This is a genomic window from Escherichia sp. E1V33 (genome assembly GCF_004211955.1).
In the GTDB taxonomy this organism is placed as follows: domain Bacteria; phylum Pseudomonadota; class Gammaproteobacteria; order Enterobacterales; family Enterobacteriaceae; genus Escherichia.
On the sequence record NZ_RHJI01000013.1, the window covers coordinates 1 to 57,671 of the forward strand.

The 57,671-nt window shown below is 49.7% G+C and carries 47 protein-coding genes, 1 rRNA gene and 4 pseudogenes (1 of these 52 running past the window's edge); 30 read left to right on the plus strand and 22 right to left on the minus strand.

All coding sequences use genetic code 11. The features are described 5' to 3' along the window. Positions 1-58 precede the first annotated feature (58 nt). A 5S ribosomal RNA gene (rrf, locus tag D9742_RS13405) occupies positions 59-174 on the plus strand. Positions 175-266: 92 nt separating this feature from the next. On the opposite strand, the gene mobB is transcribed toward rrf, so the two are convergent. Together mobB and mobA are read right to left on the minus strand one after the other, a co-directional pair. Beyond that, positions 267-785, minus strand: a complete 519-nt coding sequence (gene mobB, locus D9742_RS13410) for a molybdopterin-guanine dinucleotide biosynthesis protein MobB (protein WP_130237224.1) — start codon at positions 783-785, stop codon at positions 267-269. Then, entirely contained in the window at positions 767-1,351 is a 585-nt protein-coding gene (gene mobA, locus D9742_RS13415) for a molybdenum cofactor guanylyltransferase MobA (protein ID WP_130237225.1), read from the minus strand. The genes mobB and mobA overlap by 19 nt, the downstream gene beginning before the upstream one ends. Before the next feature lie 69 nt (positions 1,352-1,420). Here mobA and D9742_RS13420 point away from each other — a divergent pair, with 69 nt between their 5' ends. The 4 genes from D9742_RS13420 to D9742_RS13435 all read left to right on the plus strand — a co-directional run bounded on the left by D9742_RS13420 (position 1,421) and on the right by D9742_RS13435 (position 4,982). Next, a complete protein-coding gene (locus D9742_RS13420; protein WP_001295263.1) occupies positions 1,421-1,690 on the plus strand; it encodes a YihD family protein in 270 nt (89 codons plus the stop codon). A 76-nt stretch (positions 1,691-1,766) separates the two neighbouring features. Beyond that, on the plus strand, positions 1,767-2,753 hold the full coding sequence (gene srkA, locus D9742_RS13425; RefSeq protein ID WP_130237226.1) for a stress response kinase SrkA: 987 nt from the start codon (positions 1,767-1,769) through the stop codon (positions 2,751-2,753). A gap of 16 nt (positions 2,754-2,769) precedes the next feature. Then, positions 2,770-3,396: a thiol:disulfide interchange protein DsbA gene (gene dsbA, locus D9742_RS13430; RefSeq protein WP_064527999.1), complete on the plus strand. Its 627-nt coding sequence runs from the start codon at positions 2,770-2,772 to the stop codon at positions 3,394-3,396. A 155-nt stretch (positions 3,397-3,551) separates the two neighbouring features. Further along, the gene (locus D9742_RS13435; RefSeq protein WP_130237227.1) at positions 3,552-4,982 is read left to right on the plus strand and encodes a DUF945 family protein; all 1,431 of its coding nucleotides are present in this window, start codon (positions 3,552-3,554) and stop codon (positions 4,980-4,982) included. A gap of 40 nt (positions 4,983-5,022) precedes the next feature. On the opposite strand, the gene D9742_RS13440 is transcribed toward D9742_RS13435, so the two are convergent. After that, positions 5,023-5,955: an acyltransferase gene (locus D9742_RS13440; RefSeq protein ID WP_130237228.1), complete on the minus strand. Its 933-nt coding sequence runs from the start codon at positions 5,953-5,955 to the stop codon at positions 5,023-5,025. Positions 5,956-6,318: 363 nt separating this feature from the next. Here D9742_RS13440 and polA point away from each other — a divergent pair, with 363 nt between their 5' ends. Further along, on the plus strand, positions 6,319-9,105 hold the full coding sequence (polA, locus tag D9742_RS13450; RefSeq protein ID WP_130237230.1) for a DNA polymerase I: 2,787 nt from the start codon (positions 6,319-6,321) through the stop codon (positions 9,103-9,105). 323 nt (positions 9,106-9,428) lie between these two features. Here polA and yihA read toward each other — a convergent pair whose 3' ends face one another. After that, entirely contained in the window at positions 9,429-10,061 is a 633-nt protein-coding gene (yihA, locus tag D9742_RS13455; protein WP_130237231.1) for a ribosome biogenesis GTP-binding protein YihA/YsxC, read from the minus strand. Positions 10,062-10,357: 296 nt separating this feature from the next. Between yihA and D9742_RS23460 the strand changes: the two are divergent. The 3 genes and pseudogenes from D9742_RS23460 (at position 10,358) to hemN (ending at position 12,714) form a co-directional block, all read left to right on the plus strand. Continuing rightward, a pseudogene (locus tag D9742_RS23460) lies at positions 10,358-10,524 on the plus strand (hypothetical protein). A gap of 118 nt (positions 10,525-10,642) precedes the next feature. Further along, a complete protein-coding gene (gene yihI / locus D9742_RS13465) occupies positions 10,643-11,152 on the plus strand; it encodes a Der GTPase-activating protein YihI (RefSeq protein WP_130209972.1) in 510 nt (169 codons plus the stop codon). Between the two features lie 188 nt (positions 11,153-11,340). Then, on the plus strand, positions 11,341-12,714 hold the full coding sequence (gene hemN / locus D9742_RS13470) for an oxygen-independent coproporphyrinogen III oxidase (RefSeq protein WP_130237232.1): 1,374 nt from the start codon (positions 11,341-11,343) through the stop codon (positions 12,712-12,714). Between the two features lie 193 nt (positions 12,715-12,907). On the opposite strand, the gene D9742_RS13475 is transcribed toward hemN, so the two are convergent. From D9742_RS13475 to glnA, 4 genes are all read right to left on the minus strand, one after another. Next, on the minus strand, positions 12,908-13,018 hold the full coding sequence (locus D9742_RS13475; protein WP_130237233.1) for a YshB family small membrane protein: 111 nt from the start codon (positions 13,016-13,018) through the stop codon (positions 12,908-12,910). Between the two features lie 113 nt (positions 13,019-13,131). After that, positions 13,132-14,541: a nitrogen regulation protein NR(I) gene (glnG, locus tag D9742_RS13480; RefSeq protein WP_001188777.1), complete on the minus strand. Its 1,410-nt coding sequence runs from the start codon at positions 14,539-14,541 to the stop codon at positions 13,132-13,134. An 11-nt stretch (positions 14,542-14,552) separates the two neighbouring features. Continuing rightward, the gene (gene glnL / locus D9742_RS13485) at positions 14,553-15,602 is read right to left on the minus strand and encodes a nitrogen regulation protein NR(II) (protein ID WP_000190577.1); all 1,050 of its coding nucleotides are present in this window, start codon (positions 15,600-15,602) and stop codon (positions 14,553-14,555) included. 173 nt (positions 15,603-15,775) lie between these two features. Next, positions 15,776-17,185, minus strand: coding sequence for a glutamate--ammonia ligase (gene glnA / locus D9742_RS13490; protein ID WP_001271717.1), 1,410 nt, complete (start codon positions 17,183-17,185; stop codon positions 15,776-15,778). Positions 17,186-17,557: 372 nt separating this feature from the next. Here glnA and typA point away from each other — a divergent pair, with 372 nt between their 5' ends. The 4 genes from typA to D9742_RS13510 all read left to right on the plus strand — a co-directional run bounded on the left by typA (position 17,558) and on the right by D9742_RS13510 (position 22,663). Then, the gene (gene typA / locus D9742_RS13495) at positions 17,558-19,381 is read left to right on the plus strand and encodes a ribosome-dependent GTPase TypA (RefSeq protein ID WP_000570668.1); all 1,824 of its coding nucleotides are present in this window, start codon (positions 17,558-17,560) and stop codon (positions 19,379-19,381) included. A gap of 216 nt (positions 19,382-19,597) precedes the next feature. Further along, positions 19,598-20,308, plus strand: coding sequence for a GntR family transcriptional regulator (locus tag D9742_RS13500; protein WP_130237234.1), 711 nt, complete (start codon positions 19,598-19,600; stop codon positions 20,306-20,308). Between the two features lie 7 nt (positions 20,309-20,315). After that, positions 20,316-21,296, plus strand: a complete 981-nt coding sequence (locus tag D9742_RS13505; RefSeq protein ID WP_130237235.1) for a TIM barrel protein — start codon at positions 20,316-20,318, stop codon at positions 21,294-21,296. Positions 21,297-21,397: 101 nt separating this feature from the next. Next, a complete protein-coding gene (locus tag D9742_RS13510) occupies positions 21,398-22,663 on the plus strand; it encodes an MFS transporter (protein WP_130237236.1) in 1,266 nt (421 codons plus the stop codon). A 74-nt stretch (positions 22,664-22,737) separates the two neighbouring features. Here the strand turns inward: D9742_RS13510 and D9742_RS23795 are convergent. Together D9742_RS23795 and D9742_RS13520 are read right to left on the minus strand one after the other, a co-directional pair. Next, a pseudogene (locus tag D9742_RS23795) lies at positions 22,738-22,860 on the minus strand (DeoR family transcriptional regulator); the annotation flags it as partial. After that, positions 22,851-23,129, minus strand: a pseudogene (locus D9742_RS13520) (PfkB family carbohydrate kinase); the annotation flags it as partial. The pseudogenes D9742_RS13520 and D9742_RS23795, both read right to left, overlap by 10 nt. Before the next feature lie 183 nt (positions 23,130-23,312). On the opposite strand from D9742_RS13520, the gene yihX reads away from it, so the two are divergent. From yihX to D9742_RS13560, 7 genes are all read left to right on the plus strand, one after another. Next, the gene (gene yihX / locus D9742_RS13525) at positions 23,313-23,912 is read left to right on the plus strand and encodes a glucose-1-phosphatase (protein WP_130237237.1); all 600 of its coding nucleotides are present in this window, start codon (positions 23,313-23,315) and stop codon (positions 23,910-23,912) included. After that, entirely contained in the window at positions 23,906-24,778 is an 873-nt protein-coding gene (locus D9742_RS13530) for a virulence factor BrkB family protein (protein WP_130237238.1), read from the plus strand. The genes yihX and D9742_RS13530 overlap by 7 nt, the downstream gene beginning before the upstream one ends. Further along, on the plus strand, positions 24,775-25,212 hold the full coding sequence (gene dtd / locus D9742_RS13535; protein WP_130237239.1) for a D-aminoacyl-tRNA deacylase: 438 nt from the start codon (positions 24,775-24,777) through the stop codon (positions 25,210-25,212). The genes D9742_RS13530 and dtd overlap by 4 nt, the downstream gene beginning before the upstream one ends. A 44-nt stretch (positions 25,213-25,256) precedes the next feature. Next, positions 25,257-26,198 carry a fatty acid biosynthesis protein FabY gene (gene fabY / locus D9742_RS13540; RefSeq protein WP_032185609.1) on the plus strand — a complete coding sequence of 314 codons (942 nt, stop codon included), beginning with the start codon at positions 25,257-25,259 and terminating at the stop codon, positions 26,196-26,198. A 411-nt stretch (positions 26,199-26,609) separates the two neighbouring features. Then, complete coding sequence (locus tag D9742_RS13550; protein WP_130237241.1) at positions 26,610-26,828, plus strand: CopG family transcriptional regulator; 219 nt, start codon at positions 26,610-26,612, stop codon at positions 26,826-26,828. Positions 26,829-27,046: 218 nt separating this feature from the next. Continuing rightward, positions 27,047-27,289 carry a CopG family transcriptional regulator gene (locus D9742_RS13555; protein ID WP_001275523.1) on the plus strand — a complete coding sequence of 81 codons (243 nt, stop codon included), beginning with the start codon at positions 27,047-27,049 and terminating at the stop codon, positions 27,287-27,289. Continuing rightward, positions 27,289-27,663, plus strand: coding sequence for a type II toxin-antitoxin system VapC family toxin (locus D9742_RS13560; RefSeq protein WP_130237242.1), 375 nt, complete (start codon positions 27,289-27,291; stop codon positions 27,661-27,663). The genes D9742_RS13555 and D9742_RS13560 overlap by 1 nt, the downstream gene beginning before the upstream one ends. 36 nt (positions 27,664-27,699) lie before the next feature. Here the strand turns inward: D9742_RS13560 and fdhE are convergent, their stop codons facing one another. The 4 genes from fdhE to fdnG are packed head-to-tail and all read right to left on the minus strand — an operon-like array spanning position 27,700 to position 33,223. Further along, complete coding sequence (gene fdhE, locus D9742_RS13565; protein WP_000027708.1) at positions 27,700-28,629, minus strand: formate dehydrogenase accessory protein FdhE; 930 nt, start codon at positions 28,627-28,629, stop codon at positions 27,700-27,702. Next, positions 28,626-29,261: a formate dehydrogenase cytochrome b556 subunit gene (gene fdoI, locus D9742_RS13570; protein ID WP_000829013.1), complete on the minus strand. Its 636-nt coding sequence runs from the start codon at positions 29,259-29,261 to the stop codon at positions 28,626-28,628. Before fdoI ends, fdhE begins: the two co-directional genes overlap by 4 nt. Further along, complete coding sequence (fdoH, locus tag D9742_RS13575; protein WP_130237243.1) at positions 29,258-30,160, minus strand: formate dehydrogenase O subunit beta; 903 nt, start codon at positions 30,158-30,160, stop codon at positions 29,258-29,260. The genes fdoI and fdoH overlap by 4 nt, the downstream gene beginning before the upstream one ends. A gap of 12 nt (positions 30,161-30,172) precedes the next feature. Further along, the gene (gene fdnG / locus D9742_RS13580; RefSeq protein ID WP_010723259.1) at positions 30,173-33,223 is read right to left on the minus strand and encodes a formate dehydrogenase-N subunit alpha; all 3,051 of its coding nucleotides are present in this window, start codon (positions 33,221-33,223) and stop codon (positions 30,173-30,175) included. A 193-nt stretch (positions 33,224-33,416) separates the two neighbouring features. On the opposite strand from fdnG, the gene fdhD reads away from it, so the two are divergent. The 4 genes from fdhD (at position 33,417) to D9742_RS13600 (ending at position 40,095) form a co-directional block, all read left to right on the plus strand. Beyond that, entirely contained in the window at positions 33,417-34,253 is an 837-nt protein-coding gene (gene fdhD / locus D9742_RS13585; protein ID WP_130237244.1) for a formate dehydrogenase accessory sulfurtransferase FdhD, read from the plus strand. Between the two features lie 432 nt (positions 34,254-34,685). After that, positions 34,686-36,521: an ATP-binding protein gene (locus D9742_RS13590; protein ID WP_130237245.1), complete on the plus strand. Its 1,836-nt coding sequence runs from the start codon at positions 34,686-34,688 to the stop codon at positions 36,519-36,521. 1 nt (position 36,522) lies between these two features. Next, on the plus strand, positions 36,523-38,829 hold the full coding sequence (locus D9742_RS13595) for a hypothetical protein (RefSeq protein WP_130237246.1): 2,307 nt from the start codon (positions 36,523-36,525) through the stop codon (positions 38,827-38,829). A gap of 210 nt (positions 38,830-39,039) precedes the next feature. Then, positions 39,040-40,095 (plus strand): YiiG family protein, encoded by a 1,056-nt coding sequence (locus tag D9742_RS13600; protein ID WP_130237247.1) that lies wholly within the window; start codon positions 39,040-39,042, stop codon positions 40,093-40,095. Between the two features lie 135 nt (positions 40,096-40,230). On the opposite strand, the gene D9742_RS13605 is transcribed toward D9742_RS13600, so the two are convergent. Both D9742_RS13605 and D9742_RS13610 read right to left on the minus strand, forming a co-directional pair. Next, positions 40,231-42,201: a glycoside hydrolase family 127 protein gene (locus D9742_RS13605; protein ID WP_130237248.1), complete on the minus strand. Its 1,971-nt coding sequence runs from the start codon at positions 42,199-42,201 to the stop codon at positions 40,231-40,233. Positions 42,202-42,211: 10 nt separating this feature from the next. Next, positions 42,212-43,612, minus strand: coding sequence for an MFS transporter (locus tag D9742_RS13610; protein ID WP_130237249.1), 1,401 nt, complete (start codon positions 43,610-43,612; stop codon positions 42,212-42,214). Between the two features lie 224 nt (positions 43,613-43,836). On the opposite strand from D9742_RS13610, the gene D9742_RS13615 reads away from it, so the two are divergent. The 3 genes and pseudogenes from D9742_RS13615 to D9742_RS13625 all read left to right on the plus strand — a co-directional run bounded on the left by D9742_RS13615 (position 43,837) and on the right by D9742_RS13625 (position 45,369). Further along, on the plus strand, positions 43,837-44,652 hold the full coding sequence (locus D9742_RS13615; RefSeq protein WP_130237250.1) for an AraC family transcriptional regulator: 816 nt from the start codon (positions 43,837-43,839) through the stop codon (positions 44,650-44,652). Between the two features lies 1 nt (position 44,653). Further along, positions 44,654-44,794 (plus strand): annotated as a pseudogene (locus tag D9742_RS13620) (IclR family transcriptional regulator); the annotation flags it as partial. Between the two features lie 101 nt (positions 44,795-44,895). Beyond that, complete coding sequence (locus D9742_RS13625) at positions 44,896-45,369, plus strand: 4Fe-4S binding protein (RefSeq protein ID WP_130237251.1); 474 nt, start codon at positions 44,896-44,898, stop codon at positions 45,367-45,369. Positions 45,370-45,519: 150 nt separating this feature from the next. Here the strand turns inward: D9742_RS13625 and avtA are convergent, their stop codons facing one another. Together avtA and malS are read right to left on the minus strand one after the other, a co-directional pair. After that, positions 45,520-46,773 (minus strand): valine--pyruvate transaminase, encoded by a 1,254-nt coding sequence (gene avtA / locus D9742_RS13630; protein WP_130237252.1) that lies wholly within the window; start codon positions 46,771-46,773, stop codon positions 45,520-45,522. Positions 46,774-46,947: 174 nt separating this feature from the next. After that, complete coding sequence (malS, locus tag D9742_RS13635; protein ID WP_130237253.1) at positions 46,948-48,978, minus strand: alpha-amylase; 2,031 nt, start codon at positions 48,976-48,978, stop codon at positions 46,948-46,950. A 320-nt stretch (positions 48,979-49,298) separates the two neighbouring features. Here malS and D9742_RS13640 point away from each other — a divergent pair, with 320 nt between their 5' ends. After that, entirely contained in the window at positions 49,299-50,123 is an 825-nt protein-coding gene (locus tag D9742_RS13640; RefSeq protein WP_130237254.1) for a protein bax, read from the plus strand. Between the two features lie 206 nt (positions 50,124-50,329). On the opposite strand, the gene xylR is transcribed toward D9742_RS13640, so the two are convergent. From xylR to xylF, 4 genes are all read right to left on the minus strand, one after another. Beyond that, positions 50,330-51,508, minus strand: coding sequence for a D-xylose utilization transcriptional activator XylR (gene xylR, locus D9742_RS13645; protein ID WP_130237255.1), 1,179 nt, complete (start codon positions 51,506-51,508; stop codon positions 50,330-50,332). A 77-nt stretch (positions 51,509-51,585) separates the two neighbouring features. Continuing rightward, on the minus strand, positions 51,586-52,767 hold the full coding sequence (gene xylH, locus D9742_RS13650) for a xylose ABC transporter permease XylH (protein WP_130237256.1): 1,182 nt from the start codon (positions 52,765-52,767) through the stop codon (positions 51,586-51,588). After that, positions 52,745-54,286 (minus strand): D-xylose ABC transporter ATP-binding protein, encoded by a 1,542-nt coding sequence (gene xylG, locus D9742_RS13655; protein WP_130237257.1) that lies wholly within the window; start codon positions 54,284-54,286, stop codon positions 52,745-52,747. Before xylG ends, xylH begins: the two co-directional genes overlap by 23 nt. A gap of 77 nt (positions 54,287-54,363) precedes the next feature. After that, on the minus strand, positions 54,364-55,356 hold the full coding sequence (gene xylF / locus D9742_RS13660; protein ID WP_130210040.1) for a D-xylose ABC transporter substrate-binding protein: 993 nt from the start codon (positions 55,354-55,356) through the stop codon (positions 54,364-54,366). 365 nt (positions 55,357-55,721) lie between these two features. On the opposite strand from xylF, the gene xylA reads away from it, so the two are divergent. Both xylA and xylB read left to right on the plus strand, forming a co-directional pair. Then, positions 55,722-57,044 carry a xylose isomerase gene (xylA, locus tag D9742_RS13665; RefSeq protein WP_064527882.1) on the plus strand — a complete coding sequence of 441 codons (1,323 nt, stop codon included), beginning with the start codon at positions 55,722-55,724 and terminating at the stop codon, positions 57,042-57,044. 70 nt (positions 57,045-57,114) lie between these two features. Further along, positions 57,115-57,671 carry the 5' end (the start) of a xylulokinase gene (gene xylB, locus D9742_RS13670; protein ID WP_130237258.1) on the plus strand. The gene runs 898 nt beyond the window's last position, so the window shows 557 of its 1,455 coding nt (coding positions 1-557); the start codon lies at positions 57,115-57,117; the stop codon falls past the right edge of the window.

Genomic DNA, 57,671 nt, shown 5'->3' on the forward strand with positions numbered 1-57,671 from the left:
GTAAGCTTGATAACAGATTAATTAACCGGCGACAAGCGGGTTAATGAAACAGAATTTGCCTGGCGGCCGTAGCGCGGTGGTCCCACCTGACCCCATGCCGAACTCAGAAGTGAAACGCCGTAGCGCCGATGGTAGTGTGGGGTCTCCCCATGCGAGAGTAGGGAACTGCCAGGCATCAAATTAAGCGAAAGGCCATCCGGAAGGATGGCCTTTTTGCGTTGGTGCAGAAAAAATGCCGGACGCGACGCTGACGCGTCTTATCCGTCCTACTTTTGCATCCACTCCACCACAAAATCAGCCAGCCCCTCAATATCATTAATATCCAGTAACGCGACATCAAGATTAAGCGGCACATCACTGGCTACAGCAATAACATGTCTGTCTATCACCAACTCTTCCGGTCGATGTCCGGCCCCTTCACGAAACAGCACAATCTTTGCGATTTCTTCATGCTTAAACCCTTCGACCAGAATCAAATCCAGCTTTGAGGTATCCATTCGACTTGCGAGAAAATGTAGATCCAGCTCTTCTTCGTCTGGTGTTTCCGTCATCAAGGCCCAACGCTGCTGGCTGGCAACGATAGTTTGTGCCGCCCCAGCCTTGCGCAGCTCATAGCTATCTTTGCCTGGCTTATCAACATCCATATCATGATGCGTATGTTTAATCAGCCCTGGGCGGATCCCTCTGGCGCATAATGCCGGGATAAGTTTTTTCAACAGCGTCGTTTTTCCGGTACCGCTCCACGCGGCAAAGGCGAGTAGCGGTATCATTGTTTTTCCTGCCATCGGGCAAGCTCCTCTGGCGTATTCACGTTCACAAATGCCTCTTTACGGTCGCTAAAATCAACCGCGTGACCGCCAGCAAGATTCATAAATGCCATCACCCGGCGCTCTCCGGATTGCAGATATTCCTGCAACAAAGGCTCAATAGCGCGATTTACCAGAGCAATCGTCGGGTGATCACGTTCGCCGTCATGGACCCACACTACAGGTGCATCTTTGCGCTGATGATTAAGCCGGGAGACTAAATCCTGGGGAATATAAGGCGTATCGCACGGACAAAACAGAAACCACTCACCTGCTTCCTGCTGCATTACCGAAAGCATTCCCGCAAGCGGGCCAGGGTAATCCGCCAGTGAATCCGCTATTACTTTCAGACCACTTGCTTGATAGATTTCCTGATGACGATTGGCATTAACCACGACGTAGGATAGCTGCGTCATAAGCGCATCAGTGACATGCTGCCAAAGTGGTTTGCCGTTTAATTCAAGCAACCCTTTATCTACGCCACCCATTCGTCTGGCTTTACCGCCCGCCAGTACAACGCCTGTTATCGTCGTCATCAGATTCACCGATATCGCCTCTTTTATTGTGGGATTGACCCTGCTAACGTGTCTGTCTCAAGAGTAAGGAGCATTACTATGAAATGTAAACGTCTGAATGAAGTTATTGAACTCCTCCAGCCAGCCTGGCAAAAAGAGCCAGACCTTAACCTGCTGCAATTTTTGCAGAAACTGGCGAAAGAGTCAGGTTTTGACGGCGAACTGGCGGATTTGACGGATGACATTCTGATCTATCACCTGAAAATGCGCGATTCCGCGAAAGATGCGGTGATCCCTGGGTTGCAGAAAGATTATGAAGAAGACTTCAAAACGGCGCTGTTACGCGCGCGTGGCGTAATTAAAGAGTAAAAGCTTGTAAGCGCTACCAACAAAATCATTGTGAAATGATATCCTTCATCATTCGTAATGTTTTCCGGATGATGGGATGAACAACAGCGCTTTTACTTTCCAGACACTACACCCGGATACCATCATGGACGCTCTGTTTGAGCAAGGGATCCGGGTGGATTCCGGTCTTACCCCGCTTAACAGCTATGAAAACCGTGTCTATCAATTTCAGGACGAAGACCGTCGACGCTTTGTCGTCAAATTTTATCGCCCTGAACGTTGGACAGCAGATCAAATCCTCGAAGAACATCAATTTGCGCTGCAACTGGTAAACGACGAAGTTCCGGTCGCGGCCCCTTTGGCTTTTAATGGCCAGACATTATTGATTCATCAGGGATTTTATTTCGCCGTTTTCCCAAGCGTCGGTGGTCGTCAGTTCGAAGCCGATAATATTGATCAGATGGAAGCGGTTGGGCGTTATTTAGGGCGCATGCACCAGACGGGGCGCAAACAGCTTTTTATCCATCGCCCGACCATCGGCCTGCATGAATATCTCATTGAACCTCGTAAGTTGTTTGAAGATGCCACGCTGATACCTTCTGGGCTGAAAGCGGCCTTCCTTAAGGCAACTGATGAACTTATTACCGCCGTTACAGCACACTGGCGGGAGGACTTCACCGCTCTGCGATTGCATGGTGATTGCCATGCCGGAAATATTCTCTGGCGCGATGGCCCCATGTTTGTTGACCTGGATGATGCGCGTAATGGCCCTGCAATTCAGGACCTGTGGATGTTGCTGAATGGCGATAAAGCTGAGCAACGGATGCAGTTAGAAACTATTATTGAAGCTTATGAAGAATTTAGCGAGTTCGACACCGCTGAAATCGGACTGATTGAACCTTTACGCGCCATGCGTTTGGTTTATTATCTTGCCTGGCTAATGCGGCGCTGGGCCGATCCCGCGTTCCCGAAAAATTTCCCGTGGTTAACCGGGGAAGATTACTGGCTGCGACAGACGGCAACTTTTATAGAGCAGGCAAAAGTTCTACAAGAACCCCCTTTGCAATTAACACCTATGTATTAATCGGAGAGAGTAGATCATGAAAAAGATTTGGCTGGCGCTGGCTGGTTTGGTTTTAGCGTTTAGCGCATCGGCGGCGCAGTATGAAGATGGTAAACAATACACCACGCTGGAAAAGCCGGTTGCTGGCGCTCCGCAAGTACTGGAGTTTTTCTCTTTCTTCTGCCCGCACTGCTATCAGTTTGAAGAAGTTCTGCATATTTCTGAGAACGTGAAGAAAAAACTGCCGGAAGGTGTGAAGATGACTAAATACCACGTCAACTTCATGGGTGGGGAGCTGGGTCAATCTCTGACACAAGCGTGGGCTGTGGCGATGGCGCTGGGCGTAGAAGATAAAGTGACTGTACCGCTGTTTGAAGGCGTACAGAAAACTCAGACCATTCGTTCTACAGCCGACATTCGCGATGTCTTCATCAACGCAGGTATTAAAGGCGAAGAGTATGATGCGGCATGGAACAGCTTTGTTGTTAAGTCTCTGGTCGCACAGCAAGAAAAAGCGGCTGCAGATGTACAATTGCGTGGCGTTCCAGCGATGTTTGTTAACGGTAAATATCAGCTGAATCCGCAGGGTATGGATACCAGCAATATGGATGTTTTTGTTCAGCAGTATGCTGATACAGTGAAATATCTTTCTGAGAAAAAATAATTTATTGTAATTTACATAAAGCCCGTGAATATTCGCGGGCTTTTTTTGTTGTTTAATCAATATAAATACTTTCTGATAATTTACCTCGTTTCTGGACATTTTAATATCAAGCGCGGATATTAAAAGTTTTGCTGTTTTATCAGGGAATATTAGAAATGATACGTAAGTCAGCCACAGGTGTTATTGTTGCATTAGCCATTATCTGGGGCGGTGGAACATGGTATGAAGGGACTCAAATCCAGTCTGGCGTCGAAAAATTTATTAAAGATTTTAACGACAGTAAAAAGAAGGGAGAGCATGCCTATGATATGACCGCCAGCTATAAAAACTTTGATAAAGGTTTTTTTAGCTCTCATTTTCAAATGCTTATTACCTTTGATAAAGGTGCGCCAGATCTCAATATCAAGCCAGGACAAGGTATTGCATTTGATGTGGATGTCGATCATGGTCCCTTGCCGCTATCAATGCTAAAAAGCGGCAATATCTTACCTGCTATGGCGGCAGCAAAAGTTAAATTAGTCAATAATGAACTGACACAACCGCTATTTATTGCCGCAAAAGAGAGAGCGCCCGTCGAAGCGACATTACGATTCGCCTTTGGCGGTTCTTTCTCTACAACTCTGGACGTTGCCCCTGCAGAGTATGGAAAACTCTCCTTTGGTGAAGGTCAGATTACTTTTAATGGTGATGACAGTTCATTGTCTAATCTCGATGTTGAAGGCAAAGTCGAAGATATTGTTCTGGAATTATCGCCAATAAACAAAGTCACGGCGAAAAGTTTTACCATTAATTCTCTGACGCGATTAGAAGAAAAGAAATTTCCGGTTGGTGAAAGCGAGTCGAAATTTAATCAGATTAGCATTATCAATCGCGGAGACGAAGTTGCCAAAATCGATGCTTTCGTCGCGAAAACCACCCTAGAGCGCGTAAAAGATAAAGATCATATCAATGTCAATCTGAGTTACGAAATTGATAAGTTAACAAAAGGGAATCAGCAACTCGGTAGCGGTCAATGGTCATTGATTGCTGAATCTATTGATCCCTTAGCAGTTCGCCAGTTTATCATCCAGTACAACATTGCGATGCAGAAGCAACTTGCAGCACACCCTGAGTTAGCAAATGATGAAGATGCACTGGAAGCAATGAATACCGCATTGTTCAAAGAGTATTTACCGTTATTACAAAAAAGTGAGCCGATGATTAAACTACCTGTAAGCTGGAAGAACGCTGTCGGCGAACTAAATGCTAATCTGGATATTAGTATTGCCGATCCAGCCAAATCTTCATCATCCACAAACAAAGATATTAAATCTTTCAATCTGGATATGAATGTACCGATTAATGCCGTCACTGAAATAGCTAAACAGCTTAATTTATCTGAAGGAATGGATGCTGAAAAAGCTCAAAAGCTGGCTGATAAACAAATCGGCGGAATGGCAACATTAGGTAAGATGTTTCAGCTAATCACAATTGACAACAATATCGCCTCGCTGCAACTGCATTATTTGCCAGGTAAAGTTGTTTTTAACGGTCAGGAGATGAGCGAAGAAGAGTTTATGTCTCGTGCCGGACGTTTAGTGCATTAAAATGATAACTCGCCTCTGCTAATACGGAGGCGAGTTATAACTACTTATCCTGATGCTGTGATGACATCAGTGAAGTCAGAAGTCGGTCTTTTTCCTGCCACAGTGTGTTCAGCCACTGCTGAAAATGACGTTTGAAGCTTTTGTCATTGATATAGTCGCCATGCAACTCTTCAGCAATAGGTTGTAAATCCACATGCACGACAATCCGCGTCAGTTTGCCACTTAACATATCGAAGAATGGCTGGCGGTTATTGTCCGGATAACACAGCGTAACATTGAGTAGTTTATCGAATTGTTTACCCAGAACATTCAGCGTCATCGCGATACCGGCGGCTTTGGGAGGCAGGAGGTTTTTAAATGTCGAGTGGGTTTGCTGATGTTTCTGTTCAGTAAAACGGGAGCCTTCAACAAAATTCACAATCGTGGTGGGATGCAGGCGAAACTTTTCGCAAGACCGACGAGTGGTTTCAACATCTTTACCGCGCCGTTCCGGATGACGTATCAAATAAGCGCGGGAATAGCGCTTCATAAACGGCATATCCAGCGCCCAGCACGCCAGGCCAAGGAAAGGTACCCAGGCCAGTTGCTGCTTGAGAAAATATTTGTTCATTGGAATATGCTTACGAAACAACACGCACAGTACAACAATATCAGCCCAACTGCGGTGGTTACAAATAAGTAGATACCAGTTCTTCTTACTTAGTCCTTCCAGCCCGCGAACTTCCCATTGCAGGTGTGGGTTAAGGTGCAGTAATAGCGCTAATCCTTCACACCAGCAATACATCATAAAATCACAAAAAAGCGATACCTTTCGCCAAATCACTGGTACAGGTAACAATAGTTTTACGATCCCGGCAATGATGATCGGGACAGAACAAAAAATGGTGACCAAAATGGTCAATACGATACTCACCAAAAGTGTTATCGCAGCGAGTATTCTCGTCATAATTAAATTATTCAAAAGGTTAGCCATAGACAGTGCGCTAAAGAAGCGCAAGGCGCAGATTTTAGCAGAAAACGGCCCAAATAACGGATGATCCTTAAATAGAAAAATAATTCATATCTATCCACATTAGAAAAAATCCCTATTACTCAATCACCAGCAACGCTTTTATTTTTAACTTTATGAAAAACAACAACAAACCTAATTCTGTAACAAGCATGATAATAAATTAAAAGTGATGTAAATAATTTATACACAAAGTTATCCACATGACAATTTGCGAGCGATCCAGAAGATCTACAAAAGATTTTCACGAAAAGCGGTGAAAAACTCATGTTTTCATCCTGTCTGTGGCATCCTTTACGCATAATCTGATAAACAGGCACGGACATTATGGTTCAGATCCCCCAAAACCCACTTATCCTTGTAGATGGTTCATCTTATCTTTATCGCGCATATCACGCGTTTCCGCCGCTGACTAACAGCGCAGGCGAGCCAACCGGTGCGATGTACGGTGTCCTCAACATGCTGCGTAGTCTGATCATGCAATACCAACCGACGCATGCAGCGGTGGTCTTTGACGCCAAGGGAAAAACCTTTCGTGATGAACTGTTTGAACATTACAAATCACATCGCCCGCCAATGCCGGACGATTTGCGCGCGCAGATCGAACCCCTGCACACAATGGTAAAAGCGATGGGGCTGCCTCTGCTGGCCGTTTCTGGTGTAGAAGCAGACGACGTTATTGGTACTCTGGCGCGTGAAGCAGAAAAAGCCGGGCGTCCGGTATTGATCAGCACCGGTGATAAAGATATGGCGCAACTGGTGACGCCAAATATCACTCTTATCAACACCATGACAAATACTATCCTCGGCCCGGAAGAGGTGGTGAATAAGTACGGCGTACCACCAGAATTGATTATCGACTTCCTGGCACTGATGGGCGATTCCTCCGATAACATACCGGGCGTACCGGGCGTCGGCGAAAAAACCGCGCAGGCACTGCTACAAGGTCTTGGCGGCCTGGATACGCTGTATGCCGAGCCGGAAAAAATTGCTGGATTGAGCTTCCGCGGCGCGAAAACAATGGCGGCGAAGCTTGAGCAAAATAAAGAGGTGGCCTATCTCTCTTACCAGCTAGCGACGATTAAAACCGACGTTGAACTGGAACTGACCTGCGAACAACTGGAAGTACAGCAACCGGCGGCTGAAGAGTTGTTGGGACTGTTCAAAAAGTATGAGTTCAAACGCTGGACTGCTGATGTCGAAGCGGGCAAATGGTTACAGGCCAAAGGGGCAAAACCAGCCGCGAAGCCACAGGAAACCAGTGTTGCAGACGAAGCACCAGAAGTGACGGCAACGGTGATTTCTTATGACAACTACGTCACCATCCTTGATGAAGAAACACTGAAAGCGTGGATTGCGAAGCTGGAAAAAGCGCCGGTATTTGCATTTGATACCGAAACCGACAGCCTTGATAACATCTCTGCCAACCTGGTCGGGCTTTCTTTTGCTATCGAGCCAGGCGTAGCGGCCTATATTCCAGTTGCTCATGATTATCTTGATGCGCCCGATCAGATCTCCCGCGAGCGCGCGCTCGAATTGCTGAAACCGCTGCTGGAAGATGAAAAGGCGCTGAAGGTCGGGCAAAACCTGAAATACGATCGCGGCATTCTGGCGAACTACGGTATTGAACTGCGTGGGATTGCCTTTGATACCATGCTGGAGTCCTACATTCTCAATAGCGTTGCCGGCCGTCACGATATGGACAGCCTCGCGGAACGTTGGTTGAAACACAAAACCATCACTTTTGAAGAGATTGCCGGTAAAGGTAAAAATCAACTGACCTTTAACCAGATTGCCCTGGAAGAGGCCGGACGCTATGCTGCCGAAGATGCGGATGTCACCTTACAATTGCATCTGAAAATGTGGCCGGATCTGCAAAAACACAAAGGGCCACTGAACGTCTTCGAAAACATCGAAATGCCGCTGGTGCCGGTACTTTCGCGCATCGAACGTAACGGTGTGAAGATCGACCCGAAAGTGCTGCACAATCATTCTGAAGAGCTCACCTTGCGTCTGGCTGAGCTGGAAAAGAAAGCGCATGAAATTGCAGGTGAACAATTTAACCTTTCTTCCACCAAGCAGTTACAAACCATTCTGTTTGAAAAACAGGGCATTAAACCGCTGAAGAAAACGCCGGGTGGCGCGCCTTCAACGTCAGAAGAGGTACTGGAAGAACTGGCGCTGGACTATCCGTTGCCAAAAGTGATTCTGGAGTATCGTGGTCTGGCGAAGCTGAAGTCGACTTACACCGACAAGCTGCCGCTGATGATCAACCCGAAAACCGGGCGGGTGCATACTTCCTATCACCAGGCAGTAACTGCGACGGGACGTTTATCCTCAACCGATCCTAACCTGCAAAACATTCCGGTGCGTAACGAAGAAGGTCGCCGTATTCGCCAGGCCTTTATTGCGCCGCAGGATTACGTGATTGTCTCGGCGGACTACTCACAAATTGAGTTGCGCATTATGGCGCATCTCTCGCGTGACAAAGGTTTGCTGACCGCATTCGCGGAAGGAAAGGATATCCACCGGGCTACGGCGGCAGAAGTATTTGGTTTGCCACTGGAAACTGTTACCAGCGAACAACGCCGTAGCGCGAAAGCGATCAACTTCGGCCTGATTTATGGCATGAGTGCTTTCGGCCTGGCGCGGCAATTGAACATTCCGCGTAAAGAGGCGCAGAAGTACATGGACCTTTACTTCGAACGCTACCCAGGCGTACTGGAGTATATGGAACGCACTCGCGCGCAGGCGAAAGAGCAGGGCTACGTTGAAACGCTGGACGGACGCCGTCTGTATCTGCCGGATATCAAATCCAGCAATGGTGCTCGTCGTGCAGCGGCTGAACGTGCAGCCATTAACGCGCCAATGCAGGGAACCGCCGCCGACATTATCAAACGGGCGATGATTGCCGTTGATGCGTGGCTACAGGCTGAGCAACCGCGTGTGCGTATGATCATGCAGGTACACGATGAACTGGTGTTTGAAGTTCATAAAGATGATGTCGATGCGGTAGCGAAGAAGATCCATCAGTTGATGGAAAACTGTACCCGCCTGGATGTGCCGTTGCTGGTGGAAGTGGGGAGTGGCGAAAACTGGGATCAGGCGCACTAAGATTTGCCTTAACAAGCCTTTTTTTCGTAACTTAGCAACATAACCAGCCACGTTTTGTGATGGGTATTAGAAATTCCTATGCAACAACTGAAAAAAAATTACAAAAAGTGCTTTCTGAACTGAACAAAAAAGAGTAAAGTTAGTCGCGTAGGGTACAGAGGTAAGATGTTCTATCTTTCAGACCTTTTACTTCACGTAATCGGATTTGGCTGAATTTTTTAGCCGCCCCAGTCAGTAATGACTGGGGCGTTTTTTATTGCGCGAAAGAAAAGAACCTTATTGCCGGATACGCGATATCCGGCACATGCATAAGGGCTAGAAAATCATTCGCCTTTCTGCTTCTCTTCAACGGGTTGCATCTCGCTAAACCAGGTATCCAGTTTCTGGCGAAGTTTATCCACGCCTTGCTTCTTCAGAGAAGAGAATGTCTCTACCTGCACATCACCGTTAAACGCCAGCACTGCTTCACGCACCATATTCAATTGCGCTTTACGTGCACCGCTTGCCAGTTTGTCCGCTTTGGTCAGCAGCACCAGTACGGCGATATTGCTGTCCACCGCCCACTCAATCATCTGTTGGTCGAGATCTTTCAGCGGATGGCGAATATCCATCAGCACTACCAGTCCTTGCAGACTCTGACGTTTTTCGAGGTACTCGCCGAGCGCGCGTTGCCATTTGCGCTTCATCTCTTCAGGAACTTCCGCATAGCCATAGCCAGGTAAGTCGACCAGACGTTTGCCGTCAGCCACTTCAAACAGGTTGATAAGCTGGGTACGTCCTGGTGTTTTCGAGGTCCGCGCCAGGCTTTTCTGGTTAGTCAACGTGTTCAGCGCGCTGGATTTACCTGCGTTGGAACGGCCTGCAAAAGCCACTTCGATCCCGGTATCGGAAGGTAAGTGGCGAATATCAGGCGCACTCATTACAAAATGCGTCTGTTGATAATTCAAATTAGTCAAAGCGGTCGTCTCCGTCAGTCAAAGCTTTGCGGCGATTATACCTGAACCACAATAAAAGACGGATTTTTCGGCGTGAACGGTGTAAGTCAATACCATGTACTTTGTGAGACATTGCCGATTGTTTTTATGAGAAATCGAAGAGAAATTTCTGCGACACATGTCAAATAGGCTAAATAAATCATGTGATTAGTTTTATACAATAATCTGAAAATGAGTAAATACTGATGATAGTTTATTGTTTGTTTAACGCAGAAGCGTAAAGTATCACCCATAGAGCGAGGACGCTAACAGGAACGATGACTCAGGATGAGGGTCAGGAGCGCCAGGAGGCGAAGACAGAGGATTGTCAGGAAGACAAACGTCCGGAGACGTCACTAAAGGGAAATGGAATCAACACGGAATGTTCCGGCTAATGGAAAAACAGGGTGTGTTGGCGGCCTGCAAGGATTGTAAGACCCGTTAAGGGTTGTGAGTCAGGGAAAAAGGCGACAGAGTAATCTGTCGCCTTTTTTCTTTGCTTGCTTTCTGTTAGATTCCGCCGCAAATCTATACTAAATAAAACGGCTAAAAGACGAATTGATATGAAACCATCATCTTCAAACTCACGCAGCAAAGGTCATGCAAAAGCGCGTCGTAAAACCCGCGAAGAGCTGAATCAGGAAGCTCGTGATCGCAAGCGCCAGAAAAAACGCCGTGGTCATGCACCTGGCAGCCGCGCAGCGGGCGGTAGCGCTACCTCGGGTAGCAAAGGCCAGAATGCACCGAAAGATCCACGTATTGGCAGTAAAACCCCTATTCCATTGGGCGTGACTGAAAAAGTCACCAAACAGCACAAACCGAAGAGTGAGAAACCTATGCTTTCACCGCAGGCGGAGTTGGAGTTACTGGAGACGGATGAGCGTCTGGATGCGCTGCTGGAACGTCTGGAAGCAGGCGAAACCCTGAGTGCCGAAGAGCAATCTTGGGTGGATGCCAAGCTGGATCGTATTGATGAGCTGATGCAGAAACTCGGCCTCTCTTATGACGACGACGAAGAAGAGGAAGAAGACGAGAAGCAAGAAGACATGATGCGTCTGCTGCGAGGCAACTAACGGATTGCCGACGTGGGCCTTCCCGTTCTGCTGATAACCCTTCCGGTTATATGTTATCTGGTGTGGTTATTCGTTAAACTACAGCGGTTGTCGCGGCGACAAAAGTGGCTGCGCAACCGGCTGATGACCCGAAACGGGCATCCGTCGGTACGCCGTAGCCGCCAGAGACGCCATCGGAAGGAGTGAGCATGTCTGTACAGCAAATCGACTGGGACCTGGCCCTGATCCAGAAATATAACTATTCCGGGCCACGATACACCTCGTACCCGACCGCGCTGGAGTTTTCAGAAGACTTCGGCGAACAGGCGTTTCTACAAGCCGTGGCACGCTACCCTGAGCGGCCGCTATCTCTCTACGTACATATCCCGTTCTGCCACAAACTTTGCTATTTCTGTGGTTGCAATAAGATAGTGACTCGTCAGCAGCACAAGGCCGATCAGTATCTGGACGTGCTTGAGCAAGAAATCGTTCATCGTGCGCCACTATTTGCCGGACGCAAGGTGAGCCAATTGCACTGGGGCGGCGGTACGCCAACGTACCTGAACAAAACGCAAATTAGCCGCCTGATGAAGCTGCTACGCGAAAACTTCCAGTTCAATGCCGATGCGGAAATCTCGATCGAAGTCGATCCGCGTGAAATCGAACTGGATGTACTGGATCATTTACGCGCGGAAGGTTTTAACCGCCTGAGTATGGGCGTGCAGGACTTCAACAAAGAAGTGCAACGTCTGGTTAACCGCGAGCAGGATGAAGAGTTTATCTTTGCGCTGCTTAACCATGCGCGTGAGATTGGCTTTACCTCCACCAACATCGACCTGATTTACGGCCTGCCGAAACAGACGCCGGAAAGTTTCGCCTTTACCCTGAAACGTGTGGCGGAGCTGAACCCTGACCGTCTGAGTGTCTTTAACTACGCGCATCTGCCGACCATTTTTGCTGCTCAGCGCAAAATCAAAGATGCTGACCTGCCGAGTCCACAGCAAAAACTGGATATCTTGCAGGAAACCATCGCTTTCCTGACGCAATCGGGCTATCAGTTTATCGGTATGGATCACTTTGCTCGCCCGGATGACGAGCTGGCGGTGGCCCAGCGTGAAGGCGTGCTTCATCGTAACTTCCAGGGCTACACCACTCAGGGCGATACCGATTTGCTGGGGATGGGCGTTTCCGCCATCAGCATGATTGGCGACTGTTACGCGCAGAACCAGAAAGAGTTAAAGCATTACTATCAGCAGGTGGATGAACAAGGCAATGCGCTGTGGCGTGGTATTGCGCTAACGCGTGATGACTGTATTCGCCGCGATGTGATTAAGTCGCTAATCTGCAATTTCCGTCTGGATTACGCCCCCGTAGAACAACAGTGGGATTTGCACTTCGCTGACTATTTTGCGGAAGATCTCAAGCTGCTGGCCCCATTAGCAAAAGATGGGCTGGTGGATGTCAATGAGAAGGGGATTCAGGTAACGGCGAAAGGTCGCTTGCTGATCCGCAACATTTGCATGTGCTTTGATACTTATCTGCGCCAGAAAGCGCGAATGCAGCAGTTCTCACGGGTGATTTAAATTGTGAATGGCGCCATCAATGTGCTGAGAACAAGGTTGCCTGATGCGCTGGTCAACAAAACCTGTTGAAATTATTGCTTTTGTAGGCCGGATAAGGCGTTTACGCCGCATCCGGCAATCAACGCCTGATGCGACGCTGGTTGCGTCTTATCAGACCTACGACTTTCTCCGCATCCGGCATAAACAACGAGCTTCAGCTAAACAGCCCAATCATTACGGCACACAACACGGCAGCAACGGCAGTTTGCGGCGTGTGGCTGTCAACTGCGCCACTTGATAGCAGATTAATTATTGATTCCAGCATAATGACACTCCCCCCGTTTTTCGGGCATGATCATACTGAACTTACCGGAACAGTAAAGCGCAAAATAACAGCAATTTGCGCTCAATAATCAATCTTTACACACAAGCCGTGAATCACTCCATCCCCAGCTCTTTTAACTTACGCGTCAGGGTGTTACGGCCCCAGCCAAGTAGCCGCGCCGCTTCCTGTTTATGCCCCTGCGTATGTCGCAACGCGGTCGTCAGTAACGTCCGCTCCAGCTCTGGCTGCGCTTCGGAAAGCAGATTTTGATGACCGGAACGCAGCGCTCTGTCTGCCCACTGCGCAAGAAGCGTCGCCCAACTGTCCGGTTGCATTTGCGAAGTACTCTCCGCAACCGTTGATTCAAACAGTTCGCCGGGCAAATCCTGAATCAACACTTCCTGCCCGGCGGCCATCACGGTTAGCCAGCGGCAGGTGTTTTCCAGCTGGCGCACGTTGCCTGGCCACGCCAGACGCGTCAGAGCAGCTTCGGTTTCCGGATGCAGCAACTTCGCTTCTACGCCCAGTTCGCGCGCGGCAACCTGTAAAAAATGGCGCGCCAGACGGGGAATATCTTCCCGACGCTCGCGCAGCGGCGGCAGATGAACGCGGATAACGTTCAGGCGGTGGAACAGATCCTCACGGAACTTACCTTCCTGCACCCGCTGTTCGAGATTCTGGTGAGTGGCAGCGATAATCCGCACATCCACTTTCACCGGCGCATAGCCGCCAACGCGGTAAAACTGACCGTCTGCCAGCACGCGCAGCAAACGCGTCTGCACATCCAGCGGCATATCGCCAATTTCATCAAGGAATAATGTGCCGCCATCGGCCTGTTCAAAACGCCCCTGACGAATGGTATTCGCGCCGGTAAACGCGCCTTTCTCGTGACCGAACAGTTCTGATTCGATCAAATCTTTCGGGATAGCCGCCATATTGAGCGCGATAAATGGCGCTTTGGCTCGCGGACTGTGGCGATGCAGGGCATGAGCGACCAGTTCTTTACCAGTGCCGGACTCGCCGTTAATCAGCACGCTAATAGAAGAACGCGAAAGCCGACCGATAATGCGGAACACGTCCTGCATGGCTGGCGCTTCGCCGATGATATCGGTCGTTGGGCCGTTAAGCTGAACATTACGCGGCTGCTGCTGTTCCTGGTAATGACTGATGGCGCGCTCAACCAGCGCCACGGCTTCGTCGATATCAAACGGTTTGGGCAGATAATCAAACGCCCCTTGTTGATAGGCGCTGACGGCAGCATCCAGATCGGAATGTGCGGTCATAATGATGACCGGAAGCATCGGATGGCGCTGTTTAATCTGCTTGAGCAGCGCCAGGCCGTCCATGCCCGGCATACGGATATCTGAAAGCAGCACATCCGGCGTTTTGCTCGCCAGTGCCTCCAGTACCTCCGCGCCGTTCTCAAATGTCGTACAGGTTAAACCTGCCCCAGCGAGCGCACGTTCAAGCACCCAACGGATGGAACTATCGTCATCGACTACCCAGACTATCCCTCGTTGCATAAACGTCACCTTTATTTCCTGATAGGCAGGTAAACCGAGAACTCGGTATGACCTGGCCAACTGGTAAATTCAATTTTGCCTGAATGCTGATCAATCAAATTACGGGCGATGGATAAGCCAAGCCCGGTGCCGCCTTCGCGGCCGCTGACCATCGGGTAAAACAGCGTATCCTGCAAATGAGGCGGAATGCCTGGCCCGTTATCTTCTACATCAATTCGCGCCGCCAGCCGATAGCGCTCGCCGTGTAAGGTCAGTTGAAACGCGGTGCGGGTACGCAGAATGATTTCACCGCCTTCCGGCCCCAGCGCCTGTAGCGCATTGCGCACAATATTCAGCAAGACCTGTTCAATTTGATCCGGGTCGTGCGCCAGTTCCGGCAGACTGGGGTCGTAATCACGAATCAACCGCACGTTGTCCGGCAGTTCCATCGACACCAGCGTCACCACGCGTTCAGCCACTTTGTGAATACTTTCGGTAACGCGCGTACCGGGCAGCTGCGGCCCCAACAGACGGTCGACCAGATTTCGCAGCCGGTCCGCCTGTTCGATAATCACTTTGGTATATTCCAGCAGTGACGGGTCAGGTAACGCTTTGCTGAGCAGCTGCGCTGCGCCACGTAAACCGCCAAGCGGATTTTTAATCTCATGCGCCAGGCCGCGCACCAAATCACGGGCAGCAACCTGCTGGGCGTGCTGTAGCTGTTCCTGACTTAAGCGGCGCTGGTTATCCATCGGCGCCATCTCCAGCAGGATCATGCCGTCCGGCATACGCTGAGCCGTCACAGAAAGGATATGTGAGCGCCCGTCAATCACCAGCGTCACTTCGTTATCGGTAAAACCTTGCCCCGCCTCCAGACTTTCTTGCATCAGCTCGATATTTAATGAGAAGTAGCTCAACAGTTCCGGTAACGGTGTACCAAACAATTTGCGGGAGCTTTGGGCGAGCAGTTGTTGCGCGGCGGGGTTGGCGTAATGAATCGCCAGGTTGTCATCGATTAACAAAATACTGTTAATCAGCGAGTTGAGGATCTGCCCAGCATCGGGCTGCGTGCCTGTTGCCATAAAGCAGTCTCCTGAACAGGTTGCACCATTTTAGTGCATTATAGCTTTTTACGGATAAAAAGCGCGAAGCATCAGAGAATTGACGGAGAAAAAAGCCCATGCAGAGATGGGCTGAAAGTTTCCACGGCAACTAAATCCCGGCGTTGTTGCGCCGGGTAGTACAACTTCAACTATTAGACGCTGTAGTACAGCTCAAACTCTACCGGATGCGGAGTCATACGCACGCGGTCATCTTCTTCGCGACGCAGAGCGATGTACGCATCGATCGCTTCATCAGTGAACACGCCACCGGCTTTCAGGAACTCGCGGTCCAGATCCAGTTCGTTCAGTGCTTCTTCCAGAGAGCCTGCAACCTGTGGGATCTCTTTCGCCTCTTCCGGCGGCAGGTCATACAGGTTTTTGTCCATAGCTTCACCCGGATGGATCTTGTTCTTGATACCATCAAGACCGGCCATCAGCAGGGCAGCAAAGCACAGGTACGGGTTAGCCGCCGGGTCCGGGAAACGCACTTCGATACGACGCGCTTTCGGAGAAGAAACCACTGGAATACGGATAGACGCAGAACGGTTACGCGCAGAGTAAGCCAGCATTACCGGTGCTTCGTAGCCCGGGACCAGACGCTTATAAGAGTTGGTGGTCGGGTTTGCCAGGGCGTTAATCGCTTTAGCGTGTTTGATTACGCCGCCAATGTAGTACAGCGCCTGCTCAGACAGACCTGCATATTTGTCACCCGCGAACAGGTTAACGCCGTTTTTAGACAGTGACATGTGGCAGTGCATACCGGAGCCGTTATCACCGAACATCGGTTTTGGCATAAAGGTCGCGGTTTTACCGAAGCGGTGCGCCACGTTGTGCACAACATATTTGTAGATCTGAATTTCGTCGGCTTTTTTGGTCATGGTATTGAAGCGGGTTGCCACTTCGTTCTGACCAGCGGTTGCAACTTCGTGGTGATGGGCTTCAACAACCAGACCCATCTGTTCCATCACCAGACACATTTCAGAACGAATATCCTGAGCAGAGTCTACCGGTGGAACCGGGAAGTAACCGCCTTTCACTGCCGGACGGTGACCTTTGTTACCACCTTCATATTGGGTGGAGGAGTTCCATGCGCCTTCAATATCGTCGATGGCAACGTGAGAACCGGAGATAGATGATCCGAAACGGATGTCATCGAACAGGAAGAATTCTGGTTCTGGCCCGAACAGTACGGTGTCGGCAATGCCAGTAGAACGCAGGTAATCTTCAGCGCGTTTCGCAATGGAGCGCGGGTCACGGTCATAGCCTTGCAAGGTGCCAGGTTCAAGGATGTCGCAACGGATAATCAGGGTAGAGTCGGCAAAGAACGGGTCAATCACTGCGGTGGATGCGTCTGGCATCAGCACCATGTCGGATTCGTTAATGCCTTTCCAGCCGCCAATCGAGGAGCCGTCAAACATTTTGCCTTCTTCGAAGAATTCAGCATTCACCTGATGAGCAGGGATAGTGACGTGCTGTTCTTTACCTTTAGTATCGGTGAAGCGCAAATCAACAAACTTCACTTCGTGCTCGTTCAGCATCGTCAGTACGTGTTCAGCGGACATACTTTAACTCTCCTGGATTGGTCATTGTCGTCGTGGTAACGAAATCTGCAATTGTTTTGGCCGTGTCGCCGTAAAAAAGATTAAGCGAAATCTGTGCCAACTTTTAAATTACCCCTAAAAGGCGTTATCATGCTTAACATCGTGCAAAAGGGCTGCACCATGATGTGAATGTTGCACCAATATAGTGCTCTAATGGAAACATTAAGCACCATATTGGTGCAATGACCTTTGGATAACCCTTTTTATGCTCCGTGAAAGCGATCACAAAGGGACTCTGCAATACTTGTTTGCGGAGGATGTTTGTGATCCTGTTTTGTAGTGCGATTAATCCGTGTACAATAACGCGCTATTTCTAATGCCTGAGGCAAAGTTGTGATCGAAAAATTGCGTAATATCGCCATCATCGCGCACGTAGACCATGGTAAAACCACCCTGGTAGACAAGCTGCTCCAACAATCCGGTACGTTCGACTCTCGTGCCGAAACCCAAGAGCGCGTGATGGACTCCAACGATTTGGAGAAAGAGCGTGGGATTACCATCCTCGCGAAAAACACCGCTATCAAATGGAATGATTACCGTATCAATATCGTTGATACCCCGGGGCACGCCGACTTCGGTGGTGAAGTTGAACGTGTAATGTCCATGGTAGACTCAGTGCTGCTGGTGGTTGACGCATTTGACGGCCCGATGCCGCAAACGCGCTTCGTAACCAAAAAAGCGTTTGCTTACGGCCTGAAGCCGATTGTTGTCATCAACAAAGTTGACCGCCCTGGCGCGCGTCCTGATTGGGTTGTGGATCAGGTATTCGATCTGTTCGTTAACCTCGACGCGACCGACGAGCAGCTGGACTTCCCGATCGTTTACGCTTCTGCGCTGAACGGTATCGCGGGTCTGGACCACGAAGATATGGCGGAAGACATGACTCCGCTGTACCAGGCGATTGTTGACCACGTTCCTGCGCCGGACGTTGACCTTGACGGTCCGTTCCAGATGCAGATTTCTCAGCTCGATTACAACAGCTATGTTGGCGTTATCGGCATTGGCCGCATCAAGCGCGGTAAAGTGAAGCCGAACCAGCAGGTCACTATCATCGATAGCGAAGGCAAAACCCGCAACGCGAAAGTCGGTAAAGTGCTGGGCCACCTCGGTCTGGAACGTATCGAAACCGATCTGGCGGAAGCTGGCGATATCGTAGCGATCACGGGCCTGGGCGAACTGAACATTTCTGACACCGTTTGCGACACGCAAAACGTTGAAGCGCTGCCGGCACTCTCCGTTGATGAGCCGACCGTTTCTATGTTCTTCTGCGTTAACACCTCGCCGTTCTGCGGTAAAGAAGGTAAGTTCGTAACGTCTCGTCAGATCCTGGATCGTCTGAACAAAGAACTGGTACACAACGTTGCGCTGCGCGTAGAAGAAACCGAAGACGCCGATGCGTTCCGCGTTTCTGGTCGTGGCGAACTGCACCTGTCTGTTCTGATCGAAAACATGCGTCGTGAAGGTTTCGAACTGGCGGTATCCCGTCCGAAAGTTATCTTCCGTGAAATCGACGGTCGTAAACAAGAGCCGTATGAAAACGTGACTCTGGACGTTGAAGAACAGCATCAGGGTTCTGTAATGCAGGCGCTGGGCGAACGTAAAGGCGACCTGAAAAACATGAATCCAGACGGTAAAGGCCGCGTACGTCTCGACTACGTGATCCCAAGCCGTGGTCTGATTGGCTTCCGTTCTGAGTTCATGACCATGACTTCCGGTACGGGTCTGCTGTACTCCACCTTCAGCCACTACGACGACGTACGTCCGGGTGAAGTGGGTCAGCGTCAGAACGGCGTACTGATCTCTAACGGTCAGGGTAAAGCGGTAGCGTTCGCGCTGTTCGGTCTGCAGGATCGCGGTAAGCTGTTCCTCGGTCACGGTGCAGAAGTTTACGAAGGTCAGATTATCGGTATTCACAGCCGCTCTAACGACCTGACTGTAAACTGCCTGACCGGTAAGAAACTGACCAACATGCGTGCTTCCGGTACTGACGAAGCCGTTGTTCTGGTTCCGCCTATCCGCATGACTCTGGAACAAGCTCTGGAGTTCATCGATGATGACGAACTGGTAGAAGTGACTCCAACCTCTATCCGTATTCGTAAACGTCACCTGACGGAAAACGATCGTCGTCGCGCCAACCGCGCACCGAAAGACGATTAATTTCGCTTTTCAGTCATGAAAAACCTGCCAGCGATGGCAGGTTTTTTTTCGCCTGCCGTAAGTCCTCACCAATGCGAGTATCTCCCTTATAAGTCTGTGATTACGTCAATAGAGAGCTTTGTCACAATTATCTGCAAAGTCATACGCCGTTAATTGCTTTCTTTTTTGGCGTAAGCGTAAGATGCCACATCTGGTTTAAACCAAAAGGATTAAACAATGACGGGAAATCAATCCACCGTAGAAAATGCAAAAGAGAGATTGGATCGGTGGTTAAAAGATGGCATCACCACGCCGGGTGGAAAACTCCCTTCAGAAAGAGAGCTGGGAGAGCTGCTGGGCATTAAACGTATGACGTTGCGCCAGGCGTTGTTGAACCTCGAGGCAGAATCCAAAATCTTCCGTAAGGATCGTAAAGGGTGGTTCGTGACCCAGCCGCGATTTAATTACAGTCCGGAGCTGTCAGCGAGCTTTCAGCGGGCCGCAATTGAGCAAGGGCGGGAACCTTCCTGGGGCTTTACTGAGAAAAGCCGTACCAGCGATATTCCCGAGACGCTCGCGCCACTGATTGCAGTGACGCCATCAACTGAACTCTATCGCATCACCGGCTGGGGGGCGCTGGAAGGACATAAAGTTTTCTATCACGAAACATATATTAATCCTGAAGTTGCTCCGGGTTTTATTGAACAACTTGAAAACCACTCTTTTTCTGCAGTCTGGGAAAAGTGCTACCAAAAAGAGACGGTAGTAAAAAAATTGATTTTCAAACCCGTCAGAATGCCGGGCGATATCAGCAAGTATCTTGGCGGTTCTGCGGGTATGCCAGCGATCTTAATTGAAAAGCATCGCGCCGACCAGCAAGGCAATATTGTCCAGATAGATATTGAATATTGGCGATTTGAGGCCGTAGACCTCATCATTAATCTGTAGGTGTTTTATGGTGACAATAAATAACGCAAGAAAGATTCTACAACGTGTCGACACTCTTCCTCTTTATTTGCATGCCTATGCCTTTCATTTAAATATGCGGCTGGAAAGAGTATTGCCTGCTGATTTACTTGATATCGCAAGTGAAAATAATCTACGTGGCGTCAAAATTCATGTTCTGGATGGCGAGCGTTTTTCTCTGGGCAATATGGCCGATAAAGAACTCTCCGCCTTTGGTGATAAAGCTCGACGTCTGAACCTTGATATTCATATTGAAACCAGCGCCTCAGATAAGGCATCTATTGACGAAGCCGTTACCATTGCGTTGAAAACCGGGGCATCGTCCGTACGTTTTTATCCGCGTTATGAAGGTAATTTGCGCGACGTATTATCGATTATCGCTAACGACATTGCCTATGTGCGGGAAGCGTATCAGGACAGCGGCCTGACCTTTACGATCGAACAGCATGAGGATTTAAAAAGCCATGAACTGGTGTCGCTGGTCAAAGAAAGTGAGATGGAATCTCTTTCCTTACTGTTTGATTTTGCGAACATGATCAATGCAAATGAGCATCCCATCGACGCCTTAAAAACGATGGCACCGCACATCACCCAAGTCCATATCAAAGATGCCTTGATCGTTAAAGAACAAGGTGGCCTGGGTCATAAAGCCTGTATTTCAGGTCAGGGAGATATGCCGTTCAAAGAGTTATTAACACACCTTATCTGCCTCGGCGATGAAGAACCGCAGGTGACGGCATATGGCCTGGAAGAAGAGGTTGATTATTATGCTCCAGCGTTCCGCTTTGAAGACGAAGATGATAATCCGTGGATCCCTTATCGCCAGATGAGTGAAACACCATTGCCAGAAAAGCATTTGCTGGATGAGCGGTTACGTAAAGAAAAAGAAGATGCAATTAATCAGATAAATCATGTGCGTAACGTACTACAACAAATCAAACAAGAGGCGAGCCATCTTCTGAACCACTAACAAGTTTGAATTCATACGCAGTTAATAAAACCATTCCATAAGAATGGTCGGTATCTTATTGCCTTTAAAACAGTGATTTTAAAAATCGCTTAGGGGATGTTATGCTCACGAAAAAGAAATGGGCGTTATTTAGTCTATTAACACTGTGTGGCGGTACAATTTATAAATTACCGTCGCTGAAAGATGCGTTTTATATCCCGATGCAGGAATATTTCCATTTGACCAATGGTCAAATTGGTAATGCTATGTCGGTAAACTCATTTGTCACGACAGTGGGCTTTTTTCTGTCTATTTATTTTGCCGATAAACTACCGCGCAGATACACCATGTCATTCTCACTTATTGCGACGGGATTACTGGGTGTTTATCTGACGACAATGCCAGGTTATTGGGGCATCCTCTTTGTCTGGGCGCTGTTTGGCGTTACTTGCGACATGATGAACTGGCCTGTCTTGCTCAAGTCGGTAAGTCGACTGGGCAATAGCGAACAACAAGGTCGTTTGTTTGGCTTCTTCGAAACAGGGCGTGGCATTGTCGATACCGTGGTGGCATTTTCTGCGTTGGCAGTATTTACCTGGTTTGGCAGTGGCTTGTTGGGCTTTAAAGCGGGCATCTGGTTCTATTCCCTTATTGTGATTGCCGTGGGCGTTATCATTTTCTTTGTACTGAATGACAAAGAAGAGGCACCGTCCGTGGAGGTGAAAGAAGATAAAGAAGCATCGAAAAACCCCAGTATGACCTCGGTGCTGAGAGACAAAACCATCTGGCTTATCGCTTTTAACGTCTTCTTCGTTTACGCGGTTTACTGTGGCCTGACATTTTTCATTCCATTCCTGAAAAACATCTATCTATTGCCCGTTGCGCTGGTGGGGGCTTACGGCATCATTAACCAATACTGTTTGAAAATGATTGGTGGACCGATTGGTGGCATGATTTCAGATAAGATCCTGAAATCACCGAGTAAATATCTATGCTACACCTTTATCATCAGCACCGCTGCGCTCGTACTGTTGATTATGCTGCCGCACGAAAGTATGCCGGTCTATTTAGGGATGGCATGTACGCTGGGCTTTGGCGCGATTGTCTTTACACAGCGAGCCGTATTTTTTGCACCTATCGGCGAAGCAAAAATTGCTGAAAATAAAACAGGTGCGGCGATGGCGTTAGGTAGCTTTATTGGTTACGCCCCGGCGATGTTCTGCTTCAGTCTGTATGGCTACATTCTGGATTTAAATCCGGGGATTATTGGCTACAAAATCGTGTTTGGCATTATGGCCTGCTTCGCATTCTGTGGTGCGGTGGTTTCCGTAATGCTGGTTAAGCGTATTAGCCAACGTAAGAAAGAGATGCTGGCGGCTGAAGCTTAATTAATGGCCGGATGTGTTTAATCCGGCCAAAAAAAATCCGCTGAATCCCCAGCGGATTTTTCGAAGTTTCAATTTCAGGATACTTCTTGCTCGGCAACCACCAGTTCAACATTCTCTTCACTTAACAACTGGCAGAAAGAATTGGGAGGCGGGGCATCAGTAAAAAAAGCCCTGACATTCCGTGCATTGCCAACGCTACCGCGCCGTGAAAAACATCGCCTGCTCCAGTCGTATCAACCACATTGACATAAAATGCATCCTGTTGACACAAATGATCATCTTCAATCCACAATGAACCTTCAGAACCCAGCGTGACATACGCTTTACCCGCAGTTTGTGTCGTTGCCTGGTACAAACCTTCTTCAGGTGACTGTAGGCCAGTCATGCGTTTCAGCCCTGGCGTTGAGAACACAGTATGATCGGCTAACGCGACAAGTGGAGAAATATCCTGCGGTGTCATATCGGCGCTGGTCATCGAGACTCGTTGGCAATTTACACCTGAATCTTAACCATTCATCTATTGCGAAAAAGCCAGTGAAATTACTCTGCTTTTTCGCAATCAGCATCACAAGATTACCCTTATTGCCACATAGCCAAACCCATCCTTTCCCGCTACAGTTAATTTCTTGTGGCGAGAAAGGAGGCAAAAATGCTCTATATCTTTGATTTAGGTAATGTGATTGTCGATATCGACTTCAACCGTGTGCTGGGAACCTGGAGCGATTTAACGCGCGTTCCGCTGGCATCGCTGAAGAAAAGTTTCCATATGGGCGAGGCGTTTCATCAGCATGAACGCGGGGAGATCAGCGATGAAGAATTTGCTGAAGCGCTGTGCCATGAGATGGCTCTACCGCTAAGTTACGAACAGTTCTCCCACGGCTGGCAGGCGGTGTTTGTCGCGCTGCGCCCGGAAGTGATCGATATTATGCAGAAACTGCGTGGGCAGGGGCATCGCGTGGTGGTGCTTTCCAATACTAACCGTCTTCATACCACCTTCTGGCCGGAGGAATACCCGGAAATCCGTGATGCTGCCGACCATATCTATCTGTCGCAAGATCTGGGCATGCGCAAACCTGAAGCGCGAATTTACCAGCATGTTTTGCAGGCGGAAGGTTTTTCCCCCAGCGATACGGTCTTTTTTGATGACAACGCCGATAATATAGAAGGAGCAAATCAGCTAGGTATTACCAGCATTCTGGTGAAAGATAAAACCACCATCCCGGACTATTTCGCGAAGGTGCTATGCTAAAAAACATTCAGGACAAAGCCAGGCATCATACCCGTCCGCTATGGGCCTGGCTGAAACTACTCTGGCAACGCATTAATGAGGACAACATGACAACCCTGGCAGGTAACCTTGCCTATGTGTCGTTACTCTCATTAGTGCCGCTGGTTGCCGTTGTTTTTGCGCTTTTTGCCGCTTTTCCCATGTTCTCAGACGTTAGTATCCAGCTGCGTCACTTTATTTTTGCCAACTTTCTCCCTGCCACTGGCGACGTTATCCAGCAATATATCGAACAGTTTGTTGCCAATTCCAACAAGATGACCGCTGTCGGGGCATGTGGCCTGATCGTCACGGCGTTATTGTTGATGTATTCCATTGATAGCGCATTGAATGCCATCTGGCGAAGTAAACGGGTACGGCCAAAAATTTACTCTTTTGCTGTGTACTGGATGATCCTGACGTTAGGGCCGCTGTTGGCGGGGGCCAGTCTGGCGATCAGTTCTTATCTGCTCTCCCTGCGTTGGGCGAGCGATCTCAATACTGTCATCGACAATGTGCTGCGCATTTTTCCGCTGCTGTTGTCGTGGATCTCATTCTGGCTCCTGTACAGCATCGTTCCTACTATCCGCGTCCCTAACCGCGACGCGATTGTCGGCGCGTTTGTTGCCGCACTCCTGTTCGAGGCAGGAAAGAAAGGTTTCGCGCTTTATATCACCATGTTCCCGTCATATCAGCTCATTTATGGCGTACTGGCGGTGATCCCCATTCTCTTCGTCTGGGTCTACTGGACGTGGTGTATCGTCTTGCTTGGCGCGGAAATTACTGTCACTCTCGGGGAATACCGCAAACTAAAACAAGCAGCTGAACAAGAAGAAGACGACGAACCATGATTGCATTAATTCAACGCGTAACCCGTGCCAGCGTCACCGTGGAGGGAGAAGTGACGGGCGAAATTGGCGCGGGACTTTTGGTGTTATTGGGTGTCGAAAAGGATGACGACGAACAGAAAGCAAACCGTCTGTGCGAGCGTGTGCTCGGCTATCGCATCTTTAGCGATGCCGAAGGCAAGATGAATCTCAACGTGCAACAGGCGGGCGGCAGCGTGCTGGTGGTTTCCCAGTTTACCCTCGCCGCAGATACCGAACGGGGGATGCGCCCAAGTTTCTCCAAAGGCGCTACACCGGATCGCGCAGAGGCGTTATATGACTATTTCGTCGAACGCTGCCGTCAGCAGGAGATGAACACACAAACAGGACGCTTCGCTGCCGATATGCAGGTATCGCTGGTCAATGATGGCCCCGTGACATTCTGGTTGCAGGTATGAGCCAGCTTCCAGGTGTGTCACGGGAAACAAGAGAGAGTATCGCTATGTATCACCTTCGGGTTCCACAAACAGAAGAAGAATTAGAGCGTTACTATCAGTTTCGCTGGGAAATGTTGCGTAAGCCCCTGCATCAACCAAAAGGTTCGGAACGCGACGCCTGGGATGCGATGGCGCATCACCAGATGGTCGTCGACGAGCAGGGCAATCTGGTGGCGGTAGGCCGACTGTATATTAATGCCGACAATGAAGCGTCCATTCGCTTTATGGCCGTTCATCCCGACGTGCAGGACAAAGGGCTGGGAACGCTGATGGCGATGACGCTTGAGTCGGTGGCGCGTCAGGAAGGCGTTAAGCGCGTGACCTGTAGCGCCCGTGAAGACGCGGTGGAGTTTTTCGCCAAGCTGGGGTTTGTTAATCAGGGAGAAATCACCACACCAACCACCACGCCGATTCGCCATTTTTTGATGATTAAACCTGTCGCCACTCTGGATGATATTTTGCATCGCGGCGACTGGTGTGCGCAGCTGCAACAGGCGTGGTATGAACACATCCCGCTTAGTGAAAAAATGGGCGTGCGCATTCAGCAATATACCGGGCAAAAATTTATCACCACCATGCCAGAAACTGGCAATCAGAATCCGCACCATACGTTGTTTGCCGGGAGTTTATTCTCGCTGGCAACGCTCACCGGTTGGGGGCTTATCTGGTTGATGCTGCGCGAACGCCACCTCGGCGGAACGATTATTCTGGCGGATGCGCATATCCGCTACAGCAAGCCGATTAGCGGTAAACCTCATGCGATAGCCGACCTCGGTGCATTAAGCGGCGATCTCGACCGTCTGGCGCGCGGGCGCAAAGCACGGGTGCAAATGCAGGTCGAAATCTTTGGCGACGAGACGCCGGGTGCGGTGTTTGAAGGCACGTATATCGTTCTGCCCGCGAAGCCATTTGGCCCGTATGAAGAGGGCGGGAACGAAGAGGAGTAGGGGCGTTTTAATTAAATACCGGTTGGTGGCGGTACTGACCGGTCTGCGATGGGTGATAAATTTTATCTTAAGCTTGATGCGGTAAATACGCTGAATTTTTTCTGGTACACTATCCTGATGACGTAAATGAAGACCCAATCAAAAAAACAAATATCCTTGAATATAATATATTTATAGCACCCATAATTCATCCTTATTATTTGTGGTTGCTTTTCTGTAGATGTACCCCCCGCTTAATTAAAAGTAATAAACCATTTTTGAGTAACAATTTAAATGACTGCAACTGTTACATTATTTTTGGAAAACGTCTCGCAAAAACAAAACAGCATGCAAAAATCCGCTTTTGTTCATTAATTTTCCGGCGTAATTTTCGCACATACATTAATGAGTAATATATGTAAGAGGGTAACAATGGCGATGAATACGGTTTTTCTTCATTTATCAGAAGAGGCAATTAAACGGCTGAATAAGCTTCGGGGCTGGCGTAAGGTTTCACGATCTGCAATTTTACGCGAAGCGGTAGAGCAATATCTGGAGCGTCAGCAATTTCCGGTGCGTAAAGCAAAGGGTGACAGGCAAAGGAGGGAGGTAGTTGGTGTTGACGCTCAGTGTAAGGAGCATAAGGAATGACAAAAATTTTTCATTCTTGAATATAAAAAAACAGATGCCCTTATTCTGGTATTAATACAAGGCTGTTTTACTTGAACTTATAATAACTGCAACTGTTACATCATATCTGGAAAACGCCTCGCAAAAATAAAAAATGATGCGTAAATGAGCTTTCTTTAAAGGTTTTGCAAGAGTATTTTGCTCACCATGCATTCAAAAATGATATACTGGAGGTATATATGAGCGCTATGGCAGGTATGGATATGGGCAGAATATTACTCGATTTATCCGATGAGGTGATTAAGCGACTTGATGATCTCAAAGTGCAGCGCAATCTTCCTCGCGCAGAGCTATTACGAGAAGCTGTAGATCAATATCTGGAAAATCAATCGAAAACGACAATATCCAGTGCTTTTGGTATCTGGCAAGGGTGTGAGGAAGATGGTGTCGAATATCAGCGTAAGCTGCGTGAGGAATGGTAATGGCAAAAAGAACTGCGCTTTTTGATACCAATATCCTTATCGATTTGTTCAGCGGACGAATTGAGGCAAAACAGGCTCTGGAGGCATGGCCCCTACAGAATGCGATTAGTCTGGTCACATGGATGGAGGTGCTGGTTGGCGCAAAAAAATATGATCAAGAACATCGCACACGGATTGCAATGAGTGCGTTTAACGTTATTGGGATTTCGCAGGATATCGCGGAACGAAGCGTTGCTTTAAGGCAGGAGTATAGAATGAAACTTCCAGATGCCATTATTCTGGCAACAGCACAGATTTATGGCTTTGAACTGGTAACGCGAAATACGAGAGATTTTGCGGGAATAGCAGGTGTCATCACACCCTATGAACTGTAATCCGGGCGACTAGCGCCACCCGGAAAACGTCAGAGATTACTCCCCTTCACCCGGAAACAGGAACGGGTTAATGGAACTACGGGCATAGCCTTCTTGCTCCATTCGCGCGTCCAGTACCAGAGAGGCGAGGTCATCTGCCACGGCTTCAACTTTCGGTTCTTTTTCCTGATAAAGAATCTTCAGGTAGGTGCCACAGTCATCGCAGCTTTCGGCTTTAATCGCGGCCTGTTCGTCATCCAGCGACCAGTAATGCAGTTTGCCGCTCTGTTCACAGTTGCTGCATTTTACGCGCACTACGTGCCATTCGGTTTCACACAGGTTGCAGTGCAGGTAACGCAGACCCTGAGTGGTGCCAATTTGCACCATGCTGGACACCGGCATAGAACCACAAACCGGGCAATATTGACGTTGTTCGCCGTATTCAGCGCGGGCTTTGCCGGGGATCAGATTGGCCATCTGCGCCCAGTAGAGCGACAGTGCAGCCCAGATAAACGGCGCTTTATCGCTGCTGACGGACGAGAAATCAGAGGCAAACAGCGCGCTGGCCATATCTTCCAGCTCCTGAGTCGATGCCTTCTCCAGATTCTCAATCACTGCCAGCGCTGGGCCGCTCATTTCAGGTTTCAGCTCAGCAATCAGCGCCATCAGCAGCTTTTGCCAGTGCTTATCACGCGGCAGAACGTGAATATCCAGCGGGGGCTTGCCTTGTGCGCTGGCTTCTTTAATGCGCGCGGTCAGATCCATCTCCAGCGGATGGTCGTACAGCACCACTTCCTGGGCGTGGGCGATAAGCGCAGCAAAGCGCAGGTAATCACCCAGCGGATTATTTTCTGCCAGCTCGCGCAGACGCTCGGCGCGGCGGTTGTATAAATTCTTGAGCCGAGGGAACAATAACGGCGGAATCATATCCGCCGTACGTTTCTCGCTCGAACCCAGCTCATCTTGCGGGATTATGCGAATACTCATTCAGCTTTCTTTTCCGTTGTCTTGCGGACCTCACGGTACCAGCGCGGGTGATGTTTCTTCGCCCAGGCGCTGGTAACCCATCCTTCCACCATGGCGGTAATCGTGCCTTTCACCCAAAGGGCGGCGTAGATATGCACCATGATAACCACAATTAACGCCACTGCGGCAAATGAATGCAGCATTAACGCGAATCGGATCACCGGGATTGAGAAAGCAGGCGCAAAATAAGGACGCCAGATAATCACGCCGCTCACCAGCAGCAGAACCAGGAAAATAATCGCCGCCCAGAAAACGCATTTCTGACCGAAGTTATAACGCCCGGTGTCACCTACTTCCTCGTTGACGACGATCTTACGAATATTCTTCGCCCAAAAGATATCATCCCGATTGATTAGGTTGTGATGCCAGTAACGGAAAAACATGATGATGAACGAGGCAAACATAACCACGCCGACAAACGGGTGCAGAATTCGCGCCAGCTGCGGTGTGCCCATGATTTGCATCAACCAGTTGAAGGACGGGAACAAAAAGCCCAGCCCGCTCACCGCCGCCAGGATGAAGCAGAAGGCGGTGATCCAGTGGTTGATACGTTCCGGCGCGGTGTAGCGCACGATGGTGTCACGTCGTTTCATTTGCGCTCCTCGTCTTTCTCTTCGTGCAGATTGTTATCTTCCTCATCCGCACGGTTCGGACCGACACCCACGTAGTGGAAGATACTGGCCGCGAAGGTAGCCGCAAAGCCAACAGCTGCGAGCGGTTTCCAGATGCCTTTCCAGAATTTCACGGTTTCGCTGATTTCCGGGTTTTCTGGCAAGCCATGATACAGATTCGGCTTGTCAGCATGGTGCAGCACGTACATAACGTGTGTACCACCAACGCCTGCCGGATCGTACAGACCCGCATTGTCGTAACCACGGGTTTTCAGTTCAGCCACGCGCTCGTTCGCCAGCGTTTTCATCGACTCTTTCGTACCGAAGTGAATCGCGCCCGTTGGGCAGGTCTTCACGCAGGCCGGTTCTTGCCCGACCACCACGCGGTCAACGCACAGCGTACATTTGTAGACGCGGTTGTCTTCCGGGTTGAGGCGCGGAATGTCGAACGGACAGCCCGCAATGCAATAACCGCAGCCAATGCACTGCTCTGACTGGAAGTCGACGATGCCGTTGGCATACTGAATAATTGCCCCTTCCGCCGGGCACGCTTTCAGGCAGCCTGGGTCGGAACAGTGCATACAGCCGTCTTTGCGGATCAGCCATTCCAGTTTGTCGTTCTGCTCCACTTCCGAGAAGCGCATCACCGTCCACGATTTGGCACTTAAATCATTGGGGTTGTCGTACACCCCAATGTTATTGCCGACGGTATCGCGAATGTCGTTCCACTCTGAACACGCCACCTGACAGGCTTTACAGCCGATACAGGTGGTGACGTCGATGAGTTTCGCCACTTCCTCCTGGAAGTCCCGCGCCTGAGGCGCGGGGGTCAGACCGTTAGTCGCGGAACGACGAATGATATCTTGCGATTGATAAGCCATATGTCGTCTCCGTTACACCTTTTCCACATTCACAAGGAAGGACTTAAACTCTGGCGTCTGCGTGTTCGCATCACCAACGAATGGCGTTAACGTATTGGCAATAAAGCCTTTTTTAGCTACGCCTTCATAGCCCCAGTGAATCGGAATACCGATGGTATCGATATCTTTGCCGTTCGCTTTCAGCGTGCGAATACGTTTGGTCACCACCGCTTTGGCTTTGATATAGCCACGGTTGGAGGAGACTTTCACGGTATCGCCCTGGGCAATGCCGAGTTTATTCGCCAGCGACTCACCGATTTCCACAAACTGCTCTGGCTGCAAAATCGCGTTCAACAGCGCGTGTTTGGTCCAGTAGTGGAAGTGCTCGGTCAGACGATAGGTGGTTCCGACATACGGGAACTTATCGGCTTTACCCAGTGCTTCGGCGTCGTCTTTAAAGATACGCGCAGCCGGGTTCGAGATAACGTTTGGATGCAGCGGGTTAGTTCCCAGCGGCGTTTCAAACGGCTCGTAGTGTTCCGGGAACGGACCTTCCGCCATCTTATCGAGGGCAAACAGACGTCCCATGCCTTCCTGCTGCATGATAAACGGCCCGACGCCGCTACCCGGAGGCGCTGCGCTGTAGTCCGGAATATCCCAGCCGGTCCACTTAGTGCCGTCCCATTTCAGCAACTGACGCTTCGGATCCCACGGGTTACCCTGCGGATCTGCGGAGGCGCGGTTATACAGAATGCGGCGGTTAAGCGGCCATGCCCATGCCCAGCCCAGCGTGTTACCGAGGCCAGATGGATCGGCGTTATCACGACGCGCCATCTGGTTGCCTTCCGGCGTCCAGCTACCGGCGAAAATCCAGCAGCCACAGGAGGTTGTACCGTCATCGCGCAGTTGGGCAAACGAGCTAAGTTGTTGGCCTTTCTTGACGATAACCGCACCGGTTGCCGGATCGGTAATATCGGCCAGCGCCTTACCGTTGCTCTCCATCGCCACTTCTTCTGAAGATGGCTCATGCGGAATGGCGTAGTTCCAGGTCATGTTCAGCACCTGGTCCGGGTTCGCGCCACCCTGTTCGGCATACATCTTGCGCAAGCGCAGGAAGATACCGGAGAGGATCTCGCCATCAGTCAGCGCAATCCCTGGGGCGTCCGCACCTTTCCAGTGCCACTGCAACCAGCGACCTGAGTTAACGATTGAACCGTTCTCTTCTGCGAAGCAGGTCGATGGCAGACGGAACACTTCGGTCTGGATCTTCGACGAGTCAACTTCGTTCAGCTCACCGTGGTTCTGCCAGAAGTTAGAGGTTTCAGTGTTCAGCGGGTCGATGGTGACGAGGAACTTCAGTTTCGACAGACAACCGATCACTTTGTTTTTGTTCGGGAATGAGGCAACAGGGTTAAAGCCCTGGCAGATATAGCCATTGACCTTGCCCTCTTTCATCATCTCAAAGTATTGCAGGACGTCGTAGCCTTTATCCCACTTCGGCAACCAGTCAAAGCCCCAGCTATTTTCCGCCGTTGCTTTATCACCAAAGAAGGCCTTCATCATGGAGACGAAGAATTTCGGGTAGTTGCCCCAGTAGTTTACCTGGCCTTCCAGCAGCGGTTTTGGCGTGTTGGCGGTAAGGTAGGTTTGCAAATCGGTCTGCTTCTCGCTTGGCAGCGTCATGTAACCTGGCAGGCTCTGCGACAGCAGGCCCAGGTCCGTCAGCCCCTGAATATTGGAGTGACCGCGCAGGGCGTTAACGCCGCCGCCTGCCATCCCCATGTTGCCGAGCAGCAGCTGGATCATCGCCATCGTACGAATGTTTTGCGCACCAACGGAGTGTTGCGTCCAGCCGAGGGCATACAGGAACGAGGCAGTTTTATCGTGAGCACTGGTTTCTGCGATGTATTCGCAGACTTTCAGGAACGCGTCTTTTGGCGTACCACAGATGTTTTCAACCACATCTGGCGTGTAGCGGGAAACGTGCTGTTTCAGCAAGTTCCACACGCAGCGCGGATGTTGCAGCGTGGTATCGCGTTTGGCGAAGCCGTTTTCGTCCAGTTCGTAAGTCCAGGAGGATTTATCGTACTTGCGTTTTTCTGCGTCGTAGCCGGTGAACAGGCCATCTTCAAAGCCGTAATCCTCACGCACGATCAGGCTGGCGTTGGTATAGGCTTCGGTGTATTCGCGGTTGAATTTTTCATTGTTCAGCAGGTACAGCAATACGCCTGACAGGAAAGCAATGTCAGTACCGGAACGAATAGGGGCATAGTAGTCAGCCACTGCCGCCGTACGCGTAAAGCGAGGATCGATCACAATCAGCTTCGCGCCGTTGTGAATTTTGGCTTCCATCGCCCAGCGGAATCCGACCGGGTGAGCTTCAGCGGCGTTACCGCCCATCACCACGACGAGGTTGGCGTTCTTGATGTCGACCCAGTGGTTGGTCATCGCACCGCGACCAAATGTTGGAGCAAGACTTGCTACCGTTGGTCCGTGTCAGACACGCGCCTGGTTGTCGACCGCGAGCATACCCAGCGCGCGGGAGAATTTTTGCGTTAAATAGCCGGTTTCGTTACTCGACGCGGAAGCACACAGCATCCCGGTGGAGAGCCAGCGGTTAACGGTCACGCCTTCGGCGTTTTGCGCAATGTAGTTAGCATCGCGGTCTTCTTTCATCAGTTTGGCGATGCGATCAAACGCTTCTTCCCAACTGATTTGCTGCCATTTATCAGAACCAGGGGCACGGTATTCCGGGAACTTCAGACGGCTTTCGGAGTGGATGAAATCCACCAGGCCAGCGCCTTTCGGACAAAGTGCACCGCGGTTGACCGGGTGATCCGGATCGCCTTCGATATGGAAGATAGATGCTTTGGCGTTTTTTGCTCCGTCACCGAGGCTGTACATCAACAGCCCACAGCCTACGGAACAATAGGTGCAGGTATTACGGGTTTCGCGGGTGCGCAGCAGTTTATACTGCCGGGTTTCCGCGAGTGCTACGCTGGGTGCAAAACCCAGTGCCGCTGCCGTGGTGCCTGCCATACCGCCAGCGCAGATCTTAAAGAACTGCCTTCTGCTGACCTGCATGGATTGCTCCTTGTTTCGACATTGTCACGTCCCATTTACATTCGCTTGCTGAGTGTGCAGGGAGTGGGAGTTATTTTTCTTTGCGGAAGGGGCCGCAAAGGTCCAGAATTGGCTCAATTTCCCTCCATCCAGGAAGGGTTTGTAACAGAATACCATAATGTTGGTGTGTGTGTTCTTATCTGGTTAAGAGAAAGTGAAAAAAACACAGCAAAAAGAAATCAAAAATGTGATGAATATCACCGGTGTTCGTCAAATTGAGTTATGGCGGCGTGACGATTTACAACACCCACGGTTGGATGAGGTGGCGGAAGAAGTTCCCGTTGCGCTGGTCTACAACGGTATTTCGCATGTGGTGATGATGGCATTGCCCAAAGACCTTGAACTGTTTGCGCTCGGTTTTTCGCTTTCCGAAGGAATTATCGAAAGTCCACGCGATATCTTCGGCATGGATGTTGTTCCTTCCTGTAATGGTCTGGAAGTGCAAATTGAGCTTTCCAGCCGCCGCTTTATGGGATTGAAGGAGCGCCGTCGGGCGCTGGCGGGACGTACGGGCTGTGGTGTATGCGGCGTGGAGCAACTTAATGACATCGGAAAACCGGTACAGCCGCTACCGTTCACCCAGACGTTTGATCTCAACAAACTGGATGATGCATTACGTCATCTCAATGATTTCCAGCCAGTGGGGCAACTGACTGGTTGTACTCACGCCGCTGCATGGATGTTGCCATCAGGCGAACTGGCGGGCGGACATGAGGACGTGGGCCGCCATGTTGCGCTGGATAAACTGCTGGGCCGCCGGGCGCAAGAAGGTGAAAGCTGGCAGCAAGGTGCGGTGCTGGTTTCCAGTCGTGCCAGTTATGAAATGGTGCAAAAGTCGGCGATGTGTGGCGTAGAGATTTTGTTTGCGGTGTCTGCCGCGACCACGCTTGCTGTAGAAGTGGCTGAGCGCTGTAATTTGACGCTGGTGGGCTTTTGTAAACCGGGTCGGGCAACGGTTTATACCCATCCGCAGCGTTTGATTCATAATTAAAGAAATACCGCAATTCTGATTCTGGATTGCGGTTTTATTTTTCTATTAAATAATCTTCAATATATTATTCAGCATTTAAATAATAATTCCACCACAAGAAATTATCTCGTTAACTCCGGTTTATATCGATATACTCCAGTCGCATTAATCCTTTAAGAATTAATCATTATTTATATAAGACATTTTGTTTTAATCATCGCGTCAATATACTCTAAATAATTCGAGTTGCAGGAAGGCGACAAGCGAGCGAATCCCCAGGAGCTTACATGAGTAAGTGACTGGGGTGAGCGAACGCAGACGCAGCACATGCAACTTGAAGTATGACGAGTATAAATGTTTCCGATGAGTGAATAAAAATAACAAACCTTGCACCGGTTGTAAAAAACAGCAATGTATTTTCAATAGTAGGTGATGGATTATGAGTATTGAAAAATGAGTACATTACAGTTACCTGGCAGTTCATATTCTACAGAAGTTAATTTAAACGGCTTAATTGAGGTGCTCAGTAAGCATCTTTACTCCACTCCCGTGGTTGCCGTGCGCGAGCTGGTGCAGAACGGCCATGATGCGATCGTGCGCCGCAGGCTTGAGCAGCCCGATGCGCCAAAGGATAACGCGATTCGTGTGGTGGCAGACGTGGCGAAGTCCACCATCACCATTACCGATACCGGTGCGGGTCTGACAGAAAGCGAAATTCACGGCTTCCTGGCTACAGTAGGCGTGGGTTATACCCGAATGTTGCGCCAGCAGGATGACAACACCGGTTTAATTGGTATGTTCGGCCTCGGTTTTTTGTCGGCCTTTGTGCTGGCAAAAGAGGTTACGGTGTTGACCACATCCTGGCAAACGCCGGATCAGAGCTGGAAATACCACTCTACTGACGGGCAAAAATATACCGTTACGCCGTATCAGTCCTCGGAAACGGGTACGCAGGTGATTCTGACGCTCAAAGAAGAGTACAGCCATCTGGCGAGTAATAATTTGCTGAACCGTGTTCTTTCCCGCTACTGCATATTGCTGCACGAACCGGTCTATGTCGGCGATGCCAGCGAGCCGGTAAATAAACTGCAACCACCGTGGCGTGAAGTTGCCCCCGAAGGCGTGACCATGCACCGCGCGCTGGTGCAGCGTAAAAATCTCGCCTTTGCCGCGCAGTTTGAATCCTCCTTTGAACCGATTTGCACCATTCCGGTGGTGCCTGCGGGAATGAGCGACGCGGTCGGGATTTTATGGATTCAGGATGGCGCAACCTACGGCACCAGCGATAACCGCAACCTGTCACTGTTTTTGCGCGGTATGTTGCTTGATGACGAAGCGCGTGAGCTGTTGCCGCCCTGGGCCGGATTTATTGGTGGCGTGATTGAGTCATCGAAACTGACGCCGACGGCGAGCAGGGAAGATCTCCAGCGGGACGAAACCTGGGTTGCGGTACAAGAAGCGTTAAAAGAGGCGCTGATTTCTGGTTTGTCCGATCTTGCACAAAATCAGCCAGAAATCTGGCGGCGTGTATTAATGCGCCACAACGAAGCGTTGCTGGGTGCGGCCTTGTGTGATGACCGTCTGTTTGATTTGCTCAAAGATCGCTTGCAGGTGCCAACGTCAAAAGGCGCGCTGTTGGCGAAGGATTTACGCGTTAATAACAGCATTCATATTCTGTTAAGCCGCGACGGCGGTTTTGAAGAGATGTTGTTCCATATTCTGCAACGGCCCGTAGCCCGTGGCGATCGCTATGCGGTGGTGCCATTTTTACGCCGTTGGGCGCTGTTATATCACTGTCGGATTATCGAAGTCGGTACGCAAACGGGCAATGAGCAGTTGTTCAGCCTGGCGGAATTACCCGAAGAGCAGGTGGCTTATCTGGAAGAGCATCTTTGCGACGGCGAGCAATTAATTATCTCCCGCTTCGAACCTGCCGTTTTACCGTTAGTGGTTACGCCAGACCGCGAAGCAGAATTAAAACAAATTCTTGAACAGGATGACGCAGATAAACGCATCAGTACCGCAGCGTTAATGCTGGCGCGGCAATTTACCTCGCAAATCCAAAAATCTAAAACTTCAAGTCTGTATGTCAACCTTAATAACCCCTGTGTCATGCAACTGGTGACGGCCTTACAACACCATCAACAGCCAGCGGCAGCATTACGGTTATTAAAGTCGCTGAAAGTGATTTTGTGCTCCAGCGGCAATAAAGAACAGCAATGGGATTTACACCAGGCACTGGAAGATTTTACTCAGGTTATTCCCGTTTTAATTAATCAAGGAAAATAAAATGGATACATGGGAGTGGTACAATAAATATAGTCAAGAGTTGCGTGATGCCGGGCAAGAATATATTCCGCAGCTTATTGATGATTTTTCAGAAAGTGTTTTGCACCTGCAAATAGAAAAATGCGATTCGCTATTGCCGGAAATGAAAGCACTGAACCAAGTAGCTAAAAATCCGTGGCTGGAAATATTTATCGGTCACTGGGAGATGCGTCATCGCCTGACTAACTATGAAGAAGGCGAAAAAGTGCTGCCAGACGTGGTAGCGCTGTTTGAAAAAGCGCATCGGGAAGAGGCGAAGGATTGCCCGCAATCCATTTGCGTTACCCAGGATTTATCCGCCTGCTACGAAAATATCGATGGCCCAGGCTGGGCGAATGAACGCATGGCAGTATGTGAGGAAACCATTGCGCGCATTGATCCGACCTGGAGCTGCTTTATGTGTTTATCCTGCGAATATGCCAGTGCAATGGTGGATTCCAACAAAACAGAAGAGGCGTTGGTTTATATCGACAGGCAAATTGAGGCGGTGAAAGCATCGGGGAGTGAATATTTAGAAGCGCTGCTGGCAACACGCGCCGATATTTTGGTTGCCCTTCAGCGCTACGATGAAGCTCGTGAAGTGATTGATGAACTGGCAAAAGAGAATGATTACTGGGGTCGTGACCGCATCAGTTATCACCTCAAAAAACTGTACATAATGGCGTTATGTGGGCAGGACGAAGAGGTCTGGGAGGAACTGCCTCGTTGGTCAGATCTGACTCCCTATTCGTGGGGTATGTGGGTGAAGATTATTACCGTACTGCTTCCTCGCCATCCGCAGAGAAATCACTGGCAGCTGGCACGCATCATCCAAAAAATGCTGGAGCAACGTTCGCAGGCCGGGGCGCACCGCAAAGCGGTAGATCTGGCCAAACTGCAAATCACTCTGGCGCTGGAGCGTGAATCCGTCTGGGTGGCCAAAATGGCGATGAAACTGGCCCAGCAGCACATACCAAAATTACGCTCATTACTGGGTGTCGATCGCGAGTTTCTCGAACTTAGCGAAAAAATAGCCGCCAAAGAAGCGGAACTGCTTGCTCGTCCGGTTGCAGAAGTACCTGAAAATAGCGACGAAGAAACGCAGCCAGATCCAGAAAAAGACGTAGAGATATTCCGTCGCGCTTATCTGAACACACCAGACGATGCGGAGTTACTGGGCAAACTGGTCAATGCGTTAAATGCCTGTAATGCGATTAATGAGTCAATTGAACTTCTGCAACGCTACGTTGAAAGCCACCTCCATGAAGATAATGGTCTTTGCTTCGATCTGTTGGATTTATTGCTCCACCGTGACGAGCTGCAAACCATTGAGCACCTGGCGAAGCAGTATGAACAGGCGGGGCTGCTACATATGGCCTTGTGGTTCCGCGCGCGAGTGATCAACCAACAGGAAGACTGGAGTGAACTGGAGTCGATTGGACAACAGTTGCTGCAAAACGAAAAAGGGCGTGAGTGGGTTGGCGTTTATCGCATGTGCTCCTGGGCAGCACAAAAACAGGAAGCCTGGGATCGACAACTGGATTATTTACAACAATTGCAGCAACTGATGATTAGCCGTGAAGAAGATATTCGTAATCTCCAGTGGGATATCATGGCGACCGCCAGCATCTTGCAACAATGGGATCTGGTTCGTGCTATTGCAGCTGAACTGGAAATCGAACTCACAGAAGGCGAAGGTTTTATCGACGAAAAATGGGGGCTACTAAACATTCGCTTCCGGGAAAATTACGAATACCGTTATTACTATGCTCAACGCATTGGGCCGGTAACAGCAAGGATTATAGAGCCGACTTACCGGACCGATTTCCCACAACATGTTGATGAAATTGTGGTTTTCGAGGCAGAAATGCTGAATACCCGACCCGAAGACGAAGAAGAGCAGAAGAATTTCACGCCACTTTATGGGTGCCTGAAAACCATTATCCCGACCGAGTACGGCGAGTCCTGGTTCTGTGAAGGTGTCATGCCTGGTGAGGAAGAGTTTAATACTTTCCGTGAGGCGCTTCGTGAACGAAACTGGTATTACTGGAGCAACAGTAATGACGACTATACGTTAACGGACAGTCATCAAGGAGAAGGTGCTGAACCGCTGCCTGCATTCTATTTTGTTATCAGTGCGCCGCGTTCAGTTTCTAAAGGTGATATCGACAAGACCTTGCACGAATTGACCGCTGACTGGAAACATCCGTTGTGCTGGTGGCGTCTTGCCAAAGAAGCCGGGGCGAATGAAGAGAAACACGCTGCTATTGCCGAGAGATATGGGATGTAGTGCATGATTAATGGCGGGGGGCATGACACACCCTCCTGCAAAGGTTGTGCCGTTAATTAAAATAAGTCCTGTGATTTAGAAATTAAATTACAGGATTCATTCATTTTATGAATATTATCGATTTATTTATAAACAAAACGCGTGTAGTGACATTTTATTTTTTCACTTATTATATTCACTCTCTTATTTATCTATTTATAAGGCAATTGAATGAAAAGGAATTTATTATCTTCCGCTATTATAGTCGCCATAATGGCGCTCGGTATCACTGGCTGTGATGATAAAAAAGCCGAAACAGAAACTCCCCCTGCCGCCAATAGTCAACCTGCCGCTCCCGCTCCTGAAGCGAAACCTACAGAAGCTCCTGTTGCAAAAGCAGAAGCTAAGCCTGAAACGCCTGCACAACCGGTGGTCGATGAACAGGCGGTTTTCGACGAAAAAATGGATGTCTATATCAAGTGCTACAACAAGTTACAGATCCCTGTACAGAGCAGTCTCGCGCGTTATGCTGACTGGCTGAAAGATTTTAAACAGGGGCCTACCGGTAAAGAGAGTACTGTTTATGGCATCTACAGCATTAGCGAATCCAATCTCTCTGATTGTGAAAAAGGAATAAAAAGAGTCGTGGCGTTAACGCCTGCGTTGCAACCTATTGATGGCGTGGCGTTGAATTATATCGATGCTGCCGTGGCGTTGGGTAATACCATTAACGATATGGATAAATATTACACACAGGAGAATTATAAAGACGATGCGTTTGCGAAAGGGAAAACGCTGCACCAGACATTCTTAAAAAATCTTGAAGCCTTTGAACCTGTAGCAGAATCTTATCATGCTGCGATTCAGGAAATTAATGATAAGCGCCAGTTTGCGGAACTGAAAAATATTGAAGAAAGAGAAGGGAAAACATTCCATTACTACTCTCTGGCAGTCATGATTTCAGCGAAACAAATTAATAATCTGATATCGCAAGAGAAGTTTGATGCAGAAGCGGCAATGAAGAAAGTGTCTGAACTGGAAACGCTGGTGGCGCAGGCCAAAGAAGCGGATAAAGGCGGCATGAATTTCTCGTTCATTAATTCGGCAGATCAGTATCAACTCGAGGCTAAAAAATATGTTCGCCGCGTCAGAGATAAAGTCCCGTACTCTGACTGGGATAAAGAGCAACTTCAGGATGCAAACTCAAGCTGGATGGTCGACGACTCTTTCCCGAGAGCATTACGCGAGTACAACGAAATGGTCGATGATTATAATCGTCTACGTTAAAGATTTTTGATTTTGCTGAGAAATATAATGTCGGATGCGGCGTAAACGCCTTGTCCGACCCATACAATCACACTGACTTTTATGCCTGATAAGACGCGTTAAGCGTCGTATCAGGCAATTTGCGCTTTATCGATCCTACGGATGGCGACGGTTCTCTTCATTCACCCAGATCCGCATTTCGCCCTCGCCACGGTTGGCCCAGCTAAACCACGGGATAAACGTCATGGTTTGTGGCTGACGTTTGGTAGGGGCGTTGTCGTAATGCCACAACGGTTGCTGCTCTGGATTGCTCTGTTCAAGCCGATAACCAGGCGCCTGAATGAGGATTTTATGGCTGAACAATCCCTTGCCTTCGAACGTCGTAAACGGCGCATCGGCGGGTAGCCACAGGTTATGCAATGACTCGCCGTTGTCGGCCTGCTCCAGACAATACACTAGCGGACCGCGCTGAATCGCCACTTTCCCAGCTACATGACGCACCAGCGGGTTGCCGTAAACGCGACGCACTGGCATCGGCAGCGTCAGATTCAGCGTATCGCCCTCCTGCCATTCACGGGCTATGTGGAGATAGCCTTTACGAATATCCTGCTCGACGACTTCTCCATTCAATGTGACCTGTGGCTGCGTGCACCAGTCCGGCAGACGTAAAGCCAGGGTATGACGCACTGGCTGCGGAGATTCAACCGCAATCGTCACTTGTTCATGCCACGGATAGTTCCCGCTAACCCGCAGGCGCAGCGTGCCATTTTCTACCGGCACTTCCATACTGTTTCCCGCGTAAATGTTGATATATAAAGCATCCTCACGCGGCGTGTAGAGATAATGACCAATCGAGGTCAGCACGCGGGCGATATTTGGCGGACAACAGGCGCAGCCGAACCAACGCTGGCGGATCGGTTTAACGTGATCGTAGATATGGTTGAATTTTAAGGTTTTGGGGTGCACTTCCAGCGGATTCACATAGAAGAAATGTTTACCATCCAGCGCCATACCGCCGAGCACGGTGTTGTACAGCGCGCGCTCCATCACATCGGCATACTGACTATCGCCTTCCATTTCCAGCATTCGCCGGGCAAACATCATCAGACCTATGGAAGCGCAACTTTCGGCGTATACCGTGTCATTCGGCAGATCATAGTCGCTACTGAACGCTTCGCCACTGCCCTGTGAGCCAATGCCGCCTGTAATATATAACTGGCGCTGGGCCATGTTGTTCCATAGGCGCAGGCAGTCCTGACGCTTGCTTTCATCGTGGCTTAAACGTGCCAGATGCGCGACGCCGGTCATCAGGTAGACAAAGCGTACTGCATGGCCGATGGCGGTTTGTTGCTGTGCGATGGGCAAATGCGCCTGGCTGTAGGCTTTGTCTTTCACCATCCATGCAGGGCCGTAGGTGTGCCAGTGCGATGTCTGGCCGCGCTTTTCATATTCCTGGTCGTAATAGTGCGGTTGCGCACCACGCTGTTCGACAAAATAGTGGGTCAGCGCCAAATAACGCGGCTCTTTGGTGACTTCGTACAGGCGCATCAGTGCCAGTTCAATTTCCGGGTGACCAGGATAACCGTGTAACTTATTTTCATCTGGGCCAAATACGCTGTCGATATGATCGGCCAGACGGCAAACCACTTCCAGCAAGCGCCGCTTGCCCGTGGCCTGGAAGAAGGCTACGCCCGCTTCAATCAGATGACCTGCGCAGTAGAGTTCATGACACTCCGCCAGATTGCTCCAGCGTTCGTCCGGCGCTTTCACCGTAAAGTAAGTATTGAGATAGCCATCTTCACACTGGGCGGAGGCAACCAGTTCAATCACCTCGTCGGCGGTTTTTTCCAGTTCGGCATCTGGCTTCTGGCACAGCGACCAGGCTACCGCTTCCAGCCATTTGGCGACGTCGCTATCCTGAAACACCATGCCATAAAACTCCCCGTCTTGCAGTCCGGCGGCAATGCGAAAGTTTTCAATCGCATGGCTGGGTTCCGCTTCGGGAATGCGATCGTTTAATGCATCCCACTGATAAGGAATCACCACGTCGCGGACCAGTTGTTGGTACTGACCGAGGAACGGATCGCTAACCGTCAGTTTGTGCAGATCGACTTCCGAAATGTTCATCTTGTGCTCCTTAAGGCTGGACATGACGCTGACGCAGGTCGGCGGCAATGCGTGACATCATAGGGTTATTGAGTTTGCAAAAGCGGATTGCCAGCGCCAGCAGCAGGTGGAACAGCGCAGGCAGCAGTGTTTCCATTGCTGTGATCCCGCCCAGCGAACTGGCGGTCTGGTTTTCTACGCCAGGCTGATAGGCAACAAAAATAAATAGCAGGCTGATGATCCCGGCGCTGGAGGCCCAGGCCAACTTGATGAAAAACAAATTAAAGGCAAAGTTCATACCGGAGGAACGCACACGGTTTTTCCATTCGCCATAGTCATCGGCAAAAGCCATCAGCGAGAAGTGCAGCGGCAGAGTGAAGCCGAGAATCACGCCGTTGCCGAGGATCACCGCCAGCCACAATGTTTGATAAGCGGGGCCGGAGGGCAGGAACCACATCAGTCCCGCCAGCGCGGCGAGAATCAGGTTGGTGTAGTAGTAAATTTTGACGGTATCAAAGCGTCGCGTTAACGGGCTGACAATCACCGAGCCGATAATGGAGGCGAAAGTTACCATAGTGAAGAACAGCGACGTGTAGCCCGTACTGCCCTGTAGCACGTAGGTTATGAAGTACATATACCCACCGCCGCGAATATTAAAGACGTTAATTAGCAGGAAGGACATTACCAGCATCAGCAGCAGCTGGTCGTTGTTACGCAAACCGGCAAGGTGCTCGCGCAGGGTAAATTTGCCCATCGTGGAGAGCGGCACTCTTTCACGAACCCAGAAGAAACAGCACAGGAACATGACGACGGCGATGGCGCACAGCACGCCGACGCCCAACTGATAGCCGCGTGCAGCGTTGCCCTGACCGAAGAGATCCACCATCCACGGCAAGCCAACCGAAACCAGAAATCCCGCCACGCCGCAGAGAACGAATCGCCAGGATTGGCAGGAAATCACTTCGTTGTGGCGGGTAGTCATGGTGTTGATCAGCGCGCAGTATGGCACGTTGATGGCGGTATAACCGACGGAAAGCAGCAGGTAGGTGCCGAACGCCCAGGCGATTTTCACCCCCATACTGGCATCCGGCACGGTGAACGTCAGGATGCCGATAAAGCCAATAGGGACGGCAATCCATAGCTGCCACGGACGAAAACGCCCCCAGCGGCTTTGCGTCCGGTCGGCAATGACGCCCATCACCGGGTCGGAGATGGCATCAAACACTCGTAGTGCAATAAACAGCGTGCCAACCAGCGCAGGAGTTAAACCAAAAACATCGGTGTAGAAAAAAGTAAGAAAGTTCATGATCAGGCAGGTTATGACGGTGCCGCCTGCGTCACCCAGGCCGTAGCCTATTTTTTCCCGCACAGATAACGCATCGTCAATTTGACCATTGGCGATATCAGCGGTGGTAATCGGTGTAGAGGTCATAGATATTCCTCGCGAATAGGAGCAATTTTTTGTTTTATTGAAATGACCTGATTAATTCTGCCGTGATCTGCAATATCAACAAGGCGAGAAAAGAGTAAAAAAAGGTGACGATTCCGACCTGAATTTAAAAGTGTGAAACAGATCGAGTGAAACTAATATTTTTGATTAATAATCAAAAGCTAATCTGTTTAATCTTCACCAGTTAAGCGGGAAAATACATATCGATGCTCGAATTATCCATAACATTACCGATTAAAGTACAAAACGGCGGATTATTTATTTCCCGTGGCATCGGCAGGCATCCGGCGAGGCGGCTTGAGTCATGGGAAATTATCTTTGTCGAAAAAGGTCGATTAACGATTCAGGAAGAAGAGCAGATATTTGAAGTTGATGCGGGAGAGAGTTTATTGCTCTGGCCGAAACGTCAGCACGTCGGTGTTGAGGATTTCCCCGCTGACCTAAAATTTTACTGGCTACATTTTGAGGTTAAAGCGCCCGACAACGATCCGCGTTGGCTCACTCATCTTAGCGTGCCGCAGCACACCAAAGTCGCCGACCCTCAGGCGTTGAGTGCACTGTTTCGCCAGTTTTTAAGCGAGCAGGAAAAACATCAGCGTAGCCCTGCGCTGGAGTTTATTGTGTTGTTGATTTTACAGCAGCTTACCTTCGACGTACGTCTTGATGAACAAGCCGATACTGCAGGCACCGCCCTTGCCTGGAAAGCACAAAAGCTGATCCGCACGCAATATCATCGCCCGCTTTCCACGGCAATGTTGGCCCGCGAGCTCTACTGTAATGCCGATTATCTTGGGCGCGTGTATCGTCGGGTATTTCGTTTGACGTTGACTGAAGCTATCCATCGCCAGCGGGTGCGCGAAGCCGAAAAGCTGTTAATTAGCGACGCGCGATCGCTTACTGAAGTGGCGGCGTTGTGCGGATTTAATGACGTCGGTTATTTCAGGCAGATTTTTCGCAAACACACCGGTTTAACACCTGCGGTGTGGAAGCGACGTTACAGCAAGGAACATATTAATTCGTAGTGCCGTGTCGATTTCGCTTTCGACATCACGGTTGAAACAGGTGGGGGAGAAGAATCTTCTGAAACCACGGCGTGAAACCGCTCAGGCTATCTCTAATGAACTGGGATTTACTGTCAGAGACGACCAGAGTGCAATCACATAACGCTTTAGACAGGTGACAAAACTTTAACATTTCCTTCGTTGGATCAAAGCAGTAGAGGGGCGCTCTCTGGCACTCTGCTGTTTTAGTGCAAAGGAGTGATCATGAACCGGTTTATTATTGCGGATGCGACGAAATGTATCGGTTGCCGTACCTGTGAAGTGGCTTGTGCAGTGTCGCATCAGGAAAATCAGGATTGCTCTGCGTTGTCGCCGGGCGAGTTTATTTCGCGAATTCGTGTCATCAAAGACCATACCTGTACCACGGCAGTAGCCTGCCATCAGTGTGAAGATGCGCCGTGTGCGAATGTCTGCCCTGTGGCGGCAATTCGTCGCGAACATGGGCATATCTTCGTTGAGCAATCACGTTGTATTGGCTGTAAAAGCTGCATGGTGGCTTGCCCGTTTGGCGCGATGGAGGTGGTTTCGGCGCGCGCAAAGGCGAGGGCAATTAAGTGCGATCTGTGCTGGCATCGGGCGACGGGACCGGCCTGTGTTGAAGCCTGCCCGACAAAGGCGTTGCAGTGCATGGATGTCGAGAAAGTGCAGCGTCAGCGGCTACAGCAGCAGCCTGTTTGAAACGTTTTTCCGGCGTTTTTAACGCAGGGATAGTGCGCTTTGTTTATGCCGGATGCGGCTAAAACGCCTTATCCGGCCTACAAATTCTTCCAAATTCAATATATTGCAGAAATCATGTAGGCCTGATAAGCGTAGCGCATCAGGCAATTATTAGTGACTTTCAGCCCAGGCTCTTTCTATCTCTTCTGCCAAAATCTTCACACCCGCCTCAATTTTCTCCGGGTCCGGCACGTAGTTCATGCGCATACATTGATGTGTATGCGGCCACGGTTTATCCAGCCCTGGGAAGAAGTTGTGGCCCGGCACCATCAGCACGCCGCGCGCTTTGAGGCGCTGATAAAGCTGCTCGGTGGTAATCGGCAAATCCTTAAACCATAACCAGAGGAATATTGCCCCTTCTGGTTTATGAATAAGGCAACGATCTTCCGGTAAATAGCGGCGAATGATGGCGATAGTCTCCTGAACACGCTGGTAATAGAATGGCTTGATGACCGTTTCTGACAGGCGCAGTAGATCGTTACGCTTAATCATTTCACACATCATCGCCGGACCAATGCCGCCAGGTGCCAGGCTGATAATGCCGTTCATATTGGTGATGGCGGTGATGATTTTTTCATTGGCGATGATTATGCCGCAGCGGGAGCCAGGTAGACCCAGCTTGGAAAGGCTCATGCATAGCACGATATTCGGATTCCACAGCGGGCGCGCTTCGCTAAAGATGATGCCCGGGAACGGGACACCATAGGCGTTATCAATCACCAGCGGGATCCCGTGCTGATTCGCCAGCGCATCCAGCTTCAGCAACTCTTCATCGGTTATCACATTACCTGTTGGGTTCGTCGGTCGCGAGACGCAAATCATCCCCGTCTCTTCGCCAATGTGCAGATGTTCGAAATCGACGTGATATTTGAACTGGCCCTCTGGCAGTAGTTCGATATTCGGGCGCGTAGAGACAAACAGATCCTCTTCCAGCCCGGCATCCGCGTAGCCAATATATTCCGGTGCCAGCGGGAACAGTACTTTTTTGACCCGACCATCGGCACGGCGTCCGGCAAACAGGTTAAATAAGTAGAAAAAGGCGCTCTGGCTACCGTTTGTTAGTGCAATATTCTGTGGTTCGATATCCCAACCCAGCTTCTCGCGTAACATACCGGCAAGCAGAGACAGCAGCTCCGTTTTACCCTGTGGCCCATCGTAATTGCACAGCGCATCAGTTGCTTTGCCGCTTTCCAGCATGTCGGTTAGCAGCGTCTGGAAATAGTCCTGCATTTCCGGGATCTGCGCCGGATTGCCGCCGCCAAGCATAATCGCGCCGGGGGTGCGTAAACCGTCGTTCAGATCTTCCATCAGCAGCGTAATGCCGGAGTGGCGGGTAAATTTGTCACCAAAAAGGGAGAATGTCATAGCGGGATATCTGTCGAACTCTGTAGCAAGGAAGGTAACAATAACGCTACATTTGCCAGGGTGCAAATCAGGCTACTGACGGTGAATTGGCACTTTATGCTGTGGTTTTTGATTAGGTTGGTATTTTAGGCTGAGTGGCTTCCCGACGTAGTGCCGCACGGGAAGCCGGAAAAGTTACTGTTGCCCCGCCCAGACGACCATTACTTTATCGTCGCCGTATTCACGGACAAATCCGTACCCCTGTTGCAGCGAAAGCGCCGTTTGTTTGCCCGAACCAATGGCTGGATGTCGTGCGCGGAACTGACTGATGCGCTGCCAGTGCGCGACGCTGGCGGCAGATTTACCGCTGATATCCTGCCAGTTCATATCAGAACGTGTGCCTTGTAGGGGGTCAGAGCCGGTGGGGCCGAACGGACGTAAGGATTCATCACCATAAAAGATTTGTACTGCACCTGGCGCGAGTAACAATAACTCTGCTGCTTTGTCGCCCCCTTCGCGGAACAAGCGGGTATCATGCGAGGAGAGATAGCTCAACACATTGAAATCTTGTAATTTATCGGCCATTTGCTGCCAGGTCGTATCCATCTGCGCAAGACAATCGACTGCTTTCGCCGCCTGTTCCTGATAATCGAAATTGAGCATCGCGTCGAATCCGTGGCGATAGTAGTCGCTTTGCATTACGCCGTGCCCCCATGCCTCGCCGGTCATCCAGAAAGGTTTGTCATCTAATGCTTTATCGGGGTTAGCTTTTTTCCATTCGCGAAGTGCGGCACTGGCCTGAGTTTTCAGTTGCTGCCAGGCGGGCAACTCAACATGTTTGGCAGTATCGACCCGAAAACCATCAATACCGTAGTCGCGGACCCATTGGCTTAACCAGTGGGTTAAGTAATCGCGCGGCGTATAGCCGTCAATGGCTTTGGCATGGGTATCCGGTTTGTTTTTATAGAACACCGGCAGACCAGAAGCGGTGGTGGATTCTGTTTTGATATCCGGCAAAAAGGCCAGCGACATGGTGAGATCGTCGAATCCAGGATTGTCGTAATCGCCGATATCGGTACGGATCCAGTTTTTCCCCCACCATTTATCCCAGCCTGCTTTGTCGCTGAAATTGATGTAATCGTTAAAGCTATGCCAGGTTTGCCCGGCGGCGGGCTTCCAGTCACTCCAGCGGTTACCCAGCGTTTTTTTCAGCTCATTACCAGAAAGGTATAACGTGCCAAACTGATACTCCTGCATATCTGCCAGCGTGGCATAGCCAGTATGGTTCATCACTACATCAAAAATGATGCGGATACCGCGCTGGTGCGCACCGTCAACCAGCGCCCGCAGATCGGCTTCGCTGCCCATATTGGCATCAAGGTTCGTCCAGTCCTGGGTGTAGTAGCCATGATAGGCATAATGCGGGAAGTCGCCTTTTGTACCGCCGCCAACCCAGCCATGAATTTGCTCAAACGGGGCGCTGATCCACAGGGCGTTCACCCCCAGTTGCTGAAGGTAATCCAGTTTGTTGGTCAGACCGCGTAAATCACCGCCGTGGAAAGTGCCAATTTCCTCCATGCCGTCTTTATGACGTCCGTAGCTCTGGTCATTGCTGGGGTCGCCGTTTTCGAAACGGTCTGTTAGCACAAAGTAAACCGTGGCGTTATGCCAGTTGAAAGGGGCAGGTGCGTCAGTTTCCGCGCGTTCCAACAGTAGTAAACCATTGCTGGTGGCGGCAGGTTGTAACGTTATTTGGCCGTTCTTCACCGTCGTGATTTGCTGGCTGTAATAATCCCGGACTACTGCGCCCTCAGGAAAAGTGGCACTGACATCCAGCGTGAGCGGTAATCCATCCCATTTCGGGCATTCACGGACCAGGTTTGCTACCGGTTCGGCGGTGTTCTGGACCGAAATCATCAACGTTGGTGTGCCGGAGCGGGTATCTATTTGCAGCGTATATTCACCGTTTTTGAACAATCGCCACTGGGGGGGCGTGCTGTCGCAAGGTTTGAGAGAAAGCATCTGATTGAGTTTTATCGCATCCGCAGGCTGCCAGCATTGTTGGTTAAAATTTAGCGTGAGTGGTCGCGTACCTTTGGTCAGTTGGGCGTGACTAATAAAAGTTCCTGCACTTTGTTCAGCAAAGGTGGGAAATCCCTGAGATGTCCAGTCGGCGGCAATGGCAACACTGGGCAGGAGTATCAGAAAACAGGCGGCAAGTTTCATAACGAATGAGTCCTTATTGCTGCGAATTTCACCAGTTTGCCAGTGATAATGCTGGTAAAACTCCTCCCTGATGATCATTGCGCCAGGATGAGACGAAAGGGGGAGTATTTCACCTGAGATTTAAGCTTATTTTTTGCGATAAACCCCACATTTTCTGCGATTTAGCGCCAATCTTAACGGTTATCACGTGACATAGTTTCAGATTTGGACTATTTCTTGGGGTGCTCTTGACAGCTATTTTTGATATGATTTGAGATTCAACTCTCAAATTTGTGAAAAATATAAGGTGTTGGAATGATTTAATCCGACCAGGAGAACTGATGATTTTGACTCCCATACGACGATATGGGGCGATGATTCTTATGTTACTCACTCTGATGTTTTCGAGTGAGGTGTTAGCGAAGACGCACACGACAACAGCGAGTCAAAAGTCCCACATAACCAAAGCTAGTAATAAACAGCTAAGCAGTAAACAAGAGTATTCTCGCAATAGTGCAAAGAGCAGTTCACTTCCTGATTTGCGAAAATACCCTTCCGGAACACCAAGGAAAAAAGCGTTTCTCCGGACCGTAATGCCTTACATTACCAGCCAAAATGCTGCCATTACGGCGGAACGTAACTGGCTGATTTCAAAACAGTACCAGGGACAATGGTCGCCTGCAGAACGTGCGCGTCTGAAAGACATCGCCAAACGCTATAAGGTGAAGTGGTCTGGTAATACACGAAAAATCCCGTGGAATACGCTACTTGAACGCGTAGACATTATCCCAACCAGTATGGTGGCGACGATGGCTGCGGCAGAAAGTGGTTGGGGTACGTCGAAGCTGGCGCGTAACAACAACAACCTGTTTGGCATGAAGTGCATGAAAGGGCGTTGTACCAATGCACCGGGTAAAGTGAAGGGCTACTCACAGTTCAGTTCTGTCAAAGAATCGGTGAGCGCCTATGTCACCAACCTGAATACACACCCGGCTTACGCTTCGTTCCGTAAATCGCGCGCGCAGTTGCGTAAAGCGGATCAGGAAGTTACCGCCACAGCGATGATTCATAAGCTGAAAGGTTATTCAACGAAGGGACAGAGTTATAACAACTATCTCTTCGCGATGTACCAGGATAACCAGCGGTTAATTGCTGCACATATGTAATTGCATTCCTTTCAGCCTTATCCGACCAACAAGTCGGATAAGGCTTTTCTCTGTCAGACAGTCGTGCTATCTGCCTGATGCGACGCTGTCGCGTCTTATCATGCCTGGCGGGTAGGTCGGATAAGGCGTTTACGCTGCATCCGACAACCACGCAGCGTTGCCTGAACCGACGCTTCTCATCATGCCTGGCGGCTTTTTCAGTCTCGCTACAGCATGACCTCGCTGTTTACATCGCGATACTCTTTTGGCGTTGTGTCGTACGCTTTTTTAAATACAGAGTAGAAATATTGCAACGATGGATAACCGCACATTTGCGATACCTCGTTGATCGATAAGGTTGTTGAAATCAGCAGGCTGCGCGCTTTCTCCAGCTTCTCGGCATGAATCATTGCGTGAATGGTTTCGCCCACCTCTTCTTTAAAACGCTTCTCTAGATTGGAGCGCGATATCCCGACAGCGTCCAGCACCTGATCCACTTTAATCCCTTTGCAGGCGTGATTACGGATGTAATGCATGGCCTGAATAACAGCCGGGTCGGTCAACGAGCGGTAATCCGTAGAACGCCGTTCAATGACGCGTACTGGCGGGACCAAAATCCGCTGCAACGGCATCGCTTCTTTATCTAACAATCGATGCAGAAGTTTTGCCGCCTGATAGCCCATTTGCCGTGCGCCCTGGGCAACCGAAGAAAGCGCAACGCGAGAAAGATAGCGGGTCAGCTCTTCGTTATCGATGCCAATTACACATAGTTTTTCCGGTACGGGAATATGAAGATGCTCGCAAACTTGCAGAATATGCCGCGCCCGGGCGTCAGTAACGGCAATAATCCCGGTTTGCGGTGGCAGCGTTTGCAACCAGTCAGCCAACCGGTTTTGCGCGTGCTGCCAGTTTTCTGGTGCAGTTTCCAGCCCCTGATAAACGACACCACGGTACTTTTCTTCAGCTACGAGTTGGCGAAAAGCATATTCGCGCTCGGCTGCCCATTTTTTGCCACTCGACTCTGGCAGACCATAAAAAGCAAAGCGATTAACGCCTTTCTCTTTTAAATGCAAAAATGCGCTTTCAACCAGCGCATAGTTATCAGTGGCAATGTAATGTACAGGCGGATAACTTTCTGCCAGGTGATACGAGCCGCCAACCCCGACAATAGGGACGTCGACATCAGCCAACGCTTGCTCGATTTGTTTATCGTCAAAGTCGGCAATAACGCCATCTCCTAACCAGTCCTTGATTTTATCAATGCGGGCGCGGAAATCTTCTTCAATGAAAATATCCCATTCCGATTGTGACGCCTGTAAATATTCTCCCACACCTTCTACAACTTGACGGTCATAGGCTTTATTAGCATTGAACAGTAATGTGATTCGGTGACGTTTAGTAAACATGGTTCTTTTCCTGCTGAATCATGCAAAAACTCAAAACCGGCAATACGTTACCGGTTTTGAGAAAATTTTTATCAAAATCAGGAACGGCGTTTGGTTGCGGAGTCCATCCATACTGCCAGCAACAGAATCGCACCTTTGACGATATACTGCCAGAAGGTCGGAACATCCATCATACTCATGCCGTTATCCAGCGAAGCCATGATGAATGCCCCCATTACCGCTCCAGCCACGCTCCCGACGCCGCCTGCCAGACTGGTACCGCCGATCACGCAGGCGGCAATGGCGTCCAGCTCGGCGATATTCCCGGCAGAAGGTGAACCTGCACCAAGCCGCGAACTGAGGATTAATCCGGCGATGGCCACCATTAATCCGTTGATAGCAAACACGGCAAGTTTGGTGCGTTCTACGTTAATTCCGGAGAGTCGTGCCGCTTCCAGATTGCCGCCAATAGCGTAAATGCGCCGTCCGAAAGCTGTCCTTGTTGCCATAAACATGCCGCCGAGTAACAGCAACGTCAGCAGCAGGACAGGAGTAGGAACGCCACGGTAATCATTTAGCAGCCAGATTGCGCCTAATACGATGATAGCGGTCAAAGCCTGGCGACCGACTACCGCTGTAGATGCCGGAGACTGTAAACCTAAAGCTTGTCGGCGCATTCTTCCACGCCATTGCCAGCCGACAAAAGCCATTAAGCCAAGCGCGCCAATAATGAAACCGGTGCTGGCGGGTAGATAGCTCTGTCCAATTTGTGACATTGCGGCGCTGGTGGGTGAAACCGTCGTACCGTTGGTGATGCCAATGAGGATACCGCGAAATGCCAACATGCCCGCCAGGGTGACAATAAATGAAGGCACTTTGCGGTACGCGACCCACCAACCATTCCATGCGCCGAGAAGCAGTCCGAGAACCAGCGTCACAATAATGGTGAATGGTAGAGGCCAGCCTAACCAGACGTCGCAGATAGCAGCGACGCCACCTAATAGCCCCATCATCGAGCCGACCGAGAGGTCGATTTCGGCAGAAATTATGACGAATACCATCCCTACAGCAAGGATGCCGGTAATCGCGGTCTGGCGCAGCAAGTTGGAGACGTTACGGGCGCTTAAATAGGCGCCGTCAGTAGTCCAGGTAAAGAACAGCATGATGGCGATGATTGCTGCAATCATCACGAAAACTTGTAAGTTCAGTGATTTCAGCATAGAGAAGCCACCGGATGTCGGTACGGCTAATTTCACTTCAGACGGATTGCTTTTCGACATGATGTTCGCTCCTCAATGCGGCTTCCATCACCTGCTCCTGAGTCAGGTTATGATTTATCAGGTTGGCTTTTAGTTTTCCTTCATGCATCACCAGTACGCGATCGCTAAGACCAAGCACTTCAGGTAATTCAGAAGAGATGACAATAACGGCGATACCCTGTTGGACGAGTTGGTTAATTAATTTGTAGATCTCGTATTTCGCGCCAATATCGATACCCCTGGTAGGTTCATCAAGAATGAGAATGCGCGGGTTGAGTAACAGACAGCGCGCCAGGATCGCTTTTTGTTGATTGCCGCCGCTTAAACGTCCAATAGCGAGTTCCGGAGACGACGTTTTCACTTTGAGTTGCTGGATTGATTCCAGAATACATTTTTGCTCTGCGGCATCATCAAGCTGGCTAATACCCCCGGTAAATTTACTGAGTGCTGCGAGGGTAATATTTTTACCAACCGCCATTACCGGAACGATACCATCGCGCTTTCTGTCTTCTGGCACCATCGCAATACCCTGGGAGATGGCTTGCTGGCAATTACGAATATCCACTTGTTTGCCATCAATATAAATTTTCCCTTCCCATTGCCCGGGCCAAACGCCAAAAAGGCATTGAATAGTTTCGGTGCGACCAGCGCCGACCAGTCCAGCAATCCCCAGTATTTCGCCACGTTTCAGGGAAAACGAGACATCGTTAACCCGCTTAATATGACGATTAACCGGATGCCATGCCGTCAGATGCTCTATACGTAATATTTCATCGCCTGTGGTATGTGGTTCGTTTGGGTACAGCGCCGTTAATTCTCGCCCAACCATCATGGTGATAATATCGTCTTCGCTCATTCCGGCTGCATCACGCGTACCTATGTGCTGACCGTCGCGAATAACACAAATTGTGTCGGAAATCGCTTTGACTTCGTTGAGCTTGTGAGAAATATAGATACATGCGATGCCGTGTTGTTGCAGATCGCGAATAATATTCAGTAAAACTGTGGTTTCCAGCTCAGTTAATGAGGCTGTCGGTTCATCGAGAATTAATAAACGCACCTGTTTATTTAGTGCCTTGGCAATTTCAACGAGTTGTTGTTGCCCAAGCCCTAAATCACCAACGCGGGTATCTGGTGAAATGGATAAGCTGACTTGCGCTAACAGTTTCTGACAGCGTAGCGTCATCAGGTCATAATCCATTACCCCATTGCGGGTTATCTCATTGCCAAGAAAGATATTTTCCAGCACGGTCAACTCTTTCACCAATGCTAATTCCTGGTGAATGATGGCGATACCTTTGCGTTCGGTATCGCGGATGTGACTTGCCTGTATTACTTCACCAGCAAAAGTAATTTCGCCTTCGTAACTGCCAAAGGGATAAATTCCGCATAGCACTTTCATTAATGTTGATTTACCAGAACCGTTCTCACCGCAAAGTGAGACGATCTCGCCAGCATTTAGCCGCAAACTGACGTTATCTATCGCCTTTACGTTGCCGAAAGTTTTGGTAATGCTCTTCATTTCAAGTAGATAAGACATAACGACTCCACCTAAGCCAATCAGTTCATGCGGCATGGAGAGAAATCACGTCCCCGTTATTGACAGGGACGTAACGCTTAAAGCTCGCTCTCTTTGTGGAAACCGTCTTTAATCACCGTGTCTTTGATGTTGTTTTTATTCACATCAATAGGCGTCAGCAGGCGGGATGGCACATCTTTCAGCCCATTATTCAGGGTGGTATCTGCTTTAGGTTGTTGATCGTTGCCCAATTCAACGGCAATTTCTGCGGCCGTATTTGCCAGTAGAGTAATCGGTTTATACACCGTCATGGTTTGCGTACCCGCAGCAATACGTTTAATGCCGGCGAGATCCGCATCCTGACCGGAAATGGCAACTTTCCCTGACAAACCTTGCGCGCTTAATGCCTGAATAGCCCCGCCAGCAGTAGCATCGTTAGAAGCAACAACAGCGTCAATTTTGTTATTATTGGCGGTCAACGCGTTTTCCATAATTTTCAGCGCGTTTTCTGGTAACCAGCCATCAACCCATTGGTCGCCTACGACTTTAATTTTCCCGGAGTCGACGTAAGGTTTTAATACTTTCATTTGCCCGGCGCGGAAAAGTTTGGCGTTGTTATCCACCGGAGAGCCGCCCATCAGGAAATAATTCCCTTGCGGGACGATATCGACCAGCGCTTTTGCTTGTAGTTCGCCCACTTTTTCGTTATCGAAAGAAATATAAAAGTCGATATCAGCATCATTAATCATGCGGTCGTAAGCTAATACTTTAATGCCTTCTTGTTTTGCTTCTTTTACAACGTTACTTAATACCTGTCCGTTATACGGAATAATGACAAGAACATCGACTCCCCGGTTAATCATGTTTTCAATCTGCGACATTTGAGTTTCTTCGTTACCATTTGCTGACTGCACAAATACTTTTGCGCCGAGAGATTCAGCTTTTTTCACGAAAATATCCCGGTCTTTCTGCCAGCGCTCAAGACGGAGATCATCAATAGCCATACCGATTTTGACTTCTTTGGCATGTGCCGCAACGTTGGTTAGCAAAAGTGAGGTGCACAGGGTGAGTAAAATGTTCTTTATTTTCATGGTTCAGAGGCCTTCTTTTGTAGAGGGTAGCTTTAAAAAGTAACAATCACCGCGTTAAACGTAACCAATTTTTAGCAACTAAATGGGGGAAAACAATTACAGATTTTTATCTTTCGATTACGATTTTTAGTTTATTTCTTGATTTATGACCGAGATCTTATTTTTGTTGGTTAATCGAATTTGTTGCATTTTTCTCTTCGAGTAATTACCCAATTTCATCATTCCATTTTATTTTGCGAGCGAGCGCACACTTGTGAATTATCTCAATAGCAGTGTGAAATAACATAATTGAGCAACTGAAAGGGAGTGCCCAATATTACGACATCATCCATCACCCGCGGCATTACCTGATTATGGAGTTCATTATGCAAGCTTATTTTGACCAGCTCGATCGCGTTCGTTATGAAGGCCCGAAATCCTCCAACCCGTTAGCATTCCGTCACTACAACCCCGACGAACTGGTGTTGGGTAAGCGTATGGAAGACCATTTGCGTTTTGCCGCTTGCTATTGGCACACCTTCTGCTGGAACGGGGCAGATATGTTTGGTGTAGGCGCATTTAACCGTCCGTGGCAGCAACCTGGCGAGGCGCTGGCATTGGCGAAGCGTAAAGCAGATGTCGCATTTGAGTTTTTCCACAAATTACATGTGCCTTTTTATTGCTTCCACGATGTGGACGTTTCCCCAGAAGGCGCATCGTTAAAAGAGTACATCAATAACTTTGCGCAAATGGTCGATGTGCTGGCAGGTAAACAAGAAGAGAGCGGCGTGAAACTGCTGTGGGGAACCGCTAACTGCTTTACTAACCCACGTTATGGCGCGGGCGCAGCGACGAATCCAGACCCGGAAGTTTTCAGCTGGGCAGCAACACAAGTCGTTACGGCGATGGAAGCGACGCATAAACTGGGTGGTGAAAACTATGTATTGTGGGGCGGTCGCGAAGGTTACGAAACTCTGCTGAATACCGATTTGCGTCAGGAGCGTGAACAGATTGGCCGCTTTATGCAGATGGTGGTTGAGCATAAACATAAAATCGGTTTCCAGGGTACCCTGCTTATCGAACCGAAACCACAAGAGCCGACCAAACATCAATATGATTACGATGCCGCGACGGTCTACGGCTTCCTGAAGCAGTTTGGCCTGGAAAAAGAGATTAAACTGAATATTGAAGCAAACCACGCAACGTTGGCGGGTCACTCTTTCCATCATGAAATTGCCACCGCTATTGCGCTTGGTCTGTTCGGTTCTGTCGATGCTAACCGTGGCGACGCGCAGTTGGGCTGGGATACCGACCAGTTCCCGAACAGTGTGGAAGAGAATGCGCTTGTGATGTATGAAATCCTCAAAGCAGGTGGTTTTACCACCGGTGGTTTGAACTTCGATGCCAAAGTACGTCGTCAAAGCACTGATAAATATGATCTGTTTTACGGTCATATTGGCGCGATGGATACGATGGCACTGGCGCTGAAAATTGCAGCACGCATGATTGAAGATGGTGAGCTGGATAAACGCGTAGCGCAACGTTATTCCGGCTGGAATAGCGAACTGGGCCAGCAAATTCTGAAAGGCCAAATGTCACTGGCGGATTTAGCAAAATATGCCCAGGAACATAATCTTGCACCGGTGCATCAGAGTGGTCGCCAGGAGCAGTTGGAAAATCTGGTAAACCATTATCTGTTCGACAAATAACGGCTAACTGTGCAGTTCGTTGGCCCGGTTATCGGTAGCGATGCCGGGCATTTTTTAAGGAACGATCGCTATGTATATCGGGATAGATCTTGGCACATCGGGCGTGAAAGTCATTCTGCTCAACGAACAGGGTGAGGTAATCGCTTCACAAACAGAAAAACTAATCGTTTCACGCCCGCATCCACTCTGGTCAGAACAAGACCCGGAACAGTGGTGGCAGGCGACTGATCGCGCGGTGAGAGCGCTTGCGCAACAATATTCTTTGCAAGATGTTAAGGCATTAGGTATTGCCGGGCAGATGCACGGAGCAACGTTGCTTGATGCTCAACAGCAGGTATTACGTCCAGCCATTTTGTGGAATGACGGACGCTGTGCGCAAGAGTGCGCTTTGCTTGAAGCACGAGTCCCGGATTCGCGCGCTATAACCGGCAATCTGATGATGCCTGGTTTTACTGCGCCTAAGCTGCTGTGGGTGCAGCACCATGAGCCAGAGATATTCCGTCAGGTAGACAAAGTTTTATTGCCAAAAGATTATTTGCGTCTGCGTATGACCGGAGAGTTTGCCAGTGATATGTCTGATGCGGCAGGCACCATGTGGCTGGATGTCGCGAAGCGTGACTGGAGTGA

Excerpts from the sequence above, each read along its gene's own strand:
- xylA (WP_064527882.1), top strand. The coding sequence starts at position 55,722 with ATGCAAGCTTATTTTGACCAGCTCGATCGCGTTCGTTATGAAGGCCCG.
- D9742_RS13435 (WP_130237227.1), top strand. The coding sequence starts at position 3,552 with ATGATACGTAAGTCAGCCACAGGTGTTATTGTTGCATTAGCCATTATC.
- D9742_RS13590 (WP_130237245.1), top strand. The coding sequence starts at position 34,686 with ATGAGTACATTACAGTTACCTGGCAGTTCATATTCTACAGAAGTTAAT.
- D9742_RS13610 (WP_130237249.1), bottom strand. The coding sequence starts at position 43,612 with ATGACCTCTACACCGATTACCACCGCTGATATCGCCAATGGTCAAATT.
- D9742_RS13605 (WP_130237248.1), bottom strand. The coding sequence starts at position 42,201 with ATGAACATTTCGGAAGTCGATCTGCACAAACTGACGGTTAGCGATCCG.
- srkA (WP_130237226.1), top strand. The coding sequence starts at position 1,767 with ATGAACAACAGCGCTTTTACTTTCCAGACACTACACCCGGATACCATC.
- malS (WP_130237253.1), bottom strand. The coding sequence starts at position 48,978 with ATGAAACTTGCCGCCTGTTTTCTGATACTCCTGCCCAGTGTTGCCATT.
- D9742_RS13595 (WP_130237246.1), top strand. The coding sequence starts at position 36,523 with ATGGATACATGGGAGTGGTACAATAAATATAGTCAAGAGTTGCGTGAT.
- dsbA (WP_064527999.1), top strand. The coding sequence starts at position 2,770 with ATGAAAAAGATTTGGCTGGCGCTGGCTGGTTTGGTTTTAGCGTTTAGC.
- D9742_RS13560 (WP_130237242.1), top strand. The coding sequence starts at position 27,289 with ATGGCAAAAAGAACTGCGCTTTTTGATACCAATATCCTTATCGATTTG.
- D9742_RS13550 (WP_130237241.1), top strand. The coding sequence starts at position 26,610 with ATGGCGATGAATACGGTTTTTCTTCATTTATCAGAAGAGGCAATTAAA.
- yihX (WP_130237237.1), top strand. The coding sequence starts at position 23,313 with ATGCTCTATATCTTTGATTTAGGTAATGTGATTGTCGATATCGACTTC.
- avtA (WP_130237252.1), bottom strand. The coding sequence starts at position 46,773 with ATGACATTCTCCCTTTTTGGTGACAAATTTACCCGCCACTCCGGCATT.
- xylF (WP_130210040.1), bottom strand. The coding sequence starts at position 55,356 with ATGAAAATAAAGAACATTTTACTCACCCTGTGCACCTCACTTTTGCTA.
- fdoI (WP_000829013.1), bottom strand. The coding sequence starts at position 29,261 with ATGAAACGACGTGACACCATCGTGCGCTACACCGCGCCGGAACGTATC.
- fdoH (WP_130237243.1), bottom strand. The coding sequence starts at position 30,160 with ATGGCTTATCAATCGCAAGATATCATTCGTCGTTCCGCGACTAACGGT.
- D9742_RS13500 (WP_130237234.1), top strand. The coding sequence starts at position 19,598 with ATGACGGGAAATCAATCCACCGTAGAAAATGCAAAAGAGAGATTGGAT.
- D9742_RS13600 (WP_130237247.1), top strand. The coding sequence starts at position 39,040 with ATGAAAAGGAATTTATTATCTTCCGCTATTATAGTCGCCATAATGGCG.
- D9742_RS13420 (WP_001295263.1), top strand. The coding sequence starts at position 1,421 with ATGAAATGTAAACGTCTGAATGAAGTTATTGAACTCCTCCAGCCAGCC.
- D9742_RS13615 (WP_130237250.1), top strand. The coding sequence starts at position 43,837 with ATGCTCGAATTATCCATAACATTACCGATTAAAGTACAAAACGGCGGA.
- D9742_RS13505 (WP_130237235.1), top strand. The coding sequence starts at position 20,316 with ATGGTGACAATAAATAACGCAAGAAAGATTCTACAACGTGTCGACACT.
- D9742_RS13475 (WP_130237233.1), bottom strand. The coding sequence starts at position 13,018 with ATGCTGGAATCAATAATTAATCTGCTATCAAGTGGCGCAGTTGACAGC.
- fabY (WP_032185609.1), top strand. The coding sequence starts at position 25,257 with ATGTATCACCTTCGGGTTCCACAAACAGAAGAAGAATTAGAGCGTTAC.
- D9742_RS13640 (WP_130237254.1), top strand. The coding sequence starts at position 49,299 with ATGATTTTGACTCCCATACGACGATATGGGGCGATGATTCTTATGTTA.
- hemN (WP_130237232.1), top strand. The coding sequence starts at position 11,341 with ATGTCTGTACAGCAAATCGACTGGGACCTGGCCCTGATCCAGAAATAT.
- D9742_RS13625 (WP_130237251.1), top strand. The coding sequence starts at position 44,896 with ATGAACCGGTTTATTATTGCGGATGCGACGAAATGTATCGGTTGCCGT.
- D9742_RS13555 (WP_001275523.1), top strand. The coding sequence starts at position 27,047 with ATGAGCGCTATGGCAGGTATGGATATGGGCAGAATATTACTCGATTTA.
- D9742_RS13510 (WP_130237236.1), top strand. The coding sequence starts at position 21,398 with ATGCTCACGAAAAAGAAATGGGCGTTATTTAGTCTATTAACACTGTGT.
- xylH (WP_130237256.1), bottom strand. The coding sequence starts at position 52,767 with ATGTCGAAAAGCAATCCGTCTGAAGTGAAATTAGCCGTACCGACATCC.
- mobB (WP_130237224.1), bottom strand. The coding sequence starts at position 785 with ATGGCAGGAAAAACAATGATACCGCTACTCGCCTTTGCCGCGTGGAGC.
- xylG (WP_130237257.1), bottom strand. The coding sequence starts at position 54,286 with ATGTCTTATCTACTTGAAATGAAGAGCATTACCAAAACTTTCGGCAAC.
- yihI (WP_130209972.1), top strand. The coding sequence starts at position 10,643 with ATGAAACCATCATCTTCAAACTCACGCAGCAAAGGTCATGCAAAAGCG.
- glnA (WP_001271717.1), bottom strand. The coding sequence starts at position 17,185 with ATGTCCGCTGAACACGTACTGACGATGCTGAACGAGCACGAAGTGAAG.
- fdhE (WP_000027708.1), bottom strand. The coding sequence starts at position 28,629 with ATGAGTATTCGCATAATCCCGCAAGATGAGCTGGGTTCGAGCGAGAAA.
- glnG (WP_001188777.1), bottom strand. The coding sequence starts at position 14,541 with ATGCAACGAGGGATAGTCTGGGTAGTCGATGACGATAGTTCCATCCGT.
- glnL (WP_000190577.1), bottom strand. The coding sequence starts at position 15,602 with ATGGCAACAGGCACGCAGCCCGATGCTGGGCAGATCCTCAACTCGCTG.
- xylR (WP_130237255.1), bottom strand. The coding sequence starts at position 51,508 with ATGTTTACTAAACGTCACCGAATCACATTACTGTTCAATGCTAATAAA.
- D9742_RS13530 (WP_130237238.1), top strand. The coding sequence starts at position 23,906 with ATGCTAAAAAACATTCAGGACAAAGCCAGGCATCATACCCGTCCGCTA.
- polA (WP_130237230.1), top strand. The coding sequence starts at position 6,319 with ATGGTTCAGATCCCCCAAAACCCACTTATCCTTGTAGATGGTTCATCT.
- dtd (WP_130237239.1), top strand. The coding sequence starts at position 24,775 with ATGATTGCATTAATTCAACGCGTAACCCGTGCCAGCGTCACCGTGGAG.
- D9742_RS13440 (WP_130237228.1), bottom strand. The coding sequence starts at position 5,955 with ATGGCTAACCTTTTGAATAATTTAATTATGACGAGAATACTCGCTGCG.